This is a genomic window from Saccharothrix stipae (assembly GCF_054781895.1).
Map to the genome: position 1 here is coordinate 801,340 of NZ_BAAGTN010000007.1, position 57,671 is coordinate 859,010.

The 57,671-nt window shown below is 73.4% G+C and carries 48 protein-coding genes (2 of these 48 only partly in view); 32 read left to right on the plus strand and 16 right to left on the minus strand.

Translation table 11 applies throughout. The annotated features are described in order from the left end of the window. Positions 1–462, plus strand: partial view of an EF-hand domain-containing protein gene (locus ACYVLT_RS16305; protein WP_461121022.1) — the 3' portion only. It extends 99 nt beyond the left edge of the window; 462 of the gene's 561 nt are visible here — the last part of the coding sequence; its start codon lies beyond the left edge, outside the window; the stop codon is at positions 460–462. Positions 463–489: 27 nt separating this feature from the next. Here ACYVLT_RS16305 and ACYVLT_RS16310 read toward each other — a convergent pair whose 3' ends face one another. Next, complete coding sequence (locus tag ACYVLT_RS16310) at positions 490–1,476, minus strand: hypothetical protein (RefSeq protein ID WP_461121023.1); 987 nt, start codon at positions 1,474–1,476, stop codon at positions 490–492. A gap of 70 nt (positions 1,477–1,546) precedes the next feature. Here ACYVLT_RS16310 and ACYVLT_RS16315 point away from each other — a divergent pair, with 70 nt between their 5' ends. The 3 genes from ACYVLT_RS16315 to ACYVLT_RS16325 all read left to right on the plus strand — a co-directional run bounded on the left by ACYVLT_RS16315 (position 1,547) and on the right by ACYVLT_RS16325 (position 5,914). After that, the gene (locus tag ACYVLT_RS16315; RefSeq protein WP_461121024.1) at positions 1,547–2,026 is read left to right on the plus strand and encodes a MarR family winged helix-turn-helix transcriptional regulator; all 480 of its coding nucleotides are present in this window, start codon (positions 1,547–1,549) and stop codon (positions 2,024–2,026) included. A 67-nt stretch (positions 2,027–2,093) separates the two neighbouring features. Continuing rightward, positions 2,094–2,243, plus strand: a complete 150-nt coding sequence (locus ACYVLT_RS16320) for a DUF1905 domain-containing protein (protein WP_461121025.1) — start codon at positions 2,094–2,096, stop codon at positions 2,241–2,243. 146 nt (positions 2,244–2,389) lie between these two features. Further along, positions 2,390–5,914 (plus strand): S8 family peptidase, encoded by a 3,525-nt coding sequence (locus tag ACYVLT_RS16325; RefSeq protein ID WP_461121026.1) that lies wholly within the window; start codon positions 2,390–2,392, stop codon positions 5,912–5,914. Between the two features lie 126 nt (positions 5,915–6,040). On the opposite strand, the gene ACYVLT_RS16330 is transcribed toward ACYVLT_RS16325, so the two are convergent. The 4 genes from ACYVLT_RS16330 to ACYVLT_RS16345 all read right to left on the minus strand — a co-directional run bounded on the left by ACYVLT_RS16330 (position 6,041) and on the right by ACYVLT_RS16345 (position 10,475). Further along, complete coding sequence (locus ACYVLT_RS16330; protein WP_461121027.1) at positions 6,041–6,751, minus strand: hypothetical protein; 711 nt, start codon at positions 6,749–6,751, stop codon at positions 6,041–6,043. 42 nt (positions 6,752–6,793) lie between these two features. Next, positions 6,794–8,809 carry a xanthine dehydrogenase family protein molybdopterin-binding subunit gene (locus ACYVLT_RS16335; RefSeq protein WP_461121028.1) on the minus strand — a complete coding sequence of 672 codons (2,016 nt, stop codon included), beginning with the start codon at positions 8,807–8,809 and terminating at the stop codon, positions 6,794–6,796. Next, positions 8,809–9,276 carry a (2Fe-2S)-binding protein gene (locus ACYVLT_RS16340; protein ID WP_461121029.1) on the minus strand — a complete coding sequence of 156 codons (468 nt, stop codon included), beginning with the start codon at positions 9,274–9,276 and terminating at the stop codon, positions 8,809–8,811. The genes ACYVLT_RS16335 and ACYVLT_RS16340 overlap by 1 nt, the downstream gene beginning before the upstream one ends. A 116-nt stretch (positions 9,277–9,392) precedes the next feature. Further along, on the minus strand, positions 9,393–10,475 hold the full coding sequence (locus tag ACYVLT_RS16345) for a substrate-binding domain-containing protein (protein ID WP_461121030.1): 1,083 nt from the start codon (positions 10,473–10,475) through the stop codon (positions 9,393–9,395). Between the two features lie 208 nt (positions 10,476–10,683). On the opposite strand from ACYVLT_RS16345, the gene ACYVLT_RS16350 reads away from it, so the two are divergent. From ACYVLT_RS16350 to ACYVLT_RS16360, 3 genes are all read left to right on the plus strand, one after another. Next, positions 10,684–12,162, plus strand: coding sequence for a glycoside hydrolase (locus ACYVLT_RS16350; protein WP_461121031.1), 1,479 nt, complete (start codon positions 10,684–10,686; stop codon positions 12,160–12,162). Then, complete coding sequence (locus tag ACYVLT_RS16355; RefSeq protein ID WP_461121032.1) at positions 12,159–13,550, plus strand: BNR repeat-containing protein; 1,392 nt, start codon at positions 12,159–12,161, stop codon at positions 13,548–13,550. The genes ACYVLT_RS16350 and ACYVLT_RS16355 overlap by 4 nt, the downstream gene beginning before the upstream one ends. Before the next feature lie 88 nt (positions 13,551–13,638). After that, entirely contained in the window at positions 13,639–14,592 is a 954-nt protein-coding gene (locus ACYVLT_RS16360) for an NAD(P)/FAD-dependent oxidoreductase (protein WP_461121033.1), read from the plus strand. On the opposite strand, the gene ACYVLT_RS16365 is transcribed toward ACYVLT_RS16360, so the two are convergent. Beyond that, on the minus strand, positions 14,561–15,370 hold the full coding sequence (locus tag ACYVLT_RS16365; protein ID WP_461121034.1) for a transglycosylase SLT domain-containing protein: 810 nt from the start codon (positions 15,368–15,370) through the stop codon (positions 14,561–14,563). The two genes, ACYVLT_RS16360 and ACYVLT_RS16365, sit on opposite strands and share 32 nt — an antisense overlap. 407 nt (positions 15,371–15,777) lie before the next feature. On the opposite strand from ACYVLT_RS16365, the gene ACYVLT_RS16370 reads away from it, so the two are divergent. Continuing rightward, positions 15,778–15,918 carry a hypothetical protein gene (locus tag ACYVLT_RS16370; protein WP_461121035.1) on the plus strand — a complete coding sequence of 47 codons (141 nt, stop codon included), beginning with the start codon at positions 15,778–15,780 and terminating at the stop codon, positions 15,916–15,918. A gap of 149 nt (positions 15,919–16,067) precedes the next feature. Continuing rightward, positions 16,068–18,794: a type 1 periplasmic-binding domain-containing protein gene (locus ACYVLT_RS16375; RefSeq protein ID WP_461121036.1), complete on the plus strand. Its 2,727-nt coding sequence runs from the start codon at positions 16,068–16,070 to the stop codon at positions 18,792–18,794. 64 nt (positions 18,795–18,858) lie between these two features. Here the strand turns inward: ACYVLT_RS16375 and ACYVLT_RS16380 are convergent, their stop codons facing one another. Further along, on the minus strand, positions 18,859–20,268 hold the full coding sequence (locus ACYVLT_RS16380; RefSeq protein ID WP_461121037.1) for a hypothetical protein: 1,410 nt from the start codon (positions 20,266–20,268) through the stop codon (positions 18,859–18,861). A gap of 127 nt (positions 20,269–20,395) precedes the next feature. Here ACYVLT_RS16380 and ACYVLT_RS16385 point away from each other — a divergent pair, with 127 nt between their 5' ends. Next, entirely contained in the window at positions 20,396–23,476 is a 3,081-nt protein-coding gene (locus ACYVLT_RS16385) for an AfsR/SARP family transcriptional regulator (protein WP_461121038.1), read from the plus strand. 46 nt (positions 23,477–23,522) lie between these two features. Here the strand turns inward: ACYVLT_RS16385 and ACYVLT_RS16390 are convergent, their stop codons facing one another. Both ACYVLT_RS16390 and ACYVLT_RS16395 read right to left on the minus strand, forming a co-directional pair. Beyond that, positions 23,523–24,314 carry an SDR family NAD(P)-dependent oxidoreductase gene (locus tag ACYVLT_RS16390; RefSeq protein ID WP_461121039.1) on the minus strand — a complete coding sequence of 264 codons (792 nt, stop codon included), beginning with the start codon at positions 24,312–24,314 and terminating at the stop codon, positions 23,523–23,525. Positions 24,315–24,460: 146 nt separating this feature from the next. Next, a complete protein-coding gene (locus ACYVLT_RS16395) occupies positions 24,461–25,090 on the minus strand; it encodes a LysE family translocator (RefSeq protein WP_461121040.1) in 630 nt (209 codons plus the stop codon). Between the two features lie 64 nt (positions 25,091–25,154). Here ACYVLT_RS16395 and ACYVLT_RS16400 point away from each other — a divergent pair, with 64 nt between their 5' ends. The 5 genes from ACYVLT_RS16400 to ACYVLT_RS16420 all read left to right on the plus strand — a co-directional run bounded on the left by ACYVLT_RS16400 (position 25,155) and on the right by ACYVLT_RS16420 (position 30,706). Beyond that, complete coding sequence (locus tag ACYVLT_RS16400) at positions 25,155–25,817, plus strand: DUF6939 family protein (RefSeq protein ID WP_461121041.1); 663 nt, start codon at positions 25,155–25,157, stop codon at positions 25,815–25,817. Positions 25,818–25,826: 9 nt separating this feature from the next. Then, positions 25,827–27,032, plus strand: coding sequence for an ROK family transcriptional regulator (locus ACYVLT_RS16405; protein WP_461121042.1), 1,206 nt, complete (start codon positions 25,827–25,829; stop codon positions 27,030–27,032). Positions 27,033–27,266: 234 nt separating this feature from the next. Further along, positions 27,267–28,448 (plus strand): ROK family protein, encoded by a 1,182-nt coding sequence (locus tag ACYVLT_RS16410; protein ID WP_461121043.1) that lies wholly within the window; start codon positions 27,267–27,269, stop codon positions 28,446–28,448. Positions 28,449–28,547: 99 nt separating this feature from the next. After that, positions 28,548–29,705 (plus strand): Gfo/Idh/MocA family protein, encoded by a 1,158-nt coding sequence (locus ACYVLT_RS16415; RefSeq protein WP_461121044.1) that lies wholly within the window; start codon positions 28,548–28,550, stop codon positions 29,703–29,705. After that, positions 29,702–30,706: a sugar phosphate isomerase/epimerase family protein gene (locus ACYVLT_RS16420; protein WP_461121045.1), complete on the plus strand. Its 1,005-nt coding sequence runs from the start codon at positions 29,702–29,704 to the stop codon at positions 30,704–30,706. The genes ACYVLT_RS16415 and ACYVLT_RS16420 overlap by 4 nt, the downstream gene beginning before the upstream one ends. 102 nt (positions 30,707–30,808) lie before the next feature. Here the strand turns inward: ACYVLT_RS16420 and ACYVLT_RS16425 are convergent, their stop codons facing one another. Continuing rightward, entirely contained in the window at positions 30,809–31,978 is a 1,170-nt protein-coding gene (locus tag ACYVLT_RS16425) for a cytochrome P450 (protein ID WP_461121046.1), read from the minus strand. Between the two features lie 62 nt (positions 31,979–32,040). Between ACYVLT_RS16425 and ACYVLT_RS16430 the strand changes: the two genes are divergently transcribed. The 4 genes from ACYVLT_RS16430 to ACYVLT_RS16445 all read left to right on the plus strand — a co-directional run bounded on the left by ACYVLT_RS16430 (position 32,041) and on the right by ACYVLT_RS16445 (position 36,808). Further along, positions 32,041–33,339, plus strand: a complete 1,299-nt coding sequence (locus ACYVLT_RS16430) for a CoA transferase (RefSeq protein ID WP_461121047.1) — start codon at positions 32,041–32,043, stop codon at positions 33,337–33,339. 8 nt (positions 33,340–33,347) lie between these two features. Beyond that, the gene (locus tag ACYVLT_RS16435) at positions 33,348–34,364 is read left to right on the plus strand and encodes a hypothetical protein (protein ID WP_461121048.1); all 1,017 of its coding nucleotides are present in this window, start codon (positions 33,348–33,350) and stop codon (positions 34,362–34,364) included. Positions 34,365–34,626: 262 nt separating this feature from the next. Continuing rightward, positions 34,627–36,282: a serine/threonine-protein kinase gene (locus tag ACYVLT_RS16440; RefSeq protein WP_461121049.1), complete on the plus strand. Its 1,656-nt coding sequence runs from the start codon at positions 34,627–34,629 to the stop codon at positions 36,280–36,282. Between the two features lies 1 nt (position 36,283). After that, positions 36,284–36,808 carry a GNAT family N-acetyltransferase gene (locus ACYVLT_RS16445; protein ID WP_461121050.1) on the plus strand — a complete coding sequence of 175 codons (525 nt, stop codon included), beginning with the start codon at positions 36,284–36,286 and terminating at the stop codon, positions 36,806–36,808. 10 nt (positions 36,809–36,818) lie between these two features. Here the strand turns inward: ACYVLT_RS16445 and ACYVLT_RS16450 are convergent, their stop codons facing one another. Then, complete coding sequence (locus ACYVLT_RS16450) at positions 36,819–37,760, minus strand: GNAT family N-acetyltransferase (protein WP_461121051.1); 942 nt, start codon at positions 37,758–37,760, stop codon at positions 36,819–36,821. A gap of 66 nt (positions 37,761–37,826) precedes the next feature. Between ACYVLT_RS16450 and ACYVLT_RS16455 the strand changes: the two genes are divergently transcribed. From ACYVLT_RS16455 to ACYVLT_RS16470, 4 genes are read left to right on the plus strand one after another with little or no spacing between them, the layout of a single operon-like run. Further along, entirely contained in the window at positions 37,827–40,043 is a 2,217-nt protein-coding gene (locus tag ACYVLT_RS16455) for a M20/M25/M40 family metallo-hydrolase (protein ID WP_461121052.1), read from the plus strand. A gap of 60 nt (positions 40,044–40,103) precedes the next feature. Beyond that, positions 40,104–41,036, plus strand: coding sequence for a hypothetical protein (locus ACYVLT_RS16460; protein ID WP_461121053.1), 933 nt, complete (start codon positions 40,104–40,106; stop codon positions 41,034–41,036). Continuing rightward, complete coding sequence (locus tag ACYVLT_RS16465) at positions 41,033–42,298, plus strand: AAA family ATPase (RefSeq protein WP_461121054.1); 1,266 nt, start codon at positions 41,033–41,035, stop codon at positions 42,296–42,298. Before ACYVLT_RS16460 ends, ACYVLT_RS16465 begins: the two co-directional genes overlap by 4 nt. After that, positions 42,295–43,527, plus strand: a complete 1,233-nt coding sequence (locus ACYVLT_RS16470; protein ID WP_461121055.1) for a pentapeptide repeat-containing protein — start codon at positions 42,295–42,297, stop codon at positions 43,525–43,527. Before ACYVLT_RS16465 ends, ACYVLT_RS16470 begins: the two co-directional genes overlap by 4 nt. 118 nt (positions 43,528–43,645) lie before the next feature. On the opposite strand, the gene manD is transcribed toward ACYVLT_RS16470, so the two are convergent. After that, positions 43,646–44,875 carry a D-mannonate dehydratase ManD gene (gene manD / locus ACYVLT_RS16475; protein WP_461121056.1) on the minus strand — a complete coding sequence of 410 codons (1,230 nt, stop codon included), beginning with the start codon at positions 44,873–44,875 and terminating at the stop codon, positions 43,646–43,648. Continuing rightward, positions 44,872–46,845, minus strand: coding sequence for a cellulase family glycosylhydrolase (locus ACYVLT_RS16480; protein ID WP_461121057.1), 1,974 nt, complete (start codon positions 46,843–46,845; stop codon positions 44,872–44,874). The genes manD and ACYVLT_RS16480 overlap by 4 nt, the downstream gene beginning before the upstream one ends. Before the next feature lie 70 nt (positions 46,846–46,915). On the opposite strand from ACYVLT_RS16480, the gene ACYVLT_RS16485 reads away from it, so the two are divergent. Continuing rightward, positions 46,916–47,959 carry a LacI family DNA-binding transcriptional regulator gene (locus ACYVLT_RS16485; protein ID WP_461121058.1) on the plus strand — a complete coding sequence of 348 codons (1,044 nt, stop codon included), beginning with the start codon at positions 46,916–46,918 and terminating at the stop codon, positions 47,957–47,959. A gap of 10 nt (positions 47,960–47,969) precedes the next feature. Further along, positions 47,970–48,842, plus strand: a complete 873-nt coding sequence (locus ACYVLT_RS16490; RefSeq protein WP_461121059.1) for an NAD-dependent protein deacetylase — start codon at positions 47,970–47,972, stop codon at positions 48,840–48,842. On the opposite strand, the gene ACYVLT_RS16495 is transcribed toward ACYVLT_RS16490, so the two are convergent. Beyond that, on the minus strand, positions 48,839–49,462 hold the full coding sequence (locus ACYVLT_RS16495; protein ID WP_461121060.1) for an SAM-dependent methyltransferase: 624 nt from the start codon (positions 49,460–49,462) through the stop codon (positions 48,839–48,841). The two genes, ACYVLT_RS16490 and ACYVLT_RS16495, sit on opposite strands and share 4 nt — an antisense overlap. A 162-nt stretch (positions 49,463–49,624) precedes the next feature. On the opposite strand from ACYVLT_RS16495, the gene ACYVLT_RS16500 reads away from it, so the two are divergent. Together ACYVLT_RS16500 and ACYVLT_RS16505 are read left to right on the plus strand one after the other, a co-directional pair. After that, entirely contained in the window at positions 49,625–50,119 is a 495-nt protein-coding gene (locus tag ACYVLT_RS16500; protein WP_461121061.1) for a SigE family RNA polymerase sigma factor, read from the plus strand. A gap of 13 nt (positions 50,120–50,132) precedes the next feature. Next, complete coding sequence (locus ACYVLT_RS16505) at positions 50,133–51,092, plus strand: hypothetical protein (RefSeq protein WP_461121062.1); 960 nt, start codon at positions 50,133–50,135, stop codon at positions 51,090–51,092. A 224-nt stretch (positions 51,093–51,316) separates the two neighbouring features. On the opposite strand, the gene ACYVLT_RS16510 is transcribed toward ACYVLT_RS16505, so the two are convergent. Then, positions 51,317–51,970, minus strand: a complete 654-nt coding sequence (locus ACYVLT_RS16510) for a response regulator (RefSeq protein WP_461121063.1) — start codon at positions 51,968–51,970, stop codon at positions 51,317–51,319. Further along, entirely contained in the window at positions 51,967–53,211 is a 1,245-nt protein-coding gene (locus tag ACYVLT_RS16515) for a sensor histidine kinase (protein ID WP_461121064.1), read from the minus strand. The genes ACYVLT_RS16510 and ACYVLT_RS16515 overlap by 4 nt, the downstream gene beginning before the upstream one ends. 269 nt (positions 53,212–53,480) lie before the next feature. Between ACYVLT_RS16515 and ACYVLT_RS16520 the strand changes: the two genes are divergently transcribed. The 5 genes in view from ACYVLT_RS16520 to ACYVLT_RS16540 are tightly spaced (each overlapping or abutting the next) and all read left to right on the plus strand, a layout consistent with a single transcriptional unit that may run on beyond the window. Continuing rightward, on the plus strand, positions 53,481–54,308 hold the full coding sequence (locus ACYVLT_RS16520; RefSeq protein ID WP_461121065.1) for a DMT family protein: 828 nt from the start codon (positions 53,481–53,483) through the stop codon (positions 54,306–54,308). Then, complete coding sequence (locus ACYVLT_RS16525) at positions 54,305–55,255, plus strand: polysaccharide deacetylase family protein (protein ID WP_461121066.1); 951 nt, start codon at positions 54,305–54,307, stop codon at positions 55,253–55,255. The genes ACYVLT_RS16520 and ACYVLT_RS16525 overlap by 4 nt, the downstream gene beginning before the upstream one ends. Further along, positions 55,252–56,418 (plus strand): O-antigen ligase family protein, encoded by a 1,167-nt coding sequence (locus ACYVLT_RS16530; protein ID WP_461121067.1) that lies wholly within the window; start codon positions 55,252–55,254, stop codon positions 56,416–56,418. Before ACYVLT_RS16525 ends, ACYVLT_RS16530 begins: the two co-directional genes overlap by 4 nt. Beyond that, entirely contained in the window at positions 56,393–57,463 is a 1,071-nt protein-coding gene (locus tag ACYVLT_RS16535) for a glycosyltransferase (RefSeq protein WP_461121068.1), read from the plus strand. The genes ACYVLT_RS16530 and ACYVLT_RS16535 overlap by 26 nt, the downstream gene beginning before the upstream one ends. Further along, on the plus strand, positions 57,460–57,671 hold the 5' end (the start) of the coding sequence (locus tag ACYVLT_RS16540) for a YveK family protein (protein ID WP_461121069.1). 814 nt of this gene lie beyond the right edge of the window; only the first 212 of its 1,026 coding nucleotides appear in the window; its start codon is at positions 57,460–57,462; the stop codon falls past the right edge of the window. The genes ACYVLT_RS16535 and ACYVLT_RS16540 overlap by 4 nt, the downstream gene beginning before the upstream one ends.

The window sequence follows — 57,671 nt, forward strand, 5'->3', positions numbered from 1 at the left end:
ATGGGCAGGCGCTCCGCGGAGGCCCTCGGGCACGCGCCCGGCTCGCCCCAGGAACAGCGCATCATCGACGCCTACCTGCGGATCTGGCACGACCTGCACCTGCCGCACATCCCCGGCGGCGGCGAGGTGATCTCCGGTGAGCAGTTCCTCGCCTCCACCTGCTCGCTCGTCGACGACCCGCACGCCGCGCGGGCCACCGTCGGCGCGGTCGCCGAGGCGTTCCTCGCCATCGCCGACACCGACGTCGACGGCCAAGTGAGCCCCGCCGAGTTCCGGGCGTTCCAACGCGGGCACTTCCCCGGCCTGACCGACGTCGAGGTCGCCGAGGCGTTCGAGCACCTCGACACCGACGGAGACGGCTACCTCAGCGCCGAGGAGTTCACGCGCGCGGGCGTGGAGTTCTGGTCCAGCCCCGACCCGGACGCCCCCGGCAACTGGTGGATGGGCCGACCGGTGGCGTGACCCACCCGCGGGCGACCGGTGCCCGGTTCACCGGCGGATCGCCCGGACCAGCCGGAGCGGCGCCCAGATCAGCAGGGCGAGCACGGCCACCAGCAGGTACTCGATGGCCGGGATGCGCACGACCTCGTCGATCCGGTCGTACCCGCGCCACGCGTAGACACCGAGGGCGGCCACGCCGATCACGGCGGCCGTCCACCACCGCGAGGTCCTGCCCAGCCCGACGCCGTGCAGCTGGGTGATCACGAAGACGCCGACGAACCCGAACAGGAACATCGGCCAGATCCCGTTCGGGCCCGAGTTCATCACCGCGACCAGCGTGCCGTGCAGCGCCACCATCAGCTCCAGCCCGAGCGTCCACCACCGGTTCGTGTGCGCGGTGGTGAACATGAGGCTGCTCTGGAACAGGAGCAGGAACATGTAGAAGAACCCGATGAGGTGCCCGCTGGTGGACTCCATGGGGTGGTACCAGAACGTGTAGATCGCGGCCCAGCTGAACAGGTAACCGTGGTACCGCCGCACGAACGCCACCACGTCGGCCGCGATCGGCGCCCGCCTGCCGAGGAACAGCCCGCGCCGCTTGTTCTCCATCAGCAGCACGGCCACCAGCAGCAGCACGACGGACCCCTGCGAGCTGAAGATCGACACGTCCTGGGCGATTCCGTCGTAGAACACCCAGGTCTGCACGGCGTGCAGCGCGATGAACCCGCCGTTGGCCGCGAGGGCGATGACGTTCACCCGGTGCAGTCCGGTGGTGTAGCGGCGGACCCTCGTCTGCGCGTAGTAGATGAGCGCCCAGGACACGACCTGGTGGGCCACGTACCCGGCCCACGCCGACGCGCGTGTCCAGAAGGTCGGCTCGGGCAGTTTCCAGTAGTACCAAGAGGCGCCCTGGTCGGGGAGCAGGACCGTCCCGTGCAGCGCCTGCCCGACCGACCACACCAGACCGGTGAGCACGAGGCTGCCCACCACGCCCCACAGCAGCAGTCGATGGCGACCACACGCAACGTTCAGCATGCTGAGCATTATGGCGAACGCTCAGCATGCTGAACGATTGCGCCCCCGGCCGCTCTGCGAAGATGGTCCGGTGGGCCGCGGGGACGAGCAGGAGGTGTCGCACCGACCGGACCAGGTGCGCGCCGACGTCGACTCCTGGCCGACCGGTCGGCTGCTGTCGGTCGCCGCGCGGGTCGTGGAGAGCCGGTTCGACGAGGTGCTGAACGCGCTGGGCCTGACGCACGCGGGCCTGATCGCGCTGCACCACCTCGCCGACGGGCCGCTCGCCCAGCGCGAGCTGGCGACGCTGTGCCGGGTGACCGACCAGACGATGAGCCGCACCATCGAGCGGCTGAACCGCTCCGGCCACGTCACCCGCGGCTCCGACGCCCACGACCGCCGCCGGACCCTGGCCGAGATCACCCCGACCGGCCGCGACGTCCTGGCCGCCGCCCGCCGTGAGGAGCAGGAGTCCGAGTCGTTGCTCGGCGCGGTCGACGACTACGACCACTTCCGCCGCCAGCTGATCACCCTGATCACCGTCGCCACCCGACGGACGCCGCCAGGCTGAGGACGTTCGCGGTCCACCTCCCACCACACCCGGCGACCAGTTCGCTCCCCGTGCGATGCTCCGGCCCGTGCTCGGCGCGAGCGCGTGGTCCACGTCGATCTTCCCGGACGCCGGGCGGGGCTGTTACGTGCTGCCGGTGAAGCGTTCGGTCCGCGAGGCCGAGCACCTCGTGGTGGGTGACGTCGTGAAGGTCGGCGTCGAGGTCGTCCTGTCCTGAACATGTGATCCCAGTGGCAACCTTTGGCGCTCTTCGAGCGTCGTGAGTGTTGTGCGAGCCGGACATCGGGGGCCGGCGACAACTGGGAGGGCACGACTTTGCGTCGACACACAGGCACGGCGGCGGTCGCCGTGCTACTGGCGGCCGTGATCGCGGTTCCCGCGACCGCGGATCCGTCGTCGGAGGAGCCGGGAGCGGCGGCGGTGACGCGGTTCGTCACGCTCGTCACGGGGGACAAGGTGGTCGTCCAGAACGACCGGGTCGCGGGCGTGCGGATGGCCGAGGGGCGTGAGCACGTCCGGACCTGGCAGTACCGGAGCAAGGGCCGCGACCACGTGGTGCCGCTGGACGCCCTGCCGCTGCTGCGCGACGACCGGCTGGACGCCCGGCTCTTCGACGTGACCGGGCTGCTGGAACAGCACTACGACGACGCACACGAGCCCGTCGTCCCGACCCTGGTCGGCGGCACGGGCCAGGCCCAGGCCCAGGCCGACCCGTTGGGACGCCTGGGCCTCGTCAAGCGCGACATCCCCAAGTCCGAGGCGGCCCTCGAGTGGCGCGCCCTCTCGGGCGCCCGTACCGCGCAGGCGGGCAAGGTGTGGCTGAACGGCCGCGTCCGGCCCACGCTGGACCGCAGCGTGACCCAGGTCGGCGCGCCGAAGGCGTGGCAGGCGGGCCTGCGCGGCGACGGCGTGAAGGTCGCCGTGCTGGACACCGGGTACGACGGCGGCCACCCGGAGCTGAGGTCCCAGGTGGACGCCGCGGCGGACTTCACCGGCGAAGGCGACGCGGCCGTCGACCTGGACGGCCACGGCACGCACGTCGCGAGCACGATCGCGGGCGTCGGCGACCGGTACACCGGCGTCGCACCCGGCGCGCGGCTGCTGGTCGGCAAGGTGCTCGGTCGCAACGGCGGTCGTGAGGACTGGGTGCTCTCCGGCATGCGGTGGGCGGTCGACCAGGGCGCGAAGGTCGTCAACATGAGCCTCGGCGGCGGCGTCAGCGACGGCAACGACCTGATGTCGCACACCGTGAACGTGCTGTCGGAGAGCACGGGTGCGCTGTTCGTCGTCTCCGCGGGCAACGCGGGTGCGGCGAGCACCATCGGCAGCCCCGGCGCGGCCGACCGCGCGCTCACCGTCGGCAGCGTCACCAAGGACGACCGGCTCAGCGCGTTCTCCAGCCGCGGCCCGCGCGTGGGCGACTACGGCCTCAAGCCGGAGATCGCCGCGCCGGGCAGCGACATCGTGGCCGCCAGGGCCGCGGGCACCCGGCCGTCGTCCGCCGTGGACGAGCGGCACGCCCGCCTGTCCGGCACGTCGATGGCCGCGCCGCACGTCGCCGGCGCCGCCGCGATCCTGGCCGGGCAGCACCCCGGCTGGACCGGCGACCAGATCAAGAACGCGCTGGTCGGCAGCGCGCTGCGGCTGCCGGACGTGGACACCCACGCACAAGGCGCGGGTCGGCTGGACGTGGCCCGGGCGACGAGCCAGCCGGTCCGGGTCGAGGGCTTGGCCGGTTTCGGCCAGGTCTGGGGCGAGCAGCGGGTCGAGCGCAAGGTCTCCTACGTCAACGACGGCGACCGCGAGGTGCGGCTGACGATCGAGCCCGAGGTGAACCGGCCGGACCTGGTCGAGGTGGCGCGGACGCTGACCGTGCCCGCGAAGTCTGCGGCGTCGGTCACGGTGACGTTGCGGGCCTCCGCCGCGCCCGACGGCGAGGTGACCGGCGCGCTGGTGGCGCGCGGCGGCGACGTCGTGCTGACCACGCCGTTGACCGCGAACCTGATGGGTGAGGCGAACGCGCTGAGCGTCCGCGCGACGGCCCGTGAGGGCGATGTCGTGCGCTCGCTGTACGTGGTGACCAACGAGCGGACCGGGTGGTCGGCCGACATGGTGGTGTGGGACGGCGTCGAGGCGTACTTCACCGTGCCCGCGGGCGACTACCGGGTCACCGGCATCACGCAGGACACCAGCGGCGCGATGGCGTTGTTCGCCGAGCGCGCCACGGTGGCCGGCACCACCGAGCTGGTGGTGGACGCCAAGCGCGCCGAGCGGGTCGTCGCGTCGATCGACGACCCGGACGCCCGTGCGGGCTACGGCGGCGCCACCGCGATCGTGTCCGATGTGGACCAGGACGGCCCGCTGCCCGCGGACCTGGTGTCGATCACCGGCACGCCGGACGACGACGCGTCGGTCTACTCGATCGGCGGCCCGACCATGCCGGGCCTGGACCTGTTGCAGTTCAGCTACTTCACCCCGCCGCACGCCACCGTCGGGGTGACCGGCGACGGCGGCTTCGAGCTCGACTCGGCGACGGCGACCTGGCCGCTGGGCTTCGAGGGGCGGCTCACCGCGCGGCTGGTCGACATCGGCCTGGGCGACCCCGACCCGGCCGTCGACCTGACCGGGGCGATCGTCCTGGTGGCACCGCCGAACTGGGACGACGCGCCGTGGGACGGGCAGCAGGTGCTGCGCGCGATCGAGGCGGCGAAGGCCAGGGGCGCGAAGGCGGCGCTGAGCTACATCGGTCCGCCCGCCGCGCCGGCCCTCCCCACGGTGTCGATCTTCGACACCAGGGAGATCGACGCGGTGCGTGAGCTAATGCGCCAACGGCCGGTCGAGGTGTCGTTGCTGTCCCGCGCGGGCAGCCCGTCGGCGTACTTCCTGGCCGACCGGGTGACCGGCGCGGTGCCCGCGGGCCACGAGTTCCGGTACCGGCGCGACGGGCTGGGCAGCGTCGAGCGGCAGCTGGTGGACACCAGGACGCCGGGGAGCTACCGGTTCCACTACGGCTTCTGGACGATGGGCGGCCTGACGGCGCTGGCCGAGGTGGAGACGGTCTGGCCGCAGCGCCGGACCGACTACGCGAGCCCCGGCGCGGCGCTCGGCATGGCCGCGGCGGCGGGCTTCGACGGCACCGTCGACTTCGGGTTCGAGACCACCGTCCCGGTGGTGCTGGGCGCGGGGGAGCGGCGGACGTCCCGGGTGTTCGGCGCCCCGTTCGGACCGGAGCTGACCACGCCGCCGACGAGCAGGCAGGACGGCCGGCCGCTGCCGTGGGCCTACCGGGAGGGCGACCGGGTGGTGCTCTCGATCCCGATGTTCGCCGACAGCGACCCCGGCAACACCGCGCAGTTCGACCCCACCAACCAGGGCACGACCACGTTGGTGCGCGGCGGGAGGCAGGTCGGCCGGAGCGACGTGCCCGGTATCGGCACGTTCGACGTGACGTCGGGCACCTACAAGCTGTCGGTGGACGCGCGGCGACCCGTCGCGGAGGCCGCGCTCGACCCCGCGCTGTCCACCCGGACGAGCGCGGAGTGGACGTTCCACACCACCAAGGGCGGTGGCCGGAAGGCCTTGCCGTTGCTGGACGTCCGCTTCGGCCTGCCGCTGGACGACCACAACCGGGCGGCGGCCGGTGAGCCGTTGACCGGCAAGGTGACGGTCGCCCACCAGCCCGGCGCGCCCGCGTTGCGGGCGAGGGTGCAGAAGGTCGAGGTGTCGTTCGACGACGGCAGGACCTGGCGGCGGGCCGACCTGTCCCACGACGAGGTGACCATCCCGGCGGGCGCCTCGGGTGGCTACGTGTCGCTGCGCGCGAGCGCGGTCGACCTGGCGGGCAACGCGGTGACCGAGACGATCATCCGCGCCTACGCCCTGCGCTGAGACGTCTATCCGGCGCCGAGACGCCGACCGGGGGCGGGTGCCGAACGGCCCCGCCCCCGGTTCGCGTTCCGGGAGGAACCCCCGGCACCGGGGTCCGACGCGGGCGAAGGTCGGTGCCCGACTCGATCACCAGGACATGTCGCCGGACTCGACTCGTGCGATGAACGTGGCCGCGTCCGGCGCGAGGAGCACGGCCGCCGACCAGTCGCCGCCGTCGGCCAGCACCACGGGCGCCGGATCGTGACACAGGTCGAACCCGAGGCGCTTGCGCGAGCCGTCGTCGCCGATGATCGCGATGCCGAGGCGCGCGGCTGCGGCGTCGCCCCGCGCGTCGCCGGCCGACACCGTCTCCGCCGGCGGGTAGAGGGTGAGGAAGCTGTCGCCCAACCACCCGCTGCGGAACCACGACTCGCCCTGCAGGTAACGCCGCCACGCCGTCGGCAGGGGACGGCCCGACGCGGCCCGCGCCCGGTCGAACTCCGCGTCCGGCACCGGACCGCGGTACTCGGCCTCGCGCACGATGGCGCCGACGATGTTGGCGTTGAACGAGTCCAGGTCCTCGGCGGGCACCCAGTGCTCCAGCACGTCACGCCCGCCGGCCTGCCGCACGGGGTAGCGGGCGAGGAAGTCGCGCCGCACGCTGAACCGCGTCACGAAACCGACGCCCTCGGCGGGGACGTTCCACTCCCGCGCGATCCTGGTGGCGTACCAGCGGTTCGCCACCGGGTAGAAGATCGGCTGGTCGGGCAGGCGCGGCGGCCAGGCCCGCCACTGCGACGCCGCCACCAGGTCCAGCTCCGCGCGTCCGGTCGGTCGCCACAGGTCCACCAGGTCCATGCGGAGAGGATAGGTCGACGTGATCGGGGCACCCGCGGATTTTCAGCCCACCTCGACCCCCACCGGCATGCCCGTGACGGGCCGTCCGGTGACGAATGCGACGGCCGCCGCCGCGGGTGGGAAGGCCAGCTCGCCCAGCCCGCCGATCGGGGCGTCCGACCGCACGAGCACCACGTCGATGTCCGGCGCCTGGTCGATGCGCGCCCACGCGTAGTCGCGGAACGACGACTGCACGACCCGCCCGTCCCGCACGGTGATCTGCGCGCCGGAGACCGTCGACACCGCGTCCATCACGCCGCCCTCGACCTGGGCGCGCACCCCGGACGGGTGCAGCACCGGGCCGACGTCGACCGCCGCGGTCACCCGGCGCAGCCGGCCGTCGGAGCCGTCGGCGATCACCGCGATCACCGAGCCGTAGTCGTCGTGGCACGCCACCCCGCGGGTGGAACCGGGCCGCACGCCACCCGCCCGTGCCGCCGCCGCGTCCAGCACCCGGCGCAGGCGCGAGTCGGCGGGCAGCAGCCGCCGGCGCAGGTCGACCTGGTCGAGCCCGGCGCGGTGGCCGAGCTCGCCGAGGAAGCTCTCCTCGGCGTACTGGAACTGCCCGGCGTAGACCGCGCGCCAGAAACCGGTGCGCAGCGGCGCGTCCCGCAGGGTCACGTCGACCCGGCCCGGCACCGAGTACGGGAAGTGATCACCGGCGGCCTTGATGATGGCGGGGTTGTTGAAGAACGGCATGATGGTCAACGGCCAGGTGGCGATCCCGTGCGCCCGCCACGTCGGCACGCCGGCGGCGTCGACCACGGCGGACAGCCGGTGCACCGACATCGGCCGGTACGAGTCGTGCCGCATGTCGTCGTCACGGGTCCAGAGCACGCTCACCGGCGCGCCCGCCGCCCGCGAGCAGGCGATGGCCTCCAGCACCGGGTCCGGCTCGATCCGCCTGCCGAACGCACCACCCGCCAACGTCGGCTCGACCCGCACGTTCGCCTGGTCGAGCCCGAACTGCCCGGCGAGCATCGCCCGCAGCGTGCCCGGGTCTTGCGTGGGCGTCCACACGGTGATGCCGGTCGCGGTCACGTGGGCGGTGGAGTTCATGGGTTCCATCGGCGCGTGCGCCAGCAGGGGCAGCTGGTAGGTGGCCTCGAACGCCACCGGCCCCGGCGCCGCGGGCACGGCGGGCAGCGCGGTCTCCAGCTCCGCGAGCCACTGCCGGCTGTCCGCGGTCGGCGTGCCGCCGCGCCAGGTCACGCGCAACGCCTCGCGCCCGCGCAGCGCCTCGGGCATCGACCGGGCGATCACCGCCACGCCGCCCTGCCCGGACGTCGCCGGGTCGAGCGCCGTCACCGCGACCACGCCGGGCACCGCGCGTGCCGCGCTGTCGTCCACCGCGTCGACCGTCGCGCCGAGCCACGGCGGCCGGGCCACGACGGCGACCAGCGCGCCCGGCGGGCGGGTGTCGATGCCGTAGCGGGCCTTGCCGGTGACGATCGCCTTGGCGTCCACGCGGCCGGCGCGCGTGCGGCCCAGCAGGCGCCACTGCTCGGGCGGGGTCAACGTCACCGGCACGGTCGTCGGGTCCAACGCCGCCGCGTCCCGCACCAGGCTCCCGTACCGCAGCACGCGGCGACCGTGGCGGACCGCGCCGTCGCGGGCCGCGCACTCCTCGACCGGCACGCCCCACCGCCGCGCCGCGGCCGCGACCAGCAGGCAGCGGGCGGTCGCGGCGGCCCGGCGCACCGGTTCGCTGAGCTGCCGGGCGGAGAACGAGTTGCCCACGCCCTGCGAGCCGAACCGGGCCGTGTCGCCGTGGGCCTGCTCCAGCCGGACGTCGTCCGGGCCGACCATCAGCTCCTCGGCCACCAGCAGCGCGACCATCGTGCGCACGCCCTGCCCCGAGTCCGGCTTGGGCGCGGTCGCGGTGATCCGGCCGCGGTCGTCCAACCGGACGAAGACGTTGGGCGCGAACTCGTCCGCCGCGTCGGCGACGCCCGGCAACACCACCGGCACGGTCACGACCAGCACACCGCCCAGGAACGTCCGCCGACTGACGTCCATCACCGACCCCGCTTCAACTGCGCGGCCCGGCGCACGGCGGCGCGGACCCGCGTGTAGGTGCCGCACCGGCACACGTTGTCGCGCAGGGCGGCGTCGATCTCGGCGTCGTCCGGGTCCGGGTTGGTCGCCAGCAGCGCGACCGTCGACATGATCTGGCCGGGCTGGCAGTAGCCGCACTGGGCGACGTCCAGCTCCAGCCAGGCCTGCTGCACCGGGTGGTCGCCGTCCTCCGACAAGCCCTCGATGGTCGTGATGCGCCTGCCCTGCGCCTCGCCCACGGTGGTGATGCACGGCCGTGCCGCCTCACCGTCCACAAGGGACGTGCAAGCGCCGCACGCGCCCACCCCGCACCCGTACTTCGGGCCGAGCAGGCCGAGTTGTTCCCGCAACGCCCACAGCAACGGCGTCCGCTCGGGCACGTCCACCCCGCGCCGTTCGCCGTTGACGTGCAACCGGTATCGCGCCACCGCGGGCCTCCTCCACGTTCGGCCTGCCCTCATCGTGGTGGGCCCTCGATCGGCCGGCAATCAATCGTTCAGCCCTCCGACGATGGCACCGGTACGGCCGACAGGCGGTTGTGCGCCTACTCCGGCCGGTCACGCGGTGCCCCGCACGACTCGCGCACGGTCAGGCTCGGCCAGAGGGCGACCCGGTGCACGGGCCGGTCGAGGGGGTCGGCGGCGCGGGCCAGGGCCAGTTGCGCGGCCAGCGCGCCGAGCCGGTGCTTCTGCGGCCGCACGGCGGTCAACGGCGGGTCGGAAGCCGCGGCCACCTCGTCGTCGTACGACACGACGGCCAGGTCGCGCGGCACGTCCAGGCCCCGGTCACGCGCGCGTTCGAGCAGGTCGATCGCCTCCCGGTCGGCGTGCACCAGCAACGCCCGCACCCCGGCCCGCACGCACCGGTCCAGCACGTCGTCGCACGCCTGCGCCCACCCCGGCGCCCCGTACGTCGGCACGTCGGCTACGGGCACCCCGTCCACCGGCAGGTCCAGCGACGACACGGCCGCCGCCCACCCGGCCCGGATCGCCGCCCGGTGCGGGCTCAGCCGCGACAGCACCAGGCCGACGGTGCGGTGCCCCAACGACGCCAGGTGCCGCACCGCCAGGCCCGCGCCCAGCGCGTGGTCGGTGACGGCGGCGTCCAGCCGGATCGTCGGCAGCTCCGGCGGCGGCATCCGTTCGATCAGCACCACCGGCACGGTCAACCCGCCCAGCCAGCGCATCAGGTCGAGCCCGGCGGGCCCGGTGGTGCTCGGCGCGACCAGCAACGCCTGCACACCGCGTTCGAGCAGCCGCACCACCTGCCGCCGGTCCTCGACCGCGTCGTAGCACGACGTGCGCAACGCCAGCCGCCCGCCCGCGGTGGTGACGGCGGCCTGCGCGCCCTGGATCACGGCGGGCCAGTAGTAGTCCTCGGACGGCGCGACCATGCCCACCAGCAGGTTCGCCGTCCGCGCCGGCGGCGGTGGCGGGTCGCCGTGGTGGGGCGTGGTGATGCCGCCGTGCACCCGGGACACCAGCCCGCGGTCGGCCAGGGCGGTCACGTCGCGGCGGACCGTCACCGCCGTGACGCCCAGCCGGTCCGCCAGGTCCGCGAGCCGGACCACCCCGTGCTCCCTCACCGCCGCGAGGATCAGTTCACGCCGCTGCACCGCGAGTCGCATGTCGGTCCCGATCGACTTTGATCGTTCCTGTTCGGTTCGTTGACCTTGGACTATGCCACGGACTGAAATGGCTCCACATCACTCCAGCAGGGGGATCGCCGCACCGTCTCGATTGGGCCACGTGCACGCCGCCGCCGTGCGCCCGACGTCCCCGGACACCGCCGGAGCACCCTGCACACCGAGTTCACCTTCTGACGAGGAGATTGGCGTGGACCCATCGGGAAGGCTCACCCGACGAACACTGCTCACGGCGGCCGGCGTCGCGGTCGCGGGCGGCGCGCTCGGTGCCGGCGTGGCCGCGGCCGACGCCACCATCGGCGTCGACCCCGCCGCCAACCAGGGCACGTGGGAGGGTTGGGGCACGTCGTTGGCGTGGTGGGCGAACGTGTTCGGTGACCGGGACGACTTCGCCGACCTGTTCTTCACCACCGGGACGATGACCTACAACGGTGCGGCGTTGCCGGGTCTGGGGCTGAACATCGCCCGCTACAACCTGGGTGCGTCGAGCTGGAACGCGGTGAACGGCGAGCGGATGGTCGCCTCGCCCAACATCCCGCGGTTCAAGCAGATCGAGGGTTTCTGGCAGGACTGGAACAACGAGGACCCGGCCTCGGCGGCGTGGAACTGGAACGCCGACGCCAAGCAGCGCGCGGCCCTGGTCAAGGCGACCCAGCGGGGTGCGATGAGCGAGTTGTTCGCGAACTCGCCGATGTGGTGGATGTGCAACAACCACAACCCTTCCGGCGCGGCGAACGCGGCCGACGACAACCTCCAGTCGTGGAACCACCGCCAGCACGCCCACCACCTCGCGGTCACCGCCCGCCAGGCCCGTGACCGGTGGGGCGTCACCTTCCGCACGGTGGACCCGTTCAACGAGCCGTCCTCGGCCTACTGGCACGCCAACGGCACGCAGGAGGGCTGCCACATCGGCGCCACCACGCAGCGCAGCGTGCTGGCCCACCTGCGCACCGAACTGGACCGGCAGGGCCTGACCGGTACGGGGATCTCGGCGTCCGACGAGACCAGCTACGACCTCGCCCGCACCACCTGGAACAGCTTCGACGCCGCCACCAAGGGACGCGTGCGCCAGGTGAACGTGCACGGCTACCAGGGCCTGGGCGGCCGCCGCGACCTGCTCGGCAACGACGTCCGCGCCGCGGGCAAGGTCCTGTGGAACTCCGAGCACGGCGACGGCGACGGCTCCGGCATGCAGACCGCCCGGTGCCTGCTGATGGACTTCCGCTGGCTCAAGCCGACCGCCTGGTGCTACTGGCAGGTCATGGACCCCACCGCCGGCTGGGGCGCCATCCGCTACGACGGCAACACCGGCCAAGCGGGCGCGGTGGAGACCAAGTACCACGTGCTGGCCCAGTTCACCCGGCACATCCGACCCGGCATGCGGATCCTCGGCACCGGCGTCGACTACGCGGTGGCCGCGCACGACCCGACCGCGCGCCGACTGGTGGTCGTGGCGGCCAACGCGGGCGCGGCGCAAACGCTGACGTTCGACCTGTCGCGGTTCGGCCAGGCGCCCGACGGCGTGGTCACCCGGTGGTCCACGCTCACCTCCGGCTCGGGCGACCGGTACACCCGGCGGCAGGACGTGCGGGTGGCCGGGAAGGCCGTGCGGGTGCCGTTCGCGGCGGGTTCGGTGCAGACGTTGCAGGTCGACGGGGTGGTCCTGTGAAGACGCCGTTCGTGGCGGCGGTCGTGCTGGCCGCGTCCTTGGCGCAGCCGGGTGTGGCGAACGCCGCGCCGGGCGTCACCCTGCTGTCCGACACCCTGCTCGACCAGTCGGCGCTGTACTTCGTCTCCTACGACGGCCTGGTCAACAACAACGCGTTCCAGGACGCCCTGATCACCTACAACGGCCACCAGTACGCGGCCTGGTACACGTCCGCTCGCAACGCGGTCGTCGCGCGGCGACCGCTGGGCGGCGAGTGGGAGAAGGCGGTGCTGCCGCACCGGCTGAGCACCAACGACTCGCACAACGTGATCTCGCTGGGCATCTCGCCCCAGGACGGCACCCTGCACGTCGCGATGGACACCCACAACACGCGGCTGCACTACTCGAAGTCCGTGGCGGGCCTGGCCTCGCAGCCCGGTTCGCACCGCTGGTCCCCGTCGGTCTTCGGGACCGTGCAACGGACCCTGGGCGGCGTCGAGCTGGGGAACATGACCTACCCGCAGTTCGTCGTCACGCCCGAGGGCGCGTTGCAGTTCAGCTACCGCACCGGCGGGTCGGGCAACGGCGTGAACGAGTTGGCCGAGTACACCGGCGGCACGTGGCGTCGGCTGGGCGCGTGGTCGTCCGCGACCGGCAACTACACCGGGCCGAACGGCGTCGTGTCGACCACCCGCAACATGTACCTGCACGGCCTCACCTACGACCGGCGCGGTCGGCTGCACGCGGCGTTCACCTGGCGTGAGGGCAACGCGGGCGTGCTGTGCAACCCGGGCGGCCTGACCAACCACGACACCGGCTACGTCTACAGCGACGACCGGGGCCGGACGTGGCGCAACGCGGCGGGCGCGGTCGTCGGCAACACCGGTGGCACGCGGGTGTCGGTGGGCTCGCCGGGCCTGGTCGTCGACCCGCTCGACCCGAACCACGGTCTGATGAACCAGGAGGGGCAGGCGGCCGACTCCACCGGCACGCCGCACGTGGTGATCAGCTACGTGCCGGGCCGGTTCACGCAGTGCGTGTCGAACTACGCGCAGCAGCGCACGCAGTACGGCCGGACGTTCCACGTCGTGCGCAACGCGAACGGGACGTGGACCAAGCGCGAGGTCCCCGTGCCGCCCGGCAGCACCCAGCGCACGAAGCTCGTCTTCGACCGGTCCGACAACGCCTACCTGGTGATGCCGCGGGGCCGGATCGTGTCGGCGAGCCGGGCCAGCGGGTGGACCGACTGGGCGCTCGTGTTCGACCGGCCGTCGATGAACGCGTTCGGCGAGGTCAACGTCGACACGTCCAGGCTGGCGGTCGACGGGGTGCTGTCGGTGCAGTACCAGCAGCGCTCCAGCGGCACCACGCCGTCGCCGATCCGGGTGGCCGACTTCCGGCTCGGCTGAGCGGGGGAGCGATCCGCCTCACGGATGTCACAACGAGCGGTGCCGCGGTGTCTCAAGGCCGGAAGTTCCGGAAACCGGAGGAGGCACCGTGGCTACGAGCACCGATGTCGTCGTGATCGGCGGCGGGTACGCCGGTGTCATGGCGGCCAACCGCCTGACGCGAGGCGACGGCGTGACCGTGACCCTGATCAACCCGCGTCCCGCGTTCGTCGAGCGGATCCGCCTGCACCAGCTCGTGGGCGGGTCCGACGACGCGGTGGTCGACTACCGGGAGGTGCCGGGTGCGGCCGAGTTCGCCCACCCGATCGCGACCCTGGAGGACGCGCGGCGGCTGCGGCCGGCCCTCGACGCCGTGCCCGCGACGGCCGCGGTGACCGTGGTCGGAGCCGGTCCGACCGGTATCGAGACGGCCGCCGAACTGGGCGGCGTGACCGTGCTCGACGGTGCCGGCACGACCGTGACGGCGGTGACGCGCGCCGCCGTGCGGCTCGACGGCGGCGGGGAGCTGCCCAGCGAGGTGACCGTCTGGACCGCCGGCTTCGGCGTGCCCGACCTGGCCGCGCGCAGCGGGCTGAGCACCGACGCCCTGGGCCGTCTGCGCACCGACGAGACGTTGACCAGCGTGGACGGCCCGCACATCGTCGCGGCCGGCGACTCGGCGGCACCGTCGGACCTGCCGCTGCGGATGAGCTGCCAGGCCGCGATGCCGCTGGGCGCGCGGGCCGCGGACACGGTGCTCAGCCGGATCGCCGGTGAGCGGCCCGAGACCCTCAACCAGGTGTTCGCCGGCCAGTGCCTCGGCCTGGGCCGACGCGGCGACCTCTTCCAGTTCGCCCACCGGCACGACGTCGCGCTGTGGTTGCACGTCGACGGTCGCCTCGGCGCGAGGATCAAGGAGTTCGTGCGCCGCGGCATCGTCGAGCACCTGGCGGACGAGGCGCACCGGCCCGGTTCGTACCGCTTGCACCGCGTCCCGGGAAATTCGAAGCGCGGTGAACTGCTGCGCGGCGTCAGTACCCGACGTACCCGGTGCCCGCGTTGATCCCGACCAGGCCGGGGTGCCTGGCGAAGCCGCCGTAGCGCGCGTAGGTGTAGCGGACGCCCGCGATGATGTTGTCGACCGGGGCGTAGATGTCGTTGTAGCCGGGCAGCTTGTGCGTCTGGAACGTCGGGTCGATGCACTGCATCAGGCCCTTGGAGGGTGTGCCGCGGGCGGCGTTGGAGTCCCAGGTGTTGACGGCGTTGGGGTTGCCGTTGGACTCCTTGATGATGATCGTGTAGATCTCGTCGAGGCTGTCCTCGTTGATCGGGGTGCCGTTGGCGGCCAGGACCTTGATCGCCTCGCGGATCCAGCCCTCGATCTGGCGCTGCTTCGGTGGCTTGCGCGCCTCCGCGGCCGCCCGGGCCTCCTCGGCCGCCTTCGCCTCGGCCGCCTTGCGCGCCGCGTACCCGTCCTGCGCCACGCCGCTGGCCTGGTTGAACGTCTGGAGCGCGGACAGCTGCTCCTGGCGGATGATCCGGGCGGTCTCCGAACCGAGGTCGACCGCGTGCACGGTGTCGACCTTGCCGGTGCGGACCGTGTCGTCCGGCACACCGCCGAAGTCGGCGCCGCCGGCCATCGGGCTGAACGGGCCGCTCATCGCGTGGGCCGCGGCCCCGGCGCCGGACACGATGCCGACGGCCACCGCGACACCGGCGATGCGCCGGGGGAGCACCCGCTCCGACTCGGCGCGGTGCGCGCCCTTGTAACCGGGCGGCGGTGTGGGTACCTGGAACGTGGTCTGGTCGTGTTTGCTCTTGTGACGGACGTGCCGAGCCAAGGGTGCAGCCTCCTGCGGTCGGGGAACTCCGTCACCGGACCTGGCGGGGGATCCAGGTGGACTTGGGCCGTATCGGGGGATGTCGGGCCCGTGTCCCTTCGGTGATGGAACCGTGATCTGCGGCCGAGAACGTAACCGTTCGTGTTTTGACGAGGCAAGCAATGGGCGGTAATGGGTGACGCTCGTCACGTTTGCAGGTGAGCGCCGCTACTCTGTGTCGCCCAGGGCGTCACGCTGGTGTCAAAACGGTAACGGCCGCGGTTACGGCCCGGCCCTGAACGGCGCGAACGTCGGGCTCACCGCCACGACCGCACCCGTCAACGGGCTGCCGGTGAGCTGCCGGGCGGGGCCGAGCGCGGCGGCGACCTGTTCGCGCAACCCGTCCTCGGTCGACCACTCGGACCGGTGTGCGGAACAGGGACGCGCCCGGCGCCTACCCCCGCGACAACGGGTACTCCTCGATCTCCGGCCGCGCTCCGCCGCGTCCACCGGGCCGGTTCCGCGCCATCCCGCACGAGCCCGGACCGCCCGGCGTGCCGTGGCCGTGACCCCGAACCCGACCCGAACCCGCAAGACTGCGGTGACGTGGGGAAACAGTGGCGAAACCGCCCGAACCGGACCACCCCGGCGACTACAGTCGGAAGTCCTGCGTCACGCCGGAGAGGGTGCGACGAGGCTGGTCCGCACGAGGAGTCCGGTGGCCGAAGACGGTGCAGGGCAAGGTTTTTCGTCGGTCGAGGTCGTGGACGAGCTGGTGAAGCTCCTCCAAGACCTCACCGAACGACCGAGGTTCGGCGAGCTGCCCGGCCGCCGGGCGGGCGCGCGGGCGGGTGGCGATCGGGGCATCCCGTTGGTCTGCCTGGTCCGCGGCAAGCAGGCCGACGGTCTGCTCGGCGCGCTCCGCTCGCACCTGCGGGGCGCGCACCCGGGCCGCGTGCCGCACGCCTACCACCGCTTCCCCGACCCCCAACCGGACGTCGTCACGCCCGAGCCCGCCACGGTCGAGGCGGTCGGCTCGGTGCTGGTGCAAGTCGCCCGCGAGCTGGCCCACGGCGCCAACGACCGCTACGGGCGGCACGAGTTCCGCCGCTTCGAACTCGTCTACTGGCTGATGAACCAGCGCGTGGACGGCTCGAACTCGGAGTCGGCCGCGACGTTGCTGACCCGATTACGGGAGCGTGACCTGAGCCGCCGCAGCGGTGACGACCTGAAGGACGTGCTGGACAGCGCCGCGGAGACCGCGCCGTGGTGGGTGCGGCTGGTCGTGCGGCTCGTCCCGTCCTTCCTGTTCCGGGCGAAGCTGCGCGGGCTCGTGCCGGGCAGCGAGTACCGGTGGCTGCTGCGCCAGCCCTACCTCGCGCCGCACGACCCGGGCACGTTCATCGGCTTCGCCGAGCGGCTCACGTCGGCGCTGGTGCCCGGCCAGAGCGCCGAGCCGCGCGAGGACACCGGCCAGTTGGCGAAACTGCTGGTCAACGCGTTCCTGGAGGACGTGCGCCGCGCCTACCGCCGGTCGTGGTGGCGGATCAGGTCGGCCCGCCGCACGGTGTACCCGGTGGTGCTGCTGGACGGCATCCGCCGCGACAACGGCGGCTACGCCGTGCTGAAGATCATCAACGACGTCCGCAACGACACCGGCGCGTTCGACCCGCTGGTGATCATCAGCGGCAGCGCCAAGGTGCCGCCGGACGCGGAGACCACGGCCGAACGCGCGCCGGCCCCGGTCGGCCAGGCCGTGCACGCCTACGAGACGTGGGCCCGCAAGCTGGCCACCGACAGCCGCGCCCGCCGCCCCACCGCCTGGTTCCTGCCGTTGCAGGTGCCCGACGTCTCCGTCGAGCGGGGCGAGGTGCCGCCCACGGCCACGCTGTCGGTGCGCCAGGCACCGGTCTGGTCGCGGACCTCGGTGCTGGTGGTCGTCGTGCTGCTGCTGCTCGCGTCGGTCGCCACGGTCGGCTACCGGCACGTGCGCGGGATCAACGCCGCGAACGCGCAGTGGCGCCACGAGCACTGCGGGCTCGACCAGGACAACCCCGACGCGCACACCCTCAAGCGGATCGGCGACGATTGCGTGGGCGTCACCACGGGCCACGTGCCGTTGTTCGGCCAGGCCGACGGCGAGGACCTCAAGCGCTTCAACCGGATCCAAGAGCTGATCGTGGACCAGAACCGGCGGGTGCTGGAGGCGCACGCACGCGACACCAGCCGCCCCTACGCGACCGTGGTGTACGTGTCGGCGATGAGCGCCGGCCGCGACGCGTTGGCCAGCAACACCGCCCGGCTGGTCGGCGTCGCGGCCCGCCAGGCGCGGCTGCTCGACCGCACCGACTCCGACGACCCGCTGATCCGGATCCTGCTCAGCAACGCGGGGTCGGCCATGCAGCACGGTGAGGTGGTCGCCGACAAGCTCCGGTCGATGCTGGAGCACGACAAGAGCATCATCGGTGTGGTCGGCATGGCGTTGAGCAGCACGCCGACCAGGAACACCATCACCGCGCTGGGCGAGGTCGGCCTGCCGGTGGTCGCCGCGACGCTCTCGGACGACGCCATGCCCACCGCGTCCCGGATGTACTTCCAGGTCTCGCCGACCAACGACCGCCAGGCGCAGGTCGCGGCGGGGCACGTGCGCGCGGCGCACCCGGACAAGCGGGGCGTGGTGATCGTGCACTCCAGCGCCGAGGAGGACTCCTACGCGGCCAACCTGCGCGTCGACGTGGCGAAGAGGTTCGGCGAGCAGGGGCTGCGGGTGCGCGAGGAGCCGTACCGCCCGGTGTCGGCCGAGCAAGGCTCCGACGCCAGGCGCCTCGGCCAGGACCTGTGCGCCGTGGGCGACGAGGACGTGGTGTTCTTCGCGGGCAGGCCCGCGGACTTCGGCAAGCTGATGGACGGGCTGAGCGCCGGGTGCAAGAACGACCCGCCCGCGCTGCTCGCCGGTGACGACGTCGCCCGGTACGCGGCCGACGACACGTTGCGCGGGCAGCACCCCGAGATCCCGTTCGAGTACGTGTCGTTCGCGATCGGCGCCCAGGGCTGCGCGGCGGCGACCGAGATGCACCAGACGTTGCGCGAACTCCTGCCGGAGGAGTGCGAGGGCGAGGCGAACCCGTCGCTGGACGGCCACGCCGCCCTCACCTACGACGCGCTGTACCTCTTCGTGCACGCCATGATCCAGCTGGGGAGGATCCCCGTCTCGCCGGGCCACATCTGGAAGGAGATGGGCGACATCGGCGGGGCGAGGGCGTTGTCCGGCGAGAGCGGCGTGATCGACTTCGGCGGCGGTCAGGTGCCGATCGACAAGTTCCTGGCCGTGCTCCGGGTGTCCGACGGCGAACCGCCCACCGTCCTGGCCTCGTGCGGCGACTACCCGAACCGGCAGGACGTCGACCTCCGCCGCGCCCCGTGGTGCCCGACGACGCCACGCTGATCCCGGACCGCGCCCACCAGGACGCGGAGCCGGTCGGAACCGGCTCCGCGTCCTGGATCGACCGTCAGCCCATCGTCACCCTGCTCATGACGCCGCCGGGGAGCATGTCCTTCCAGGCGGTGTTGAGTTCGCCTTCCTTGACCAGGACGGTGCCGTCCTGCTTGAGGATGGCGACGCGGTTGCCGGCGAGTTCGACGTCGGTCATGACGCCGCCGGGGAGCATGTCCTTCCACCCGGCGTTGAGTTCGCCTTCCTTGACGAGCACGGTGCCGTCCTGCTTGACGATGCCGACGCGGTTGCCGGCCAGCGCGACGTCCTTCATGACACCGCCCGGCAGCATGTCCTTCCAGGCGGTGTTGAGTTCGCCTTCCTTCACGAGGACGGTGCCGTCCTGCTTGAGGATGGCGACGCGGTTGCCGGCGAGTTCGACGTCGGTCATGACGCCGCCGGGGAGCATGTCCTTCCACCCGGCGTTGAGTTCGCCTTCCTTGACGAGCACGGTGCCGTCCTGCTTGACGATGCCGACGCGGTTGCCGGCCAGCGCGACGTCCTTCATGACACCGCCCGGCAGCATGTCCTTCCAGCCCGCGTTGAGCTCACCCTCCTTCACCAGCACCGTGCCGTCCGACTTCAGGATGGCGATGCGGTTGCCGGACAGCTCGACGTCCTTGATCACACCGCCGGGCAGCATGTCCTTCCACCCGGCGTTCAGCTCGCCTTCCTTGACCAGCACGGTGCCGTCCTGCTTGACGATGCCCACCCGGTCACCGGACACGGAGATGTCCTTGATGACCCCGCCGGGGAGCATGTCCTTCCAGCCGGCGTTCAGCGGGCCCTGCTTCACCAGCGCGGTGCCGTCGTGCTTGATGATGCCGATCCGACCGCCGGTCGGCGTGCCGCCGGTGCCGTCGACGATCTTGTCGTAGCGGATGCCCCGGTAGGAGGTCATCTCAGACCAGGAGTTGACGTTGTGGTTGGTCTTCTGCCCGTAGGTGTTCTCCGAGTAGACCCAGGCGCCCTTGGTGTGGTCGTTCGGGTCGACCCACTTCTCGAACAGCTCCATGTGGCCGCTCTTCAGCACGGCGTCGCCGGGCAGCAGGTCGTGCAGGCTGCCCAGCCACGACTTGCCGTCCCAGCTGTGGAAGTCGCCGGTGTTCAGGTCCCAGCCGTCGGACTTCTTCGGCAGGTGCCAGGCCATCGCCACGAGGCCCGAGCAGTCGGGGCGGTAGGAGTGGCCGTCGCCGTCGGAGATCGCGTCCGCCTGGTCCTGGCTGTACCAGGTGTCGCCGCGGTCGTACCAGTACTTGGCTCTCGCGATCACCTCGGCGCGCGTGATCGTGCCGCCGACCGCCGAGGCCGCCTCGGCCTGCCGCTCGACCACGACGCCGGTGGCGATGACGACGCCGGCCGCCAGCAGGGCGACCACGACCACCGTCCGCACCACCCGGAACAGCGCGTGCACAACGTTCACCATGTGACACCTCTTTCCTGTTCGTCACTGCAAGGGGACGGCGGAAGTCTGCGTCGCGGCGTTGAACCGGCCTTGACTCGCGACTGACTCGCGGCTGACGCCGCGGCTAGACTCCGATCAGGGGGAGGGAGTGGCTCTGAGCGGGACGTTGTCGGGCGGCACGATGCGGTTCCGGTTGCTCGGTCCGCTGCAACTGGCGAACGAGACCGGCTGGACCGGCGTCCCGGCCGCGCAGCAGCGGCTGGTGCTGGCCCTGCTGGTCATCCACGCCGGTCGGACCGTGCCGACCGAGCGGCTCGTGGACGAGCTGTGGGGCGAGCGACCGCCCGCGACCGCGACGAACACCGTGCAGGCCTACGTGCTGCGGCTGCGCAAGGCGCTGGGTGACCAGCGCGGCGAGCTGCTGGCCACGCGGCCCGGTGGCTACCAGCTCGTCGCCGATCCGGGCGACATCGACGTGTCGGCCTTCGAACGCGGCGTCGCCGAGGCCCGGCAGCGGCTGGCCGACCGCGAACCGGCCCGGGCGGCGGAGCTCCTCGCCGCCGCGCTCGCGCTGTGGCGGGGTCCGGCGCTCGCCGACGTGCCGCAGACCGGGCTCGTCGCCGCGGAGGCCGCGCGGCTGGAACGGCTGCGGCTGATGGCCGTCGAGACCCACATGGCCACCGAGCTGCGGCTGGGCCGGCACGTCGACGTGGTCGGCGAACTGTCCCGCCTGGTGGCCGAGCACCCGCTCGCCGAGGCGTTGCGCGGCCAGTTGATGCTCGCGCTCTACCGCAGCGGACGGCGGGCCGACGCGCTGGAGACCTACCGCCGTGGACACGCCGTGCTGGTGGAGGAACTCGGCGTCGAGCCGACCCGCGAGCTCGTCGACCTGTACCGGGCGATCCTGGACGACGACCCGGAGCTCGCGCGGGACGCCCAGCCGGAACAGATGGCCGTGCCCGGTGCGACACCGCACCAGCTCCCACCCGACATCCCCGACTTCACCGGCCGGGCGCACCACGTCCGGCACGTCTCGGACGTCCTCACCGGGCCCGGCACCGCGACGCCGGTCGTCGCGGTCACCGGTCGGGCCGGTATCGGCAAGACCACCCTCGCCGTGCACGTGGCGCACCGGCTGCGCGAGTCGTTCCCCGACGGCCAGCTCTACGTCGACCTGCACGGCGTCGACGGCGACCCGCGCACCGGCGACGACCCGGTGGCGCCGGCCGACCCGCACGACGTGCTGGCCAGGTTCCTCACCGCACTCGGCCTCGACGGCCGTGCGCTGCCCACCGGGCTGGAGGAACGCGCGGAGTCCCTGCGCTCGCTCCTGGCCCGCAGGCGGGTCCTGGTCGTGCTGGACAACGCGGCCGACGAACGGCAGGTCCGGCCGCTGCTGCCCGGCACACCCAGCTGCGCGGTGCTGGTGACCAGCCGGCGGCGGCTGACCGGGCTGGCCGCCACGTGGGTCACCATGGACCAGCTCAGCCCGGACGCGGCGCTGGAGCTGCTGGGCAGGCTGGTCGACCCGCGTCGCCTCGCCGCGGAGCCCGTCGCGGCCAAGGCCATCGTGGCGCGCTGCGACCACCTGCCGCTCGCCGTGCGGATCGCGGGCGCCCGGCTCGCCAACCGTCCGCAGTGGACACTGGCGCGGCTGGCCGACCGGCTCGACGGCGCGGCCGGCCGCCTGGACGAGCTGGCGACCGGCGACCTGGCGGTCCGCACCAGCCTCGCGGCGAGCTACACCGCGCTCGAACCGGGGGCGCGGCGGGCGTTCCGGGTGCTCGGCGTGCTCGACGCGCCCGATTTCGCCGCGTGGGTGCCCGCGGCCCTGCTCGACACCGACCCGGCCGAGGCGGAGGCCCGGCTGGACGCGTTGGTCGACGCCCAGCTCGTGGTCTGCACCGGCGCGGGACCGGACGGCAGGCTCCGCTACCGCCTCCACGACCTGGTCCGGTTGTTCGCCCGGGAACGGGCCGAGTCCGAGGAACCCGCCGAGGCCAGGGCCGCGGCGCTCACCAGGGTGCTCGGCGGCTGGCTCACCCTGGCCGCCGCGGCCGACGCCACCCTGACCGAACGGGTCGCGTCGGACGTCGACGGCTCGGCGGTGCGGTGGCCCGCGTCGGCCGAGGACGTCGACGGCGATCCGATCGCGTGGTTCGACGCCGAGCACACCGCGCTGGTCGCCGGCGTCGAGCAGGCCGGTCGCGCCGGGCTCGCCGGGCACGCCTGGGAACTCGCCACCCTGGCGGTCAACTACTTCGCCTTCCGGGGGCGCTACGACGACTGGTGGCGCACCCACGAACTGGCGTTGCGCGCGTGCGCGGCGGCCGGTGACGGGTTCGGCGCCGCGGTGCTCACCCGCAGCCTCTGCTACCTGCGGATGACCGGCGTGCGCGTCCCGGAGCTGGATCTCGTCGCGGCGCTGCGGGCGTTCCGGGCGGCGGGGGACCGGCGCGGCGAGGCCGACCTGCTGGGGCTCATGGCGTTCGCCCGGCGGCACGACGTCGAACGCGCCGTGCGGGACGGCGACGCGGCCATGGCGATGGCCGTGGCGAGCGGCTACGAGCTGGGTCGGTGCCGGCTGTGGTACCTGCGCGCGATCATCCACCGTGAACAGGGCCGCTACCGGGAGGCGACGGACGCCGCCGAGGAGTGCCTCGCCCTCGCGCAGCGGGTCGGCACGGCGCACGACCGGGTGCTGGCGCTGTGGGAGCTGGCGGCGGCGTGCCGCGACGGGCAGGCGGCGTTGTCGATCAGGGACCGGCTCTCGGCCGGCATCGACCAGTGCCGCGTCCGGGGTGAGCGGCTGCTGGCCGCCTACCTCGACCTGGCCGCGGGCGAGCTGGAACTGAGGTTCGAGCTCGCCGACCCGAGCCCGCGGCTGCAACGGGCGCTGGCCCTGTTCTACCAGCACGGTGTGCTGTTGGGGCAGGTGATGGGGCTGCGCCTGGCGGGTGAGCTGTCGTGCCGCCAAGGCCAGGCCGCGGTCGCGGTCACCCAGTTGACCAGGGCCGCCCGGCTCGCCGCCAAGATCGGCAACCAGCGCGAGCGCGCGGCCGCGCTCAAGGTGCTCGGCGTCGCGCACCAGGACGTGGGCGCCACCGTGACCGCCGTGGAGACGTGGCGGGAAGCGCTCGCACTGCTCGCCGCCCTCGGCGACCGCACCGAGTCCGCCGCCGTGGCGGCGCTGCTCGGCGACGTCGAGCCCGCCATCCCCGGCGCCTGACCAGTGCCCCGGCCACGACCATCCCGCGTGCGCCCGGACGCCGCGGTCAGTCGTCCAGGCTGCCCATCGTCAGGTTGACGGTCGTCCCCGTCATGCCGCTCGCCTTGTCGGAGGCCAGGAAGACGGCCGTGTCCGCCAACTCCGCGAACGTCATGAGCCGGCGCGGGTGGGTCCGGGCCGCGAGGAAGCCCTGCCACTGCTCCCAGGTCATCCCGGTCGCCGCGGCGCGTTCCTCGAAGGCTTCCCTGATCGCGGGCGTCTCCGGGATGGCCTGTGGCCGCAGGCCGACCACTCGCACGCCGTGGGGCGCGAGTTCGGCGGACAGGCTCCGGGTGAGCCCTTCCTTGGCGGCCATCGCCGGACCGTAGCCGCCGACCAGGGGGATGCCCGTGCGCGAGTGGAGCGCGGTGACGGTCATGATCACGCCGGACTTCCGCTCGACCATCCGCCGGGCCGCGGCGCGCGCGGTCAGGAAGTACGAGGTCACGTAGCTCGTGATCGGCAGGGAGAACCGCTCGACGTCCAGGTCGGTCAGGGGCACGCCGAGGATGCCCGCGTTCGGTATCCCGATCGCGTTGAACGAGATGTCGACGCGTCCGGCCTTCTCGACCACGGACCGGAGGTGCTCGTCCACGGCCTGCTCGTCGAGCGCGTCGACCTCAGCCGCCTCGGCGGAACCGCCGGCCGAGGCGATGTCCCCGGCGACGACCTCGACGGCGGCCGGGCGGCGTCCGGTGAGGAAGACTTCGGCGCCCTCGGCCGCGAACGCGCGTGCGACCGCGCCACCGATCGCCCCGCCGGCTCCGTAGATCACCGCGACCTTGCCGTTCAGCATCATCTCTGCTCCCTTTCGCGCACGACGTCCGGCCCCCGGAAGCCGGAACCGCTCGTCCACCGAGGTCGTGGCCACCGCGACGGTAGACCAGCTGCGTCGCCACCGGTCCAGGGCGACGACCTTCGCCCGTGGCGCGCGTCTTCCCGTGGTCAGCGCTCGACGGCCAGCCGGACGCCCAGCCCGATGAACACGCCGCCGGTCGCGACGTCGATCCGGCGGCGGGCCGCGTGCCTGCGCCGCAGCCAGCCGCCGATGCGACCGGCCAGCACGCCGACCGCGCCGTCCACCACGAACTCCAGCGCGATCAGGATGGCGCCCAGGATCGCGAACTGGAGCCAGACCCGACCGAGGTCAGGGTTGATGAACTGCGGCAGGAAGGCGATCGTGAAGGTGACCATCTTCGGGTTGAGCAGGTTGGTCGCCACCCCGGTCAGGTAGGCGCGGCGGCCGGACATGCCACCGGTCACCGGCTCGCCGACCACGGCCCGCCCGCGGTGGCGGATGGCCTGCACGCCGAGGTAGACGAGGTAGGCGGCGCCGATCGTGCGGACCACGGTGAACGCGACCGGCACCGCGGCGAACAACGCGGCCAGGCCCGCGGCGGCCACGACGACGTGGATGGCCTCGCTCGTCGCCACGCCCGCGGTGGCCAGCAGGCCGGCGCGCGGGCCGCCGCGCATCCCGCACCCGAGGACGAACAACATGTCCGGCCCGGGTGTGATCATCGCGACGATCGTGGTCAGGGTGAACAACACGAGCAGCTGCTGGTCGATCGGCATGCCGCGATGCAACCACCCGCCGGGTCGACCCGCGCGCGAATTCCCGAGGACCGGAACGTCCGGCGTGGATGTGGTGTTCGCGCTGGTGTTCCGCGCGCCGATCGCCTGCTCGACCTTCCGGCGGCCGGGGTTGTCGGACCCCTTTGGCACCATCGCGGTGTCGAAGAGGGGAGTGGACGTGGCGGTGCACGTGGCGAGCAGGCGGCGGGGTGCCGCGTGGCTCGCGAGGACGCATCCGGGGGCGTCGGTGGTGGACGTGACGTCGAAGGGGCCCGAGCCGTGGGTGCGGTTGAGCCCGTTCTACCCGCACGGGGGCATACCGGTGCCGTTCACACCGGGCGTGACGGCGCAGTCGGTGGAAGGCGTCTGGCAGGCGTTGAAGGTCTTCGAGGGCGCGGACGTCGACGCGGCCAAGCTCGACGTGCGGACCATGGCCGGCCTCAAGCGCACGGTCCGGCGCTTCGGTCCGGTGCGCGGCCACCGCGAGGGGTTGACCGGCGATCGCCTCCTGTCCTACGAACAGGCGCGGCGCGCGATCTACCTGCCCACCTACCGCTGGGTGCTGGAGCACCGGGCGGCGGCGGAGGTGGCCGCCCTCGCGGAGTTGAGCGGAGCGGGTGACGTGGTGCTGCTCGACTACACGACGAACGGCGACGTGGCGGAGCTGAGGACGCCGCTGTCCCACGCCGCCCTGATCGCCGCGCACCTGGAGGAGCGCCGGCCGTAAATTGGTGCCATGAGCAGCGCGACGGGCGGCGGCCAGCAGCCGCGGGTGGTCTCCGGCAGGCAGTCGGAGCTGCTGGCCCTGCTCCGCGACGAGGGCGCGATGTCCCGGGTGGCCCTGGGCGAACGGTTGGCACTGCCCCGCGCCAAGCTGACCGCGGAACTCGCCCGGCTGATCGACGTCGGCCTGGTCCAGGTCGGCGGACCGGCGGCGAGCCGGGGCGGGCGGCGGTCGACGCTGGTCCACCTGGCCGACGACCTGCGCGTGCTCGGCGTCGACGTGGGCGCGACGTCGGTGACGGTCGCGGTCACGGACGGCCGCTGCGAGGTGCTGGAGAGCCGCAGCGAGGACTGCGACGTCCGCAGCGGTCCGGCGCAGGTGCTGAGCCGGGTCGCCGAGCTGGCCGACGTCGTCTACGCCAAGGCGTCGGGCCGGCTCATCGGCGCGGGCATCGGGTTGCCCGGTCCGGTGAGCTTCCGCGACGGCATGCCGGTCGCACCGCCGATCATGCCCGGCTGGGACCGCTACCCCGTGCGCGACGAGCTGGCCGGCCGCTGGGGCTGCCCGGTGACGGTGGACAACGACGTGAACGCCATGGCGCTGGGCGAGCGCCACGCGGGCGTGGCCCGGTCGCTGGAAGACCTGATCTTCGTGAAGGTCGGCACCGGCATCGGCTGCGGGATAGTCCTCGGTGGACGGGTCTACCGTGGCGTGGCGGGCACCGCGGGCGACATCGGGCACATCCGGCTGGACGACTTCGGCCCGGCCTGCGCGTGCGGCGAGGTCGGCTGCCTGGAGGCCTACTTCGGCGGCTCGGCGCTGGCCCGTGACGCCACCACGTTGGCGCGCAGCGGGCGTTCGGTCGCCCTGGCCACCGCCCTGCACGACAAGGGCGCGCTCACCGCCGCGGACGTCGGCACCGCCGCCGCGGCGGGCGACTTCGCCGCGGCCAACCTGGTGCGCGAGGGCGGCCGGCGGCTGGGGCACGTGGTCGCGTCGCTGGTCAGCTTCCTCAACCCGGGCATGGTCGTCATCGGCGGCGGCGTGTCGGGGCTGGGCCACTCGCTGCTGGCCGAGGTGCGCAGCGCCGTCTACCGCCGTTCGCTGCCGCTGGCCACGGGCAACCTGCCCATCGTGCTGTCGGAGCTCGGCGACCTGGCGGGCGTGACGGGCGCGGCCTGGTCCGCGACCGACCGCGCGTTCTCCCCGGCCGGCTGACCTCCGGCGCCCGCGCGATCGAGGACCCACGCGCACGTCCTTCGTGTTCGCGAAAGCAATCGCACGGCGTACCCTTCCGTCAAACCGAGGCCGACTTTTGCAACGAGAACACAAAAGTCGGCCCAAGTTCTTGTCAGATCACGCCGCCTACTGCCAGGATCTGCCGCAACCCACCCCGGAGCGTGAGCTGGCCGAACCTCGTTCGATCGAACGACCCACGAAGTCGGAGACTCGATGCAGGCGCAGACCGAAGGCAGGCGCGAGGCCAACCTCGCCCTCCTCCTGCGCACCCTCCGCGGCCGGGGCGCGCTGTCCCGCGCCCAGCTGGCAGCCTGGTCGGGCCTGTCCAAGGCCACCGTCTCCCCGCTCCTGGCGAACCTCGAACAACGCGGCCTGACCGAACGCGCGGGCACCGGGGCCACCCGGGGCAGGCCCGGCGAGCTGGTCCGGCTGCGCACCGGCGCGGCGTGCGGGATCGGCCTGGACGTCCACCCCGGCCACCTCGGCGCGACCGTCACGGACCTGACCGGCGAGGTGCTCGTGCGCCGGCAGACCAGTTGCGACACCAGCGCACCCGAGCACGCCCTGGACCGGCTCGCCGACCTGACCCGCAAGGCCCTCGCCGACGTGCCGGGAGCGAGCTGGACGGGCATCACGGTCGCCATCCCGGGCCGGGCCGACCTGGCGGCCGGCACCGCGTCCGCCGCGTGCCTGCGCTGGCGCGAGGTGGCCGTGGTGGACGGTCTGGCCGCGCGGACCGGCCTGCCCGTCGGCGGGTTCGACGTCGACAACGAGGCCAACCTCGCCGCCTACGCCGAACACGAAGCCGACCCGGTCGACCACCTCGTCTACCTCAACGGCGACCACAACGTGACGGCGGGCGTGATCGCCAACGGCGTCCTGGTGCGCGGCGCGGACAACCACGCGGGCGAGGTGGGCCACCTGGTGCTCGACCCCTTCGGCAGCACCTACTGCGCGTGCGGCCGGCGCGGCTGCTGGGGGACGCAGGTGGGGCTGGACGCGTTCCTGCACGCCTGCGCGCCGCGGCACGACCAGGTGCACGACCCGGAGTTGGCACCGGGCGAACGCATGTCCATCCTGCGTTCCCGCGCCGAACGCGGCGACGCGCGCACCCTAGACGCGCTGCACCGCACGGCCGCGGCGCTGGCGTCGGGCATCTCGGTCCTCGCCGCCCTGCTCGACCCGCAGAAGGTCGTGCTCGGCGGCTACTTCGCCGCGTTGCAGGACTGGCTGCTCCCGCCGCCGGACCGGGCGAGGACCCGGGTCACCGCCTCCACGCTCGGGTTCACCGCCGGTGGCAAGGGCGCGGCGCTGGCCGCGCTGCGCCGCGTGCTGCACGACCCGACCGTCGTGCCGGTGCGGGACCACCGTCCGGGCGAAGGGGCCCCGGCATGACCCTGCCCGACCCTGCTCGGGATGACGGACACCGGTGACCACCTCCCCGGTGCGCGCGCTCGACCAGGTTCGGCCCGACACCGCTGCGAAAGGCTGTTGATGACGGAAGAGATCGGCGTGGGCATGGTCGGCCACGCGTTCATGGGCGCGGTGCACTCGCACGCCTGGCGCAGCGTCCACCGGTTCTTCGACGTGCCCCTGACGCCCCGGCTGGCCGTCCTCGGCGGACGTGACGCGGTGCGCACCAAGGATGCGGCGACCAAGTACGGCTGGGCCGCGGTCGAGACCGACTGGCGCGCGCTGGTCGCCCGGGACGACGTCGACCTCGTCGACATCTGCACCCCCGGCGACACGCACGCCGAGATCGCGCTCGCCGCGCTCGCCGCCGGCAAGCACGTGCTGTGCGAGAAGCCCCTGGCCAACACGGTCGCCGAAGCCGAGGCGATGGCCGCCGCCGCGGCGGATGCGGCCCGCCGCGGTGTGCGGTCGATGGTCGCGTTCAACTACCGGCGGGTGCCCGCGATCGCGCTGGCCCGCAGGCTGGTCGAGGAAGGCCGGATCGGCCAGGTCCGGCACGTGCGCGCGGTGTACCTGCAGGACTGGCTGTCCGACCCGGAGTCGCCGATGACGTGGCGGCTGCGGCGGGAGCAGGCCGGTTCGGGCGCCCTCGGCGACCTCGGCGCGCACATCGTGGACGCCGCCCAGTACGTCACCGGCGACCTGATCACCGGCGTCAGCGCCACCACCGAGACGTTCGTCCACTCGCGGCCCGACGGCGACGGGCGCGGCGAGGTGACCGTGGACGACGCGGCCGTGTTCCTGGCCCGCTTCTCGTCCGGCGCGCTGGGCACGTTCGAGGCGACCCGGTACGCGTTGGGGCGCAAGAACTCGATGCGGCTGGAGGTCAACGGCACCCGCGGCAGCCTGGCGTTCGACTTCGAGTCGATGAACGAGCTGTCGGTGTTCTCGGCCGACGACGGCTCGGCGGCCGGGTTCCGCCGGATCCTGGTCACCGAGGCCGACCACCCGTACATGGGCGTGTGGTGGCCGCCGGGGCACCTGATCGGCTACGAGCACACGTTCACGCACGAGGCGGCGGACTTCCTGAGGGCCATCGGCGGCTCGGCCGAATCCCCGGCCGGCTGGGACCCGGCGCCGAGCTTCGCCGACGGCCTGCGCGTGCAGCGGGTGCTGGCGGCGGTCGAGGACAGCGCTGCCCGGCAGTCCACCTGGACCACGATTGGAGACCTGCGATGAGCCGACCGGTCACGCTGTTCACCGGCCAGTGGGCCGACCTGCCGTTCGAGGAGGTGTGCCGGCTCGCCTCCGGGTGGGGCTACGACGGGCTGGAGATCGCCTGCGGCGGTGACCACTTCGAGGTGGACAAGGCGTTGGCGGACGACGACTACGTGCCGGCCAAGCGCGCGATGCTCGAGCGGTACGGGCTGGACGTGTGGACGATCTCCAACCACCTGGTCGGGCAGGCGGTGTGCGACGACCCGATCGACTTCCGGCACCAGGCGATCCTGCCCGCCCGGATCTGGGGCGACGGCTCGCCGGAGGGCGTGCGGCAGCGTGCCGCCGCGGAGATGGCGGACACCGCTCGTGCCGCGGCACGCTTGGGCGTGGACACCGTCGTCGGGTTCACCGGTTCCTCCATCTGGAAGTACGTGGCGATGTTCCCGCCCGTGCCGCAGGCCGTGATCGACGAGGGGTACGCCGACTTCGCCCGGCGGTGGAACCCGATCCTGGACGTGTTCGACGAGGTGGGGGTGCGGTTCGCGCACGAGGTGCACCCGTCGGAGATCGCCTACGACTACTGGACCACGCGCAAGGCGCTGGAGGCGGTCGGCAACCGGCCCGCGTTCGGCCTCAACTGGGACCCGTCGCACTTCGTCTGGCAGGACCTGGACCCGGTCGGGTTCATCCTGGACTTCGCCGACCGGATCTACCACGTGGACTGCAAGGACACGAAGAAGCGGTTCGACGGGCGCAACGGTCGGCTGGGGTCGCACCTGGCGTGGGCCGACCCGCGGCGCGGGTGGGACTTCGTGTCCACCGGGCACGGCGACGTGCCGTGGGAGGAGTCGTTCCGGGCGTTGAACGCGATCAAGTACACCGGGCCGATCTCGGTGGAGTGGGAGGACGCCGGGATGGACCGGTTGCGCGGTGCGGAGGAAGCGGTCGGCTTCATCCGGCGGCACCTGTTCGACCCGCCCGCCGCGTCGTTCGACGCCGCGTTCGGCACGGGGGAGTGACGGCCCGGCGCCCGCGGGCCGACCCGCGGGCGCCGGCGCCACCCGTCACGGCAGGTCGCCCGGCTCAGCGGGCACGCGGTGGCGGGATCCGCGGTGGCGGGATCACCAGGTGACCGGGAGCGACCGGAGGCCGTAGATCGGCGCGTCGAACCTGAACTCGACCTGCTCGAACGGCACGGCCAGGTGGAGGTCGGGCAGCTCGGCCACCAACGCACCCAGCGCGACGCGCATCTCCAAGCGCGCCAACAGGTGGCCGATGCACTGGTGCACACCGCTGCCGAACGCGAGGTGCGTGCGCGCGTCCCGGCGCAGGTCGAGGCGGTCCGGCTCGGGGAACGCCGCCGGGTCGCGGTTCGCCGCGAACAGGGACGCGATCACGCCCTCGCCCGCACCGAGCACCGACCCGCCGACCGCCGCCTCACCCGCCACCGCCCGCACCACGCCGTGGTGCACGGGGCTGAGGTAGCGCAACAGCTCCTCCACCGCGTTCTCCACCAACGAGGGCTCGGCGACCAGCGCCTCCCACCGCGTCCGGTCCCGCTGCAACGCCAGCACCGACAACGCGATGGAGTTCGCGGTCGTCTCGTGCCCGCCGACGAGCAGCAGCACGGTCATCCCGACGGCCTCCTCGTCGCTCAGCCCCGGCTCCCGCACCAAGCGGCTGATCAGGTCGTCGCGCGGCACCTCGCGACGCGCGCGGACCAGGTGGGCCAGGTACTCGTGCAGCTCCTCCAACGCCGCCCGCACCCGCTCCGCCGACAACGACCGGTCGAGGTGGGCGCGGCTCCGGGTCGAGAAGAACTCCTGGTCCGCCACCGGCACCCCGAGGAACAGGCAGATCACGTCCGACGGCACGGGCAGCGCGAACGCCGTCACCAGGTCGGCCGGCCGCGGCCCCGACCGCATGGCCGCCAACCGCTCCCGCGTGATCCGCTCCACCTCCGGCCGCAGGGCGTTCATCCGCCGCACGGTGAACTCGCCGGTCAGCATCCGCCGGTACCGGGTGTGCTCGGGCGGGTCGGTGACCAGGAAGCTGCCCGGCGCCGCCTTGCGGTCCACCACCGGCCGCAACTGCGGGAACCCCGGCGTGCTCGGGTCCGACGAGAACCGGCCGTGATCGCGCAGCACGGCCCGCACGTCGTCGTACCGGGTCACCAGGTGCGCCTGCTGACCGTGCCGCAACGACACCGGGCACACCGGCGCCCGCGACCGCAACGACGCGAACTCCGCCGGCGGGTCGAACCCGGGACGACGCGCGATCGGGTAGTCCATGGTGATCGACCTTATAGCCGCCGACCACCACCAACGGCCGCCGCGAGCAGCACACTGCCCGGGTGGACCCCGTGACAGCGCACGCCTGGTCGGCACTCGGCGGCCGACCCGACCTGACCGTCGACTACACCCCCGCCGGCGACGTGCTGAGCGCACGCCTCCCCGTGCGGGACATGGCGCGCGCCACCGTGGGCGCGTGCGCGCTGGCGGCGGCCGAGCTGTCCGCCGTGCGCAACAACACCGCCATCCCACCCGTGACGGTGCACGAAGCGGCCGTGGCCACGGCGTTCACCAGCGAACGCCACCTCCGGATCGACGGGCGCCCCGGTGCCACGTTCGCGCCGCTGTCCGGGTTCTGGTGCACCGCCGACGGCTGGGTGCGCACCCACGCCAACTACCCGCACCACCGCGACGCGCTGCTGGCGGCCCTGCGCGTGGCCGACGACCGCACCGCCCTGGCCCGCGAGCTGGCCACCCGCCGAGCCGCGGAGGTCCAGGAGACCGTCTACGCCGCGGGCGGCCTGGCCGTCGCGGTGGCCACCGAACCCGATCAGACCCGACGCCCCCTGGTCGAGACGCGCGCCACCGAGGCCCGCAAACGCGTCCTCCCACCGTCCTCACGTCCGGCCGAGGGTGTCCGCGTCCTCGACCTGACCAGGGTCATCGCCGGTCCGGTCGCCACCCGCACCCTGGCGTTCCTCGGCGCCGACGTCCTCCGCGTCGACTCACCGCACCTGCCCGAGGACCGCGACGCACACGCGGACACCGGCTTGGGCAAGCGCTCCACCCTCCTCGACCTCGCCGACCGCCACGACCGGCGGGCGTTCGACGACCTCCTCGACCGCGCCGACGTCGTGGTCACCGGCTACCGGCCCGGCGCGCTCGACCGCCACGGCCTGGCGCCCGAAGCCCTGCACGCCGCACGTCCCGACCTGGTGATCGCCCAGCTCTCCGCGTGGGGCCACACCGGCGAGCGGGCGGGCCTGCGCGGGTTCGACAGCCTCGTCCAGGCCGCCACCGGCATCGCGGCCGTCGAGAGCACCGACGGCACACCGGGCGTCCTGCCCGCGCAGGCCCTCGACCACGGCACCGGCTACCTGCTCGCCGCCGCCGTCCTGCGCGCCCTCGCCGGACCAGGGGGCCGGCACGTCCGGCTGTCGCTGGCCGGCACCGCGTCCTGGCTGCTGCACGACGTCGAACCCTCGCCGACCCGCGGCGCCTACGACCCCGGACCGTGGCTGGTCGAGACCCCCTCGCCCTACGGCACGCTCCGCCACGCCCGCCCGCCGCTGACCGACCGGGGCACGTGGGACCACCCGCCGACGGTGTGGGGCACCGACGTCCCGCGCTGGCGGGCATGATCGACGGCATGGGCAGACCCCCGGCACCGGTGTTGGACTGGGCGTTCGCGCGGCGGTGGCGCGAGCCGGCCGCTCACCGCAACGGCCGCATCCTGATCGCGAACCTGACCTGGCTGGTCGCACTCGTGCTCGCGCTCGCCGCGGACGGCTCGGACGCCGACGCCCCGATCCCGCGCGGCGTGCGCTACCTCGTCGTGCTCGCCACCCCGTTCGTGCTGTTCGCCCGGCCGCGGCTGGGCTGCGTGGTCGCGATCACCTCGGTGGTGCTGCTGGGCGTGGCCGGTGAACCGCCGTCGGTCGTCATCCCGTTCGCGGTGAACGGCGCGTTCTGCGCCTACTCCCTGGCACGGTTCCTGATCGGCCCACGACGGCAGCGCCGGACGTTCGCCGAACTGGCCGCACCGGTGACGATCACCCTGCCGGACGACGACCCGGTTTACCGCCGGGCACCGCGACTGCGCTCGGGCCTGATCGGGTTGTCGCTGGTGGCGTGCGTGGCGCTGGCGACGTGGGCCTGGCGCGGCGACCACCCGACGCTCTGGCTGGTGGTGGGCGTGATCGGGTTCGTCGCCGCGGTCCAGGGCGCACGCCAGGCCGCCGCCCGGCTCGCCGCCCGCCGGCTCCTGTCGGGACCCCGACCGGCCGCGCGGGTGGTGGTCCGCGTCGAACCCGGTCTGCGGCTGGTCCTGCACACCGCCGACCGGTACCGCCAACGGGTGGCCTGGCTGCCGTTCGACGGCATCGTCCACCGGTCGGCGGACGAGGACGCGCTCGACGTCCTCGCGGCCACCGCGGCCATCACGGCCACCGGCGAGGGCACGGCCGCCGACGGGCCACCGAGCGGGTTCTTCCCCGCCACCGTCGTCGGCGACCTGCGGGTGGGCGGGTACGTCGCCGTCGTCACCGACCACGGCGTGCTGCTGCCCGACGGCCCGGTGCGCGCCCTGTTCGACGACGACCCGGTGGAGGTGCCGGCCGGGCTGGTCGACGGTCGCCGGTGGTCAGGCCTGACGCGCCCCTCCTAGCCGCTCGACCTCGGCGGCCTCCCGCCGGGCCGTGATCACGGTGACGGGGGAGCACAACCGGCACCGTTCCCGATCAGTCCACAAAGGACTCTGCCGGTCCGCGGGCGCGGTACCGCGAAGTGGCGCGCAGCTCACCTGGGCGGCCCCCGCGTGGTGAAGGGACAAACCACCAGTGGAAGTGTTACGACTGAAACGCACGTTCGAGAGGTAACCCGATCGGGTACCCCCGTCGCCGGACGTGCGCGCGACGTTGGGAGCACGGGTGGCGGAGGACCGCACTATCGCAGGCCGGTATCGGCTGACCGAGCGGATCGGCACGGGTGGGATGGGGGTGGTGTGGCGGGCCGAGGACCAGCGGTTGCGCCGCATCGTCGCGGTCAAGGAACTGCTGTCCCGCAGCGGGTTCGACCAGGAGTCGATCGACCGCGCGATCCGCGAGGGGCGCATCGCGGCCCGGTTGACGCACCCCAACGTGATCGCCCTGTACGACGTGGTCGAGCAGGACGGCCACCCGTGGCTGATCATGGAGTACCTCCCGTCGCGCAGCCTGGCCACGGTGATGGCCGAACGCGGCACCCTGCCGCCCGAAGAGGTGGCCCGGCTGGGCGTGCAGCTGGCGTCCGGGCTGGCCGCCGCGCACACGGCCGGCGTCATGCACCGGGACGTGAAGCCCGGCAACGTGCTGGTCACCGAGTTCGGCACGGTCAAGGTCACCGACTTCGGCACCTCGCGCGCGGCCGACGAGGTGACCGTCACCGCGTCCGGGATGCTCGTCGGCACGCCCGCCTACCTGGCGCCGGAGGTGGCGCGCGGCGGCAAGGGCGAGTTCCCGGCCGACGTGTTCGCGTTGGGCGCGACCCTGTACGCGGCGCTGGAGGGCACGCCGCCGTTCGGCGTGGACGGCAACACCATCGCCCTGCTGCACCGGGTCGCCGACGGCCGGTTCCCGCCGCCGCGCAACGCCGGGCCGCTGGCGCCGGTGCTGATGCGCCTGCTCGACTCGAACCCGGAGACCCGCCCGACCATGGCCGACGCGGCGGAGATGCTGCGCACCGTGCGGTTCGACGGGACACCGTCCCCGGTCCCGGCGCCCCCGCCGACGCCGACCGCGATCCTGGCCTCGCCCCTGGAACCCGTGCCGGAACCCGATCCCGTGCCCGATCAGGCAGCCAAGCCCGCCGAGCCCGGGCCCGTCGCGCCCGCGCCCGTCGCCGCCGTGCCCGTCGCCGCCGCGGCCGCCGACCAGGTCGAGCCCGAGCCGGCGCCGTCCCGACCCACGCCCCCGCCCGCGCGCCCCGTGCCGCCGCCACCCGTCCCGGCCGACGCCGGCCCGCCCGCCGAGGGGAAACGAGGCGACCGCAAGGCGCTCGTCGCGCTCGCGGTGGTGGCGCTGATCGCCGTCGCCGCCGTGGTGTACCTGCTCAACCGGGGTGAGCGCGACTCACCGTCGGCCGGGTCGACCACAACCACCACCGAGGCCGCCGCCCAGCCGACGTCGGACACCGCCGCGGCGAACCCGCCCGCCCAGACGAGCGCGGAGGACCAGCCCACGACGACGACCACCACGCAGCCGGAGCCGACGACCGCCCCGAGTTCGGACCCACCACCCGCAGAGATCGGCCCGGACCAGGCGTTGAGCGACTACTACGGCCTGCTGCCGGGCAACCTCGAAACCGCCTACGGTCGCCTCACCGACCGGTTCAAGGCCACCAGGTCGCCGAGCTTCGGCGACTACCAGGCCTGGTGGGGTCGGATGAGCGCGGTGAACGTCACCAACGTGCGCGCGGTCGGGCCGGATCAGGTGGCGGCGACGGTCTCGTACACCTTCAAGTCCGGCGGGACCCAGACCGAGCAGCACGTCTACACGCTGGTCAAGGTCGACGGGAAGTGGGCCATCGACGTGCAGAGCGGCGCCTAGCGTGGGGCGCACGACGATCCGCCGCGCGGTGCCGGATGACGCCGAGGGCATCGCGCGCGTGCACACGACCACCTGGCAGACGGCCTACCGGGGCGTGCTGCCGGACGGGTTCCTGGCCGCGTTGAGCTGGGAACGGCGGGCCGAGGGGTGGCGTCGCGCGCTCGTCGAGGCCCCCGCGGGCGGTGACGTGGTCCTGGTCGCGACCGGCCCGGAGGCCGGTGAGGTCGTCGGGTTCACCTCGACCGGGCCGGCACGCGACGAAGACCTGCGACAACTGGACTTCGTCGAGCTGCACGCCATCTACGTGGAGCCGACGGCGTGGGGGAGCGGCGTCGGGCAGGACCTGCTCGACGCGTCGTTGGCCGACGTCACCGCGCCGGGCGTGATGCTGTGGGTGCTGGAGGCCAACCCGAGGGCGCGTCGGTTCTACGAGCGCGCCGGTTTCGCGCCGGACGGCGTCACGCGCACCGAGGCCATCGGCGACCGCGACGTGGTCGAACTGCGCTACGTGAAGCGCCTCCCGTGAGGGCGGCCGGTCAGGCGAACCGGCCGCGCCAGACGTCGATCACCAGCACCGGTCGCATCCCCACCGACTCGTAGAGGCCGAGCGCGGGCGTCGGGTTGTTCGAGTCGACGTGCAGGACCGTGCCCACCCGGCCGGCGGACGCGTCGAGGTGGAACGCGTGCCCCAGCAGGTGCTTCGCCACCCCTCGACCCCGCGCGTCGGCCGACACGCCCAGGTGGCCCACGTACCCGCAGCCCTCGTCGGCGAACTGGTCGGTGCACTCCAGGAACCCGACCGGCCGCCCGTCCAGCTCCGCCAGCCACAGCCCCGACCAGTCGAAGATCGACCTGCGCTCCAGCTTCTCGTGCCACTCCTCGTAGGTCTTCGGCACGAACCCGAACTGCCCGGCGAACGACGCGTTCCACACCTCGTGCACGGCCCGCCGCACGTCCGGGTCGACGCCCTGCCGCAGCACCAGCCCGGGCACCGCGGCCGGCGGCGGCACGTCGCCGACGTGGTCGATCCGCATCCGGTGGAACGTGGTCGCGACCTCGAACCCCAGCGCCGCGACCCGCGCCCGCAACGCCACGTCGTCGCGGTAGACGCCCTGGTCGGCGGTGATCTTGTCGTGCCCGTTCGCGCGCCCGATCTCGCGGGCCCGGTCCAGCACCCTGGTGAACAGCCAGTCGGCCACCACCGGATCGGCCGACACCACGTCCACGTCGACCTGGTCGCTGCCGCTCTTGCCGTCCGCCGTCGCGTACCCGACCGGCGCGCCCGCCGCGTCGAGCACCAGCCACGCGTCGCGCTCCAGGTCGAAGCCGGGCCGGGTCAGCTCGTCCCGCATGTCCTCCAGCGTGTAGTCGGCGAACCCGATGACCGCCGTGGTGTAGGCGTGCACCAGGCCGAGGATCAGCTCGGCGTCCTCGGGCCGTGGCGGCCGGACGGTGCGACCGGCGGGAAGGGCGTCCATGGCGGACATCGTGCGCCGCCGTTCGGGCGTCTGTCGATCGCGTTTCCACCGGGTTAGGGTCTGCCGGTGATCGAGGGCGTCCGGCGGGTGTTGGTCCTGCTCACCGTCATCGCCGGGGTGGGCGTCCTGGCGGTGCTGGCGTTCCGGCCGCCCACGCCCGCGGCCGACGCCCCACCCGGCGAGTTCGCCGCCGGACGCGCCGAGCAGCACCTGAGGGCCGTCGCCCGACGACCGCACCCGATCGGGTCGGCGGACAACGAGCGGGTCCGCGGCTACCTCGCCGACACCGCCCGCGACCTCGGCGCCGAGGTCGCGGTCGAGTCCGACGACGTGGTCCGGCCGTGGCGGGGCGTGGTCCGGGTGGCCACCGCGCACAACGTCGTGGCACGCGTGCGCGGCACGGACCCGTCGGTGAGCGGCGGCAAGGCGTTGCTGCTGGTCGCGCACTACGACTCGGTGCCGACCGGTCCGGGTGCGGCGGACGACGGCGCGGCGGTCGCGGCGATGCTGGAGACGTTGCGCGCGCTGACCACCGGCGGTGTGCGCAACGACGTGGTGTTCCTGTTCACCGACGGCGAGGAGGCCGGGACGCTCGGCGCGGAGGCGTTCGTGCGGCGCCACGGCGTCGATGAAGTCGGCGCGGTGCTGAACTGGGAGGCGCGGGGCAGCGGCGGACCGGTGTGGATGTTCCAGACCGGCTCCGACAACGCGCCGTTCGTGTCGGCGTTCGGCGAGGCGAGCAGCAGGCCCATCGCGAACTCGCTCGCCTACGAGGTGTACCGGCGGATGCCGAACTACAGCGACTTCACCGTGTTCCAGGAGGCGGGCGCGCGCGGGTTGAACAGCGCGTTCATCGAGCACGTGCACGACTACCACTCGCCTTACGACGACGTGGAGCGGCTGGACCGGGGCAGCCTCCAGCACCACGGGGAGACGATGGTCGGCCTGGTGCGGACCCTGGGCGACCGCGACCTGCGGGCCGGTGCGGGCGACGTCGTCTACTTCGACCTGTTCTCGCGGGTGTTGGTGCACTACCCGACGTGGCTCGCGGTGGTGCTCGCCGCGATGACGGTGGCCGCCTTGGTGTTGCTGCTGGTCCTGGCTGTCCGAAGTGGACGTCTGCGGTGGCGCGGGGTGGTCGCGGTGGCCGGGGTCGCGGTCGGCGCGGTGGTCGTGGCCGGTGCGCTGTCGTACGCGGCGTGGGCGCTGGTGGCGGCGTTGCGACCGGGGTTGGGGTTCCTGGCGTTGTCCGAGCCGCACGAACGGGGTTGGTTCGTCGCCGGGTTCTCCGTGCTGGGGTCGGCGGTGCTGGTCGCGGCGGCACGGGTGGTGCGGCGGTGGTCGTCGGCCGAGGTGGTCGCCGGGGTGCTGCTGCTGACGGCCGTGCTGCTGGTGGCGGCGACGGCGGTGGTGCCCGGCGCCGGGTTCCTGTTCCAGTGGACGTTGCTGCTCGGCCTGCCCGCCCTGTGGACGACCCGGCTCGCGTTCCTCCCGCCGCTGGTGGCCGCGGCGATCTTCCCGCCGCTGGTCGGCACCATGCTGGTGGCGCTCGGCATGCCGTTGAGCGCGGTCGGGGTGGTGTTCGCGATGGTGGCGGGCGTGTTGCTGCTGCCGTTGCTCGGTGCGCTGCCGCGGCTCGGCGTGACGGTGGCCGGGGTGGCGGCGGTGGCGGTGGTGTTGCTCGCGGTGGGGGTCGTGCGGTTCGGGTTCGCGCCGGACGAGCCGCGCCCGGACTCGCTCATCTACCTCCAGGACGGCGCAACGGGCCGGGCGAGCTGGCTCTCCGCCGACCCCGCGCCCGACGAGTGGACCTCGCGGGTGCTGGGGGAGCACCCGGAACGGGTGACGTCGACCGAGGTGCACCCGACGGCGGACGAGCCGATGATGCGCGCCGACGCGCCCGACCTGGACCTCCCCGCGCCCACGGTGACCCTGTTGACCTCGACCGATGCCTCCACGCGGACGGTGACGTTCCGCGTCACGCCGACCGCGCGGGCGTGGCGGACGCACGTGACGCTGTCGGACCGGGGCCTGCGCGGCTGCCGCCTCGGCTCGACGGACCTCCCCGGCCCGATCCTGGAGCTGTACGGCCCGATCAGCCGTGAGTTCACCTGCGACCTCGACCCCGGCACCCCGCTGGAGGTCGGCGTGGCCGACCACTGGGCCGGACTGCCCGCCGAGGCGGCGGCCCTGGTCGGCCCGCGCCCACCCGACACCATGCCGGTCCAGTCCGGCAACCGCCTCTACGACGCCGCCGTCGTGCGTGCCGCGTTCCGGCTCTGACCGCCGTCGCGCGTCGGCGGTAACCTTGGTCATCCGCCAGCGAAGAGGACGGCTCACGACGTGGCACCCGGGCGACCGCTCAACCCGTTCGCGTTGCCGGGCTGGGACTCGACGCCGCTGCGCCCGCTGCGCCCCTGGCAGCGCCCCGTGCACCGCGAGTACTACGTCGACCTCGCGAACATGGAGGCGGCGTACACCGAGTTCCAGATCGAGCTCTCGGACCTATCCGGCGTGCTGGAGGACGGCAGGCTCGTGCTCGTCACGGGAGCACCCGGCACCGGTAAGACGGCGCTGATCAACCGCTGCGTGGACTGGACCGCCAAGGTGGCGGGCGACCGCGGGCTCCGCAGCGTCATCGTGGACCTGTCCGGCAGCCTGCCCGAAGACCTCGAACTGTCCCTGGAGGACCGCGCCTCGCAGGTGTCCGACCACCTCTTCGGCCTCCTGGTCGACGAAGAGGCGCTGAGACCCGCCGCCGAAGCGCAGCTCGCCCGGGATCGCGACGTCGCGCGGCGGTTCCTGCCCCGGTTGGGCAACGCGCTGCACCCCGAGGTGCTCCTCCAGGTCCTGCTGCCGAGCCCGAACGAGCTGGTGGACGAGGTCATCCGCTATGCGAGGGTGTTCAGCAGCCCCAAGGTGCTCTACTACACGGAGTCCTCGTACCTCGAGCCGGACGACGTCGCGGACATTGTCAGGCGGCTGGAGACGTGGGTGCCGCCGGTGACGCTCAGCCTCCAGCCGCTCGGCCCCGGCGACGTGGAGCGGTTCGTGCGGGACAGGCTGGCCAGGCATCACGGGGACCGGGTCCTGGGCATCAGCGAGGGCATGCTGGACCTGCTGGCGAGTCTGGCCCAGACGGTCGCCATGCTGCAGCGGATGCTGCACGGCGTCTACGAGGAAAGATCGCGTTCCGGCCTCCAGGAAGGCGATCTGCTCACCGTCGAAGACATGCGCGCCTTCCTCAACGGCAAGCAGAGGCACTCCTTACCATGACCGTCGGCCCGCGTGCACGACGTGCCAACCCGTTCCCGGCCGCGCCGGTGGCGGGCGCTCCCGGGACGTCCGGCACGGGGATCGTGACGGGCGCGATGCGCGAGCTGTCGTCCCTGTTCGCGGAGTACGCGGCGGACCCGTCCGCCGGCGCCGTCGCGGTGGTGACCGGTGATGTCGGCGCCGGCAAGACCCACGTGGCCAACCACGTGTCCGACGAAGCCCGCGCCGCCCTGCCCGAGGCGGCGCTGGTGCGGATCGAGGCCGGGACGGACTTCCTGGACCTCTACGACCGCTTCCTGCGCGAACTGGGCGAGCACGGCTTCCGCGCGCAGGTCGACGGCTACTACGTGGACGCCATCAGCCACGTGCTGCGCGACCAGGGTTACCCCGCGGACCTGCTGACCGGGTCGGCCGAGGACCTCAAGCGGCTGGTGAAGCGGATGAGCCTGTCGGCGGTGACGCTGTGGCAGGCGGTGCAGCACCGGGTCCAGGAGGCCACCGGTGACCAGGCCCTCGGCGAGGCCGTCAGGCTGCTCGTCCACCAGGGCTCGGTCGAGCACGTCTGGAAGTGGTTGCGGGGCGCACCACCGGGGGTCAACCTGGAGCGGCTCAACCACGGCACGCGCCTGGTCGACACGGACCGGGAGGCGCTGTCCGCGCTGACCGGGGTCGCCCGGATGTGCGGCGGCCGTGGCCGCGGCTTCATGCTGGTGGTGGACGAGGCCGACCGCCTGTTCTCCGTCGCCGAGCACCACCGGGCGTTCCAGAAGATGATGGAGGACCTCGCCGGGGCGGGCGCGTTCGTCCTGATCTGCGGTGGCTCCGACTTCGTGCACCGGCTGCCCGAGCCGGTGCGCCACCGGATAGCGCACCTGGTCCCCCTGGCGCCGCTGACCGGGACCGAGGCCCACGACCTGGTCGCCGCGATCTTCGCCCGAGCGTTCGGCACCTCCGGGGTGGCGCCGTTCACCCGGTCGGCCGTGACGCGCATGCACGCCGCCGCCGAGGGCAACCCGCGGCACTTCCTGCGGTTGTGCCACCTCTTGTTCCGCGCCGTCGACTTCGAAGCGCGAACCGCGGACGACGACATCAGCGCCACCGACGCCATGGTCGACCGGGTGCTCCTGCACCCCCTGCTGATCGGCGACACCGATCGGGTGGTCGCGCGGGAGGACGGGCACGACCCCCTTGAGGAGCGCCTGGCCGGCATCGAGCGCCGGTTGGCCCTCGTGCTCGACCTGCTCGCCGGAGGTCGGGGATGACGTACGGGACGGACCCGCCGGCGCCGCGCCCCCGCGTGCACCTCAGACCGCTGCGCTGGTGGTGGGTCGCGGCCGCGGCGGGCTGCGTCGTGCTCTCGGGCGCCCTGGTCGGCTGGTGGCTCTGGCCCGACCTCGCCGGCCTGACCGACGTCGAACGCGAGCGGGCGCGGACGGAGGCCGTGCGCACCGGCCTGACCACCGCCGCCGGCGCGGGCGCCGCGCTGGCGCTCCTGCTGGCCGTGCGCAGGCAGCGGGCGCTGGAAGTGGCCCTCGACCTCCAAGAAGAGGACCTGCGGAAGAAGGACCGGGACCTCGCGCAGAAGGAGGAGGCCAACGCCAGGACGTGGCACGACGCCGAGGAGCGCAGGGTCACCGAGCTCTACACCAAGGCCGCGGACCAACTCGGCTCGGACCGGGCGCCGGTCCGGCTGGCGGGGATGTACGCGCTGGAGCGCCTCGCCCAGGGCAACCGGTCGCAGCGGCAGACCATCGTCAACGTCCTCTGCGCCTACCTGCGGATGCCGTTCCAAGGCGAGTACGCGGGCGCGGACACCGCCGAACGGGAACGGCACCGGCAGGAGCGACTCGTCCGGTCGACCGCCCTGGAGATCGTCCTGTCGCACCTGAGACCGCGACCGGGCCACGAGTTCTGGCCGGACGTCGACCTCGACCTGAGCGGGGCCGAGCTGTTCGAGCTGGACGTGACCGACTGCGAGGTGCGGTCCGCCGACTTCCGCCGGGCGACCTTCCACGGCGACGTGATCATCATGGACTCGACCTTCGCCGGTGGCGTCGACTTCTCCGGGGCGCGCTTCGAGGGAAGTCTGCGGTGCATCGGCGGGCGCTTCGGGGCGCGGGTCGCCTTCGGCTCGGCGACCTTCGCCGGGGAGGTGACCTGTGGCCTCGTGGACCTCCGCGCGGGCGTCGACTTCTCCGGGGCCCGGTTCGCCGACTCCGCGAGGTTCCTCACCTTGAGCTTCCCGAGTCCGACGTCCTTCCACGACAGCAGGTTCGACGCCGAGTTCGCGCTGAGCGACGTGGTGTTCGAGAACGACGCGCCGTTCACGGGCGCCGTGTTCGCCGGTGCGATCACCGTCGAGGAGGTCAAGGCGCGGATCTACGGCCCGCCGCGCACGAACCCGGACGGCACCGCGCAGGGCTGGCCGCCGGGGTGCGTCGCGCGATCACCCGAGCCCGGGGCGTGGAGCCGCATCGAGCACAGCGGCTGATCGCCCCTCCGCCCCCATCGTCGGCAGACGGTGCGGGAGCGGAGGGTCCTGGGTGGGCGGTTCGGGGCGACGGTCCGGAGTGGACGGCCCTGGATGGGCGGTCCGAGGGGTGGATCGCTCACCAGTCGTGCAGGGTGCCGTCCGCCAGTCGGTTCACCGGCAGGTAGGCGGCGCGGTAGGGGAACCGGCCGGCGGCCGCCACGTCCAGTTCCACACCCAGCCCCGGCGCGTCGGACGGGTGCAGCAGGCCGTCGGCGAACGCGTACGACGTGCGGAACACCTCCAACGTCGCCGCGGTGTGCGGCATGTACTCCTGGATGCCGAAGTTGTGCACCGCCAGGTCGAGGTGCAGCGCGGCGGCCATGCCGACCGGCGAGATGTCCGTCGGCCCGTGCATCCCGGACTTGACCCCGTACACCGCGGCGAAGTCCAGCACCTTCTTCAACGCCGTCACCCCACCGGTGTGGGTGACCGCCGAACGCACGTAGTCGATCAACCGCTCGCTCAGCAACGTGGTGTAGTCGTGGATCGAGTTGAACACCTCGCCGATCGCCAACGGCGTGGTGGTGTGCTGCCGGATGAGCCGCAGCGCCGCCTGGTCCTCGCCGGGCGTGGCGTCCTCCAGCCAGAACAGGTCGTAGGGCTCCAACGCCTTGCCCAGCCGCGCCGCCTCGATCGGGGTCATCCGGTGGTGGCCGTCGTGCAGCAGCGGCAGCGACGGCCCGAACTCCGACCGCACCGCCTCGAACACCGAGGGCACGTGCCGGAGGTAGGCGCGGGTGTCCCAGCTCTCCTCCACCGGCAACGCCGTGGGCCGCGCCGGTTCGTAGTCGTACCGGTCACCGCCGCCGGCCGCCGACGCCGCCACCCCGTACACGGTGGCCAGCCCCGGGATGCCGGTCTGCACCCGGATCGCCCGGAACCCCAGCTCCAGGTGCGACCGGATCGAGTCGAACAACTCCGGCAGGTCACGCCCGGACGCGTGCCCGTACGCCAGCGCCCCGACCCGGCACGCGCCGCCCAGCAACTGGTACAGCGGCATCCCCGCAGCGCGCGCTTTGATGTCCCACAGAGCCGTGTCGACGGCGGCGATCGCGGCCATCGTCACCGGGCCGCGCCGCCAGTACGCGCCCCGGTACAGGTACTGCCAGGTGTCCTCGATCGCCGACGCGTCGCGCCCGATCAGCAGCGGCACGACGTGCTCCCGCAGGTACGCCTCCACCGCCAGCTCACGGCCGTTGAGCGTCGCGTCGCCCAGACCGGTGATCCCGTCCTCGGTGGTGATCCGCAGCGTGACGAAGTTCCGCCCCGGGCAGGTCACCACGACATCCGCTGCCGCGATCTTCACGCGTTCCTCCGCACTTCCGCCACGACCACGCCGTAAGCGTCCAACGCCACCGAGTCCGACGGCGAGCCGGCCAACGTCACCAACGACCCGTCCGCCACCACCGGGTTCACCACGACGGGTGACGCGTGCTGGCTCACGAACCACGCGAACACCCTCCCGTCGGACGAGTGCTCCATCAGTCCCGTCATCACCAGCGGATCGTCGACCCGCACGCGCGGCGGCACACCGGCCCAGGAGGCCAGCGCCGCGTACAGCCGCCACGTCGGCTCGGGGTTCACCCGCGGCGTCCTCGCGGCCATGTGCTCCAACGGGTACGTGCACAGCACCATCCACCCGTCGCCGACCCGGTGCCGCAGCAACGCGGGCCGACCGTGCCCGTCCACCGCGACGACCTCGGCGCCACCGGACCCACCGGCCGCGTCGGGCACCACCGGCAGGTACGCCCGCGAGTTCTCCGTGCCGCCGACCCGGAACACCAGCTCCTCGCCCGCGCCGATGCCCCCGAAGTCCTGCCGGAACACCATCCGCACCGAGTCGTCCTCGATCGGGTCGACCAACCCGTACCGCAGCTGCTTCACCACGCCGAACGTCTCGTCCAGCTTCGGCCACCACGGCCCGCGCTGGGTCCGGTGCTCACCGACGAAGTACGACGCGTACACCACGGCGCCCGCCGAAGCGCGCTCCACCAACGTCCGCCACGTCGGCGCGGTGAGCTGCTTGACCGACGGCACCAGGTACAGCGCGCAGTCGTCCGGCACGCCGTCCAGCTCGCGCACCACGCCCACGGGCAGGTCCGCTTCGCGTGCCGCGATGTAGGCCTGCCGCGAGTTGTCCGCCACGCACGTCGCGTCCTCGGGTTGGGTGAACGGGTACCGCGCCTCCAGGAACGACGACACCAGCAACGCGATCCGCGTGTCCGGCCGCCGCAACCGGGCGAAGTCGGTGCGCCGCAACACCTCCGTGAACGCGTGCACCTCCCGCAGCTGCTGCTTCGGCCGGCCGGCGGAGTCGGTCAACCCGAAGTGCATCTCGAACGGGTGGTGCCGGTACGGCTCCTGGTCGGCCAGGTCGTCGTAGTCGGTGTTGTTCCACGGTATCCAGCCCGTCGCGCCCGCGAGCAGCGTCGTGTGCAGGACCTGCCGGTAGTAGTGCGCGGCGTGCTCCTCGGAGACGTAGTCGGACGTCACGCCGAACTCCTCCAGGACCACCGGTTTGCCGCCGATGTCGAGCAGTTCGCAGACGAACGCCGCACCCAGGTGCAGCCGCAGCTGGTCGTCCTCCATCCGGTACACGTGCGGACCGTGGAAGTCGATCAGCGGCGTCAGGTCGCGGACCCGGAAGCCGTTGTCCAGCCCGGTGACCTCGACGCCCCACGCGCCGTCGCCGATCGACACCGGCTGCGTCGCGCCCGCGGCCCGGACCTCGCCGATCAACGCCGCCGCCCACGCCGTCACCGCGGCCGCGTCGAGCGTGCCGATGCCCCGCGACCGCCAGTCGGCGTAGATCGGGATCTCATTGCTCAGCAGCCACCCGGCCACCGCCTGGTGGTCCTTCCAGCGGCCGGTCAGCTCGCGGACGTACCAGCGCTGCCGGTCCAGGAACGACTCGTCGGTGAACACGTCCCGGCCACCGCGCCACGCCGGGTCCCAGTTCTGGCCGGACATGTGCCCCACGACGAACGTCGGGATGGTCCGCATGCCCAGCGCGCGGTGCCGGTCGAGGAAGTCGTCGTACCTGGCCAGCAGCACCTCGTCCAGGCTGTCCTCGGTCGGCATGAAGTCCGGCCAGTAGCAGAAGCTGCGGGTCAGGCCGATGCCGTGGTCGCGCATGGTGCGCAACTCCTCGTCCACCACCGAGGGGTCGTAGTCGCGCCACATCAACGGGCCGCCGGTGCGGGACCAGTAGTTGACCCCCACCCAGACCATGGGAGCGCCGTCGGGGCCGATGAGCTTGGCGGAGTTGCGCTGCATGGTCACAGGTATATCGTTTAACCACCTGCTCTGTCGAGGTGCAGCGGCCTTTGGGTGTAACGTTCTCCGGGTGGTGGGACGGGCACAGGGCAAGCCGACGATCGCCGACGTGGCGGCTCTCGCCGGGGTGTCGGTGGCGGCGGTGTCCAAGGCCGTGAACGGCAAGGGGGGCATCTCCGCGCCCACCCGTGAACGCATCCTGACCGCCGCGCGCAAGCTCCGGTGGTCCCCGTCCGCCGCCGCCGTGGCCCTGCGCGGCGCGAAGACCAGGGCCATCGGCATGGTCGCCATGCGCTCGCCGGACCTGCTCAGCGCCGACCCGCACTTCACCTTGCTGATCTCCGGCATCGAGAGCGAGCTGTCACCCCTGGGGTACGGCCTGCTGCTGCACATCGTCGGCGAGGAGCCGAGCGCGGAGGAGGCCGCCTACCGCAGGCTGGCCGACGAACGCCGGGTCGACGGGGTCGTGCTCACCGAGAGCCGGATCGGCGACACCCGGTTCGAGCTGCTGCGGACCCTCGACGTGCGGACCGTGCTGATCGGCACGCCGTGGCGCGAAGACCCGGTGCCCTCGGTGCAGGCGACCGGGCCGGCCCGCGGGATCCGCGCGGCCGTGGCACACCTCGTGGCGCTCGGGCACCGGCGCATCGCCTACGTCTCCGGCCCCGAGGACCGGGTGCACACGCTCTACCGGCGACGTGTGTTCGAGGACGCGTTGGCGGCGCACGACCTCGCCCCCAGCCACTCGGTCGTGTCCGACTTCACCGCGGCCGGCGCGGTCGCCGCGATCGGCGGGCTGCTCGGGGACCGCCGGCGCCCCACCGCCGTGCTGTTCGCCAACGACTCGATGGCCGTGGCCGGGATGAGCGCGGCCCGCCGGCTCGGCGTGGACGTGCCCGGCGAGCTGTCCGTGATCGGCCACGACGACCTGCCGCTCGGCGAACTGGTGTACCCGCAGCTCACCACCGTGCGCCAGGACCTGGTCGGCCTCGGCCGGGCGGCGGCCCGCGTGCTGCTCGCGTCCCTGGAGGAGGTCGAGGACGCGTCGGTGACCGTCCGCCCGCCGGAACTGGTGGTCCGCGAGTCCACGGGTCCGCCGCCCGCCCGCACGTAAAGTGGACGGCATGCGCACACGGCCGACGTTGAGCTGGACGCCGACCGGTGCGCCGTTGCCGCGCACGACCAGCCTGGACGAGGTCGTGCGGGTGGTCGCCGACGGGCGGGTGCTGGTGCTCAGCGGCGCAGGCCTGTCCACCGAGTCCGGCATCCCGGACTACCGCGGCGCGTCGGGCAGCCTGCGCAGGCACACCCCGATGACCTACGACGAGTTCGTCGGCAGCGTCGAGGGCAGGCGCCGGTACTGGGCGCGCAGCCACCTCGGCTGGCGGACCATCGCCCGCGCCGCGCCCAACGCCGGCCACCACGCCGTGGCCGAGCTGCACGCCCGCGGCCACCTGTCCGGTGTGATCACGCAGAACGTCGACGGCCTGCACCAGGCCGCCCGCACGCCCGACGTGGTGGAGCTGCACGGCAGCCTGGACCGGGTCGTCTGCCTGGACTGCGGCGCGGCCGGCCCCCGCGAGGACCTGGACCGCCGGTTCCGCGCGGCCAACCCCGCGTTCGAGGCCACCGCGACCAGGGTCAACCCGGACGGCGACGTCGACCTGCCCGAGCCCGAGGTGCGGTCGTTCCGGCTGGTCGGGTGCGCCGACTGCGGCACGGGCGTGCTCAAACCGGACGTGGTGTTCTTCGGCGAGAACGTGCCCCGGTCACGCGTTGAGCAGTGCTACCGGCTGGTCGACTCCGCCGACGCGCTGCTCGTGCTCGGCTCCTCGCTGACCGTCATGTCCGGCCTGCGCTTCGTCCGCCGCGCCGCCGCCGCGGGCAAGCCCGTGCTGATCGTCAACCAGGGCGAGACCAGGGGCGACCCCCACGCGACCGTGCGCGTCGACCTGCCCCTGGGCCACGCCCTGACGTCCCTGCTCGACCGCCTCTAACTCCTCTTCAGGCGCAGCACGACGTCCGCTCGGGTGCCGTGCTCGCCCTCCGGGCCGGTGATCTCGCGCTCGACCGCTTCGTCCACCTCCACCACCCACTCCGGGCCGAGTCGGAGCGCGGCCAGCACGTCGGCGTTGGTCGGGAACCGGTAGTCGACCGGCGGGTTGTCGGCCAGCCACGTCGGCCAGCCGGCGTGGCCCACGACCAGCAGCACCCCGCCGGGCGCGACCGCCTCGGCCGCCCGCGCCAGGATGCCCTCCCGCTCGCCCTCCGGCGCCACCGACGAGTGCAGGAACTGCGCCGAGACCAGGTCGAACGTCCCGGTCGGGAACGAGCGGCCCAGGTCGTGCCGCTGCCAGTCGACGCGCGCGGCCAGGCCGAGCTCGGTGGCCCGGGCCGCGCCTCTGGCCAGGGCGACGGTGGACACGTCCACCGCGGTCACCAACCAGCCCTGACCGGCCAGCCACAACGCGTCACCACCCTCGCCGCAGCCCAGGTCCAGGGCGGTGCCCGGGGTCAGGTGCGCCACCTCCCGCACCAGCAGCTCGTTGGCCTTGCCGGTCCACACCTGGTCCCGGTCGCGGTAGAACGTCTCCCAGTACTCCTCTGCGGTCTCCATGCGTCGATAGTGCGGACCACCCGGACCGGACGGCAAACAAAGTTGCCGCTCCGGCAACTCGGCGGCCAAGCGCCCCGGCGGGTGCGATCTGAGGCCAGGTGCAACCCGCCGGGGCACAAGTGCGTAGATGGGGTGACCGCAGGACATCGGGGGAGGCGACGGGTGGGGCGCGACGACGAGTTCTCCCGGTTCTTCGCGAGCCGGTTCGACCAGGCTCGACGCACGGCGTACGCGCTGTGCGGTGACTGGCTGGAGGCGGAGGAGATCGCGCAGGCGGCGTTCGTCCGCATGTACGCCGCCTGGCCGAAGGTGCGGCGGGAGAGTGCGGAGGCGTACCTGCACACCATCGTGACCAGGCTGTTCCTCGACACCCGGCGCCGGGGCAGGGGGCGCGAGCGGGCCGTGCCCTCCCCGCCGGAGTCGGCGGTGCCCGCCGACACCTCCAGCGACGAGCGGCAACCGCTGCTGGCCGCGTTGCGGCACGTCCCGCCGCGGCAGCGCGCCGTGCTGGTGCTGCGGTACGTGCACGACCTGTCGGTGGAGCAGGTGGCGGAGTCGCTGCGGTGCTCGACCGGCACGGTGAAGAGCCAGACCGCCCGCGGCCTGCAGACGCTCCGCGAGGCCTACCGCGGCACGGTCGCCCCAGAGACTGCGTGATGGAGAGTGCGTGATGTGGGAGAACGAAGAGGAGTTGCGCGGCGCGTTGCGGTCCGAAGTGGACGGGCCCGCGCCCGCCGCGCGCACCGACCTGGCCGGCGTGCTCAAGCGTGGCCGACGCCGGCTGCTGGCGCGCCGGGTGGCCGCGGCGGCGGGCGTGCTGGGGGTCGTCGGCGTGGTCGGGTTCGGCACGGCCGCGCTGGGTGACCTCGCCGCGCCGGACCACTCGCCGCCCGCCGACGGCAACACCGCCGCGCCCCTGCTCACGACCTCACCGGCGACCGTGGGGCCGGAGTGGACGACGCCCGGCTTGCCGGCGCGCGCCCCCTACGGCACGTTCACCCCCGCGTGGACCGCGCCGCCACCACCCGGCCGGGAGATCCTGGCCATCCCGCAGTGCGACCTGGGCACCGGCAGCCGGTTCACCAGCTGGCTCGCGCCGCGCCCGCCCGCGCCGTTGTTGGACGCGTGGGCGTCCGCCGTGCGGCAGGTCGCCGCGCCCGCGCAGGTCAGCGGACCGCACACGCACACGATCCCGGCCAACAAGGACAAGCACCCGGACCAGGTGGACGGCCACGTCCAGTGGATCGACGTCACCGACGGGGACGGCACCGGCAGCGTGGACATCGAACTGGGCCGCACCACCCTCGCCCCGCTCGCGGCGGCCGACGACGAGGCGTTCGAGGAGGGCAACTGCACCCCGCCGCGCCGCCTGGTCCGCGCGGACGGCACGGTGCTCCAGTTCTACCCGGTCCGGGTGAGCGAGCCGTTCCAGTCGCTGCTCCAGGTGCTGCGCATCTACACCCCGACGGGTGACACCTACGCGCTCACCGTGATGAACTTCGGCAGCCCGGACCTCCGGTTCCGCGAGGAGGACGCGTCCTTCGACCGCACGGGTGCCGGCCGCGCGACGCTGCCGCTGACCGAGGAACAGCTGACCCGGATCGGCCTCGCCGTCGCCGACGCCGCGTGACCGCCCGGCCTACCACCGCGACGCGTTCGAGCGCGGGGTGACGTCCCGTCCGGGCCCGCGTGCGCCGAGCCCGGCCGACGAGGTCACGGGGGAACCGGGCAGGAGTAGCGGCGTGGCCTGGGAATGCGTGTCGATGTCCGGCATGTGCACCAGGCTGCGCGACGAGCCTCCGACGGGCCTCGGCCGCAGGTCGCCGACCGCTCCACCGAAGTGATGAGATCGGACTAGCTCGGACGAACGAGCCCGTTCTCGTACGCGAAGATCACCGCCTGCACCCGGTCGCGGACCTCCAGCTTGGCCAGCAGGTGGCCGACGTGCGTCTTCACCGTCGCCTCGGACAGGAACAGCCGGTGCGCGATCTCGGCGTTGGAGTGACCGCGAGCGATCTCCAGCAGCACGTCCCGCTCGCGTGCGGTGAGCCGCTTCAACAGGGGCGAAGCGTCGCGGGCGACCCGTGCGGTGGCGAGGTGCTCCACCATGCGGCGGGTCGTGGAGGGCGCGATCACGGCATCGCCCGCGTGGACGGCGCGGATGGCGTGCAGCACCTCGGCGGCCGACGCGTCCTTGAGCAGGAACCCGCTCGCGCCGGCGCGCAGCCCGGCGAAGGCGTACTCGTCGAGGTCGAACGTCGTCAGCACGATCACCTTGGGCGGGTTCTCGCGGGCCGTCACCAGACCGGTGGCCTCGACGCCGTCCATGCCCGGCATCTGCACGTCCATCAGCACGACGTCGACCCGCGTCTCGGCGAGCTTCGCGACCGCGTCCGCACCGTCACCGGCCTGCAGGACGATCCGGATGTCGTCCGTCGCGTCGATGACCATGGCCAGGCCGACGCGGATCAGCTCCTGGTCGTCCACGAGGGCGACTCTGATCGTCATCTCGAAGGCTCCCCACCGCCGGCGCGGAACTCCGCGCGCACCCTGAAGCCGCCGTCGACGGGGCCGGCCTCGAACACACCGCCCGCGGCTCGCACCCGCTCCCCGACACCGCGCAGCCCGGCGCCGGTGCCGGGTACCGCCCGCCGGTCGTCGGCGTCACCGCCGTCGTCGTCGACGGTGACCACCGACGCACCCGGTGCGTGCGCGATCGTGACGGTGACCGTGGGGCGCGAGCCCGCGTGCTTGACGCTGTTGGTCAACGCCTCCTGGATCAGGCGGTACGCCGCCGCGGCCGCGCCCGCCGTCATGGCACCGGCCGGACCGCGCTCGGCGAAGCGGACGTCGACGCCCGTCGCGCGCACCCGTTCCACCAGGGCCGGTATCGCGGCGAGCGAGGGCCGCACGGCCTCCGGGGAAGTGTTTCCCCGCAACACCTGCAACGTACCGCGCATGTCGGCCAGGGCCTCCCGCGCGGTGTCGGCGATGACCGACAGCGCCCGGGCCGCGCGGTCCGGTGACTTGGCGGCGATGGCGGATCCGCCCTCGGCCTGGCGCACGATGACCGCCAACGAGTGGGCGACGATGTCGTGCATGTCGCGGGCGATGCGCTCGCGTTCGTCGGTCGCCGCGCGCTCGGCGGCCGCCGCGGCGTCCTCGACCAGGCGTTGCCGCCGGTCGAAGTGGGACCGGCCCATGGCCCAGGTGCCGGTCACGGCCGCGACCAGGGCGACGAAGGTCAGCAGCAGCGTGAGCCGGCCCACCGGGAGGATGCCGTACGCCGTCGCCATCCGCACCGTGCACGCCAACGCCCCGGCCACGCTGATCCCGAGGGCGAGCAGGCTTTTGAGCCGTGAGCGCCGCGCGGCGACGGCGTACAGGAGCACCAGGTAGACCGCCGACGACGGGAGGAAGAACAGCGGGATCTCCAGGTCGTCGGCCGTCCCGGCCAGGCCCAGCCCCGCCGCCGAGACCACCGTGTTCGGCAGCGCGAGCGTCACCGACATCGCCAGGCCGGCGAGCAGGAAGGCGGCCCCGGGGGCGACCCGCCGCAGCGCGACGGTGGCGAGCACGACGAACCCGCAGGCACCGGCCACCCACAGCACCCAGACCGGTGCCCTGGCCACGCGGAGGATGTCGAGCGATGCCGACCCGATGACCGCGGCGATGACCAGGGCGAGGACGGTGTCCGGCACGACCGGGTGTGCCCGCATCCACCGATCGGTGCGGCCGGTCCAAGTCACGGCCCCGATCCTAGGCTCCGGCACCGCGTGGCCCCGCCCGCCCGTGCCCGCGCGACCTGCGTCGAGGTGGCCGGATCGCGGCACCGGTCGGGCCCGGGGCCAGAAACTCGTTGTGTAGTCGGCAATGTAACTCGATCGGGTAGTGGCCTATCGCTCGAACGAGTCGAGCACATCCGGGTTCTACGCTGCCCATCCGATATCGGGATCACACCGACCGCTTCCGCGCGCCGGCTGTCTCCACGGGCCGTTATCTCCCTGGGAAGGGTCGCGTGACTGGTTACCTCGAACTCGCCGCGTCCGCGGTGCTGTACGCGCTGGGCATCGTCGCCCAGTCGATCGCCTCCCGACGCGCCGAGGAAGGCGGCGGCGGGCTCGGCCTGCTCGCCAGGCTCGCCCGCGACCGGCTCTACCTGCTCGGCTTCGCGGGCCAGGTCGGCGGTTTCGCGCTGGCGTTCCTGGCCCGCGCCCAGCTGCCGCTCTACCTCGTCCAGGCCGGGTCGTCGTGCGCGGTCGGGCTGGCCACCCTGTTCGGCATCGTCGTGCTCGGCTGGCGGGTCCGCGCGATCGAGGTGGTGGTGCTCGTCGTGATGGCCGCCGGCCTGGTGCTGCTCGTCGCGGCGGCCACGCCGTCGGCCGCGCACGACGTGCCGCAAGGCCTCGGCATCGTCCTGTTCGGACTGCCGGTGGTCGCGCTCGTCCTGGTGCAGCGCCGGATCGGCGGGGTGGTGCCGCTGGCCGCCGCCGCGGGCCTGACCTTCGCCGTGGTCGCCATGACCAGCCGCACCCTCGCCGACGAACCGCTGCCCACCCTCCCGCTGTACCCGCTGGCGTGGCTGATGATCGTCGCCGCCCTCGTCGGCCAGTCCTACCTCGCCCTGGCCCTGCGCCGCGGCTCGGCCACCTCGACCGTGGCCACCATGGACGCCACCACCGTCGTGCTCACCTCGATCATCGGCATCGCCGCCCTCGGCGACCGGATCACCCCCGGCCGCGAGTGGTGGGTGGCGCTCGGCGTCGCGCTGGTCGTGTCCGGCGTGCTCCTGCTGGGCTACGCCGACCGCTTCACCAGGACCCCGGCGACGGAGGTGGCCGGGTGAGCACCGCCAGCGTCTCCCTCGACCTGGACAACCTCTGGGCCTACCTCAAGACCCACGGCGACCCCGAGTGGGAACGCCGCCCGAGCTTCCTGCCCACCGCCGTGCCGCGGCTGCTGGAGGCGTTCGGCACGCACGGCCTCACCACGACCGTCTTCGTCGTCGGCGCGGACGTCGAGCGCGAGGACGGCGCACGGGCCGTCGCCGCCATCACCGCCGCCGGGCACGAGGTGGGCAACCACTCGTTCGGCCACGAACCCTGGTTGCACCGCTACACCCGCGACCGGCTCGAAGCCGAACTCGCCCGCACCGAGGACGCCATCGTCGCGGCCGGCGCGCCACGGCCGACCGGCTTCCGCGGCCCCGGCTACAGCGTCACCCGCGACCTGCTGGAACTGCTCGCCGAACGCGGCTACCGCTACGACGCCAGCACCCTGCCCACCTGGATCGGCCCGCTCGCCCGCGCCTACCACAACCGCACCGCGCCGGGCGGCGGCGAACGCGACCTCTTCGGCGGCTTCTCCCGCGTCCGCGCGCCCAACGCCGCCTACCGCTGGCGCGTCGGCGCGGGCCTGGTCGAACTGCCGGTCACCACCATGCCGCTGCTCCGCCTCCCGATCCACGGCTCCTACCTGCTGCAACTGCACCAGGTCTCGCCCCGCCTGGCCCGCGGCTACTTCACCGCCGCGTTGCGGTTGTGCCGGGCGCGCGGCGTGCAGCCGTCGCTGCTGCTGCACCCCACCGACGTCCTCGGCGCGGCCGAGGCGCCCGGCATGGAGTTCTTCCCCGGCATGGCCGTGCCCGGCACCCGGAAGGTCGAGTTCCTGGGCTGGGTGCTCGGCGCGCTGCGCGCCCACTTCGACGTGGTCGGCACCGGCGCCCACGTCGACCGGCTCGCCGCGGGCCTGCGCGAGCACGACACCGGCCTGCTGGCGCGGTGCGGCGGATGATCCGGCTGGTGCGGGCCCTGACCTGCGCGACGGTGTTCGTCGCGCCGCTGGAGGGCTACCTGCTCCAGGTGCACGGCCAACTGGCCAAGGTGCCGCCCGCCCTGCTCCTGGCCGCCTGGGCCGTGCTCCGGGTGCGGCAGCGCCGGGCGCCCGAGCCGCACCCCGTGCACGTGGTCCTCGCGCTGCTCGCCGTGGTGCTGCTGGCGTCGTCGGCGGTGCACTCCGGCGGCGCGTTCACGCTGGACTACCTGCTCCGCTGGCTGCCGTTCCTGCTCATCACGGTGGTCCTGGTGGACGTCGCGTCCCGCGAGGTGCCGATCCGCGCGGTGCTCGCGGCCACCGTCGCGGGCGCCGTGGTGGCCGCCGTCGGCGCGCTGTACAGCCTGGTCGCCGAGGGGCAGACACGGGCGGCGGGGCCGTTGGAGGACCCGAACGACCTGGCCTACTTCCTGGTCGCGGCGCTGCCGCTGCTGCTCGCCCTGCGCCACCGCGTGCTGCCCGCCCTGGCCGCCGTCGTCCTGGTCGCGGGTGCGGCGGCGACGTTCTCCCGGGGCGGGGCGCTCGCCCTCACCGCCGCCGTGGCCTGGCTGCTGGCCCGCCGCGCGTTGCCGCTCAAGGCGTTGGCGGGCGGGGTGGCGGCGCTGGCCGTGATCGGCGCGGCCGCCGTGCTGTTCGCCGGACCGGAGCTGGACCGCGCGGTGCGCGAGAAGACCTACATCGCCGCGACCAACGTGGACACCCGCGAACTGCGCTGGCAGGCCGCCGTCCGCATGGTCGCCGACCACCCCGGCCTCGGCCTCGGACCGGGCGGGTTCCGCGCTGGCTACCCCGCCGCCTCGAACAACGCCGAGATCGACGAGCAGACACCGGTGGCGCACAACATGTACCTGGAGGTGGCCGCCGAACTCGGCGTGCCCGGCTTCGCGCTGTTCGCCGCGCTCCTGGCGCTCACCGCGGTCGTCAGCGAACGCGTGCGCCGCGCCAGTCCCGACCCGCTGCCGGTCCTGGCCGTGCAGGCGTCCCTGATCGCGGTCGTGGTCGCCTCCACCTTCCTGTCCCAGCAGTACTACCTGCCGTTGTGGTCGCTGGTCGCGGTGGTGGCCGCGGCCGACCTGCGGCTGAGGAGGACGAGCGACGATGCGTGTGCTCCACGTGATCAGTGAGATGGGTACCGGCGGCGCCGAGGCGCTCGTCGCCGGGATGGCCCGGTCCGGCGCGCAGTTCGGCTGGCAGTCGGCCGTGGCCAGCGGCGGCGGGCACCGGGCCGAGGCGTTGCGCGCGCTCGGCGTGCCGACGTTCACCGTGCCGGTGGCCCGGCGCAGGCCGGCCGGGGTGCTGCGGGCCACCACGGCCACCAAGGCCGCGATCCGCAGCTTCCGACCGCAGGTCGTGCTGGCGCACAACGTCTCGGCCAGCCTGGTCGCCCGGCTGGCCGTGCTGCCGGGCCGGTTGCCGCTGCTGACCGTGTTCCACGGTGTCGCCGAGACCGACTACAGCGGCGCGGCCCGCATCCTCAAGCACACCTCGCGCACGGTCGTCGCGGTCGCCGACGCCACGGCCGACCGGCTGCGCGCCGCGGGCGTCCCCGACCCGGTGGTGATCCCCAACGCCGTGTTCCCGCAGCCCGAACGGGTGGACCGGGAGGCGGTCCGCGCGGTGCACCGCGTCGGGCGGCACGTGCCGGTCGCGCTGTGCCCGGCGCGGCTGGAACCGCAGAAGCGGCACGACGTGCTGCTGGAGGCGTGGGCGAAGCTGCCCGGCGACGCGGTGCTGTGGCTGGCGGGCGACGGCAGCCTCCGCGACGTGCTGCGCGTGCGCGCCACCGAATTGGGCATCGCCGACCGGGTCCGGTTCCTCGGCAACCGCTGCGACGTGCCCGACCTGCTGGCCGCCGCCGACGTCACCGTGCTCACCAGCGACTGGGAGGGCATGCCGATCGCGGTGCTGGAGTCGCTGGCCGCCGGACGCCCCGTGGTGGCGACCGATGTGGACGGTGTGCGCCAGGCGCTGGCCGGCGGCGGCGGTGTGGTGGTGCCGCGCCGCGACCCGGCCGCGACCGCCGAAGCGTTGCGGTCGCTGCTGTTCGACCCGCGGGCACGAGCCGGACTGGCCGAGGCGGGCCGCGCGTCCGTGCGGCGTGAACACGACCCGCGGCTGCTGATGCGGTCCTACGACGAGTTGCTGCGCACCGCGATCGGAGCGTCATGAAGAACCTGCACGCCTGGAAGAACCGGAACGGCTCGAAGGACCGGAACGGCTCGAAGCAAGGGAACGGCTCGAAGAGCCGGAACGGCTCCGCGGACCGGTACCGCCCGAGGAACCTGAACGGCTGGCGGAACCTGCCCGTCGTGCGGGACCCGGGCGTCCTGCGCCGTCCGCTGCCGGTCAGCCTCGGCGTCGCGCTGCTGGTCGCGCT

Coding starts and splice junctions, on each gene's coding strand:
- ACYVLT_RS16310 (WP_461121023.1), bottom strand. CDS start 1,476: ATGCTGAACGTTGCGTGTGGTCGCCATCGACTGCTGCTGTGGGGCGTG.
- ACYVLT_RS16330 (WP_461121027.1), bottom strand. CDS start 6,751: ATGGACCTGGTGGACCTGTGGCGACCGACCGGACGCGCGGAGCTGGAC.
- ACYVLT_RS16335 (WP_461121028.1), bottom strand. CDS start 8,809: ATGGACGTCAGTCGGCGGACGTTCCTGGGCGGTGTGCTGGTCGTGACC.
- ACYVLT_RS16345 (WP_461121030.1), bottom strand. CDS start 10,475: ATGCGACTCGCGGTGCAGCGGCGTGAACTGATCCTCGCGGCGGTGAGG.
- ACYVLT_RS16380 (WP_461121037.1), bottom strand. CDS start 20,268: ATGGTGAACGTTGTGCACGCGCTGTTCCGGGTGGTGCGGACGGTGGTC.
- ACYVLT_RS16390 (WP_461121039.1), bottom strand. CDS start 24,314: ATGATGCTGAACGGCAAGGTCGCGGTGATCTACGGAGCCGGCGGGGCG.
- ACYVLT_RS16395 (WP_461121040.1), bottom strand. CDS start 25,090: ATGCCGATCGACCAGCAGCTGCTCGTGTTGTTCACCCTGACCACGATC.
- ACYVLT_RS16405 (WP_461121042.1), top strand. CDS start 25,827: ATGAGCAGCGCGACGGGCGGCGGCCAGCAGCCGCGGGTGGTCTCCGGC.
- ACYVLT_RS16410 (WP_461121043.1), top strand. CDS start 27,267: ATGCAGGCGCAGACCGAAGGCAGGCGCGAGGCCAACCTCGCCCTCCTC.
- ACYVLT_RS16415 (WP_461121044.1), top strand. CDS start 28,548: ATGACGGAAGAGATCGGCGTGGGCATGGTCGGCCACGCGTTCATGGGC.
- ACYVLT_RS16420 (WP_461121045.1), top strand. CDS start 29,702: ATGAGCCGACCGGTCACGCTGTTCACCGGCCAGTGGGCCGACCTGCCG.
- ACYVLT_RS16425 (WP_461121046.1), bottom strand. CDS start 31,978: ATGGACTACCCGATCGCGCGTCGTCCCGGGTTCGACCCGCCGGCGGAG.
- ACYVLT_RS16435 (WP_461121048.1), top strand. CDS start 33,348: ATGGGCAGACCCCCGGCACCGGTGTTGGACTGGGCGTTCGCGCGGCGG.
- ACYVLT_RS16450 (WP_461121051.1), bottom strand. CDS start 37,760: ATGGACGCCCTTCCCGCCGGTCGCACCGTCCGGCCGCCACGGCCCGAG.
- ACYVLT_RS16465 (WP_461121054.1), top strand. CDS start 41,033: ATGACCGTCGGCCCGCGTGCACGACGTGCCAACCCGTTCCCGGCCGCG.
- ACYVLT_RS16470 (WP_461121055.1), top strand. CDS start 42,295: ATGACGTACGGGACGGACCCGCCGGCGCCGCGCCCCCGCGTGCACCTC.
- ACYVLT_RS16480 (WP_461121057.1), bottom strand. CDS start 46,845: ATGCAGCGCAACTCCGCCAAGCTCATCGGCCCCGACGGCGCTCCCATG.
- ACYVLT_RS16490 (WP_461121059.1), top strand. CDS start 47,970: ATGCGCACACGGCCGACGTTGAGCTGGACGCCGACCGGTGCGCCGTTG.
- ACYVLT_RS16495 (WP_461121060.1), bottom strand. CDS start 49,462: ATGGAGACCGCAGAGGAGTACTGGGAGACGTTCTACCGCGACCGGGAC.
- ACYVLT_RS16505 (WP_461121062.1), top strand. CDS start 50,133: ATGTGGGAGAACGAAGAGGAGTTGCGCGGCGCGTTGCGGTCCGAAGTG.
- ACYVLT_RS16510 (WP_461121063.1), bottom strand. CDS start 51,970: ATGACGATCAGAGTCGCCCTCGTGGACGACCAGGAGCTGATCCGCGTC.
- ACYVLT_RS16530 (WP_461121067.1), top strand. CDS start 55,252: ATGATCCGGCTGGTGCGGGCCCTGACCTGCGCGACGGTGTTCGTCGCG.
- ACYVLT_RS16535 (WP_461121068.1), top strand. CDS start 56,393: ATGCGTGTGCTCCACGTGATCAGTGAGATGGGTACCGGCGGCGCCGAG.